The 56,851-nt window shown below is 66.8% G+C and carries 52 protein-coding genes, 1 tRNA gene and 2 pseudogenes (1 of these 55 cut by a window edge); 12 read left to right on the forward strand and 43 right to left on the reverse strand.

Features of this window, described 5'->3' with window-relative positions:
* From ACNPNP_RS02935 to ACNPNP_RS02990, 12 genes and pseudogenes are all read right to left on the reverse strand, one after another.
* Positions 1-3,170: pseudogene (locus ACNPNP_RS02935) on the reverse strand (hypothetical protein); the annotation flags it as partial.
* On the reverse strand, positions 3,167-3,409 hold the full coding sequence (locus ACNPNP_RS02940; RefSeq protein WP_448964568.1) for a helix-turn-helix domain-containing protein: 243 nt from the start codon (positions 3,407-3,409) through the stop codon (positions 3,167-3,169). The gene ACNPNP_RS02940 and the pseudogene ACNPNP_RS02935, both read right to left, overlap by 4 nt.
* Entirely contained in the window at positions 3,409-3,885 is a 477-nt protein-coding gene (locus tag ACNPNP_RS02945; RefSeq protein WP_448964569.1) for a DUF2975 domain-containing protein, read from the reverse strand. Before ACNPNP_RS02945 ends, ACNPNP_RS02940 begins: the two co-directional genes overlap by 1 nt.
* 109 nt (positions 3,886-3,994) lie before the next feature.
* Complete coding sequence (locus ACNPNP_RS02950; protein ID WP_448964570.1) at positions 3,995-4,642, reverse strand: spermidine/putrescine ABC transporter substrate-binding protein; 648 nt, start codon at positions 4,640-4,642, stop codon at positions 3,995-3,997.
* A gap of 44 nt (positions 4,643-4,686) precedes the next feature.
* Positions 4,687-5,121 (reverse strand): hypothetical protein, encoded by a 435-nt coding sequence (locus ACNPNP_RS02955; protein WP_448964571.1) that lies wholly within the window; start codon positions 5,119-5,121, stop codon positions 4,687-4,689.
* Positions 5,122-5,192: 71 nt separating this feature from the next.
* Positions 5,193-6,233, reverse strand: coding sequence for an ABC transporter (locus ACNPNP_RS02960; protein WP_448964572.1), 1,041 nt, complete (start codon positions 6,231-6,233; stop codon positions 5,193-5,195).
* Between the two features lie 105 nt (positions 6,234-6,338).
* Positions 6,339-6,500, reverse strand: a complete 162-nt coding sequence (locus tag ACNPNP_RS02965; RefSeq protein ID WP_448964573.1) for a hypothetical protein — start codon at positions 6,498-6,500, stop codon at positions 6,339-6,341.
* A 71-nt stretch (positions 6,501-6,571) separates the two neighbouring features.
* A complete protein-coding gene (locus tag ACNPNP_RS02970; protein WP_448964574.1) occupies positions 6,572-7,201 on the reverse strand; it encodes a DUF1700 domain-containing protein in 630 nt (209 codons plus the stop codon).
* Positions 7,198-7,530: a PadR family transcriptional regulator gene (locus tag ACNPNP_RS02975; RefSeq protein WP_448964575.1), complete on the reverse strand. Its 333-nt coding sequence runs from the start codon at positions 7,528-7,530 to the stop codon at positions 7,198-7,200. Before ACNPNP_RS02975 ends, ACNPNP_RS02970 begins: the two co-directional genes overlap by 4 nt.
* Before the next feature lie 39 nt (positions 7,531-7,569).
* Positions 7,570-8,466, reverse strand: coding sequence for a sugar ABC transporter permease (locus ACNPNP_RS02980; protein ID WP_448964576.1), 897 nt, complete (start codon positions 8,464-8,466; stop codon positions 7,570-7,572).
* A gap of 1 nt (position 8,467) precedes the next feature.
* Entirely contained in the window at positions 8,468-10,084 is a 1,617-nt protein-coding gene (malF, locus tag ACNPNP_RS02985) for a maltose ABC transporter permease MalF (protein ID WP_448964577.1), read from the reverse strand.
* A 61-nt stretch (positions 10,085-10,145) separates the two neighbouring features.
* Complete coding sequence (locus ACNPNP_RS02990; RefSeq protein WP_448964578.1) at positions 10,146-11,375, reverse strand: sugar ABC transporter substrate-binding protein; 1,230 nt, start codon at positions 11,373-11,375, stop codon at positions 10,146-10,148.
* A 231-nt stretch (positions 11,376-11,606) separates the two neighbouring features.
* Here ACNPNP_RS02990 and ACNPNP_RS02995 point away from each other — a divergent pair, with 231 nt between their 5' ends.
* Complete coding sequence (locus tag ACNPNP_RS02995) at positions 11,607-12,095, forward strand: YajQ family cyclic di-GMP-binding protein (protein ID WP_448964579.1); 489 nt, start codon at positions 11,607-11,609, stop codon at positions 12,093-12,095.
* On the opposite strand, the gene ACNPNP_RS03000 is transcribed toward ACNPNP_RS02995, so the two are convergent.
* On the reverse strand, positions 12,082-13,140 hold the full coding sequence (locus ACNPNP_RS03000) for an alpha/beta hydrolase (RefSeq protein WP_448964580.1): 1,059 nt from the start codon (positions 13,138-13,140) through the stop codon (positions 12,082-12,084). The two genes, ACNPNP_RS02995 and ACNPNP_RS03000, sit on opposite strands and share 14 nt — an antisense overlap.
* Positions 13,141-13,262: 122 nt before the next feature.
* Here ACNPNP_RS03000 and ACNPNP_RS03005 point away from each other — a divergent pair, with 122 nt between their 5' ends.
* A complete protein-coding gene (locus ACNPNP_RS03005; RefSeq protein ID WP_448964581.1) occupies positions 13,263-13,661 on the forward strand; it encodes a hypothetical protein in 399 nt (132 codons plus the stop codon).
* Positions 13,662-13,664: 3 nt separating this feature from the next.
* Here ACNPNP_RS03005 and ACNPNP_RS03010 read toward each other — a convergent pair whose 3' ends face one another.
* The 4 genes from ACNPNP_RS03010 to ACNPNP_RS03025 are packed head-to-tail and all read right to left on the reverse strand — an operon-like array spanning position 13,665 to position 17,512.
* A complete protein-coding gene (locus tag ACNPNP_RS03010) occupies positions 13,665-15,038 on the reverse strand; it encodes an FAD-dependent oxidoreductase (RefSeq protein WP_448964582.1) in 1,374 nt (457 codons plus the stop codon).
* Positions 15,039-15,075: 37 nt separating this feature from the next.
* Positions 15,076-16,137, reverse strand: a complete 1,062-nt coding sequence (locus ACNPNP_RS03015) for a polyprenyl synthetase family protein (RefSeq protein WP_448964583.1) — start codon at positions 16,135-16,137, stop codon at positions 15,076-15,078.
* A gap of 20 nt (positions 16,138-16,157) precedes the next feature.
* Entirely contained in the window at positions 16,158-16,931 is a 774-nt protein-coding gene (locus ACNPNP_RS03020; RefSeq protein ID WP_448964584.1) for a class I SAM-dependent methyltransferase, read from the reverse strand.
* The gene (locus ACNPNP_RS03025; RefSeq protein WP_448964585.1) at positions 16,928-17,512 is read right to left on the reverse strand and encodes a DUF402 domain-containing protein; all 585 of its coding nucleotides are present in this window, start codon (positions 17,510-17,512) and stop codon (positions 16,928-16,930) included. Before ACNPNP_RS03025 ends, ACNPNP_RS03020 begins: the two co-directional genes overlap by 4 nt.
* A 42-nt stretch (positions 17,513-17,554) precedes the next feature.
* Here ACNPNP_RS03025 and ACNPNP_RS03030 point away from each other — a divergent pair, with 42 nt between their 5' ends.
* On the forward strand, positions 17,555-18,841 hold the full coding sequence (locus tag ACNPNP_RS03030) for an isochorismate synthase (RefSeq protein ID WP_448964586.1): 1,287 nt from the start codon (positions 17,555-17,557) through the stop codon (positions 18,839-18,841).
* A gap of 1 nt (position 18,842) precedes the next feature.
* On the opposite strand, the gene ACNPNP_RS03035 is transcribed toward ACNPNP_RS03030, so the two are convergent.
* From ACNPNP_RS03035 to ACNPNP_RS03050, 4 genes are read right to left on the reverse strand one after another with little or no spacing between them, the layout of a single operon-like run.
* On the reverse strand, positions 18,843-19,697 hold the full coding sequence (locus ACNPNP_RS03035) for a PPK2 family polyphosphate kinase (RefSeq protein WP_448964587.1): 855 nt from the start codon (positions 19,695-19,697) through the stop codon (positions 18,843-18,845).
* Between the two features lie 40 nt (positions 19,698-19,737).
* Positions 19,738-20,208 (reverse strand): hemerythrin domain-containing protein, encoded by a 471-nt coding sequence (locus ACNPNP_RS03040; protein WP_448964588.1) that lies wholly within the window; start codon positions 20,206-20,208, stop codon positions 19,738-19,740.
* Positions 20,201-21,874 (reverse strand): 2-succinyl-5-enolpyruvyl-6-hydroxy-3-cyclohexene-1-carboxylic-acid synthase, encoded by a 1,674-nt coding sequence (gene menD / locus ACNPNP_RS03045; protein ID WP_448964589.1) that lies wholly within the window; start codon positions 21,872-21,874, stop codon positions 20,201-20,203. The genes ACNPNP_RS03040 and menD overlap by 8 nt, the downstream gene beginning before the upstream one ends.
* The gene (locus ACNPNP_RS03050) at positions 21,871-22,218 is read right to left on the reverse strand and encodes a PLD nuclease N-terminal domain-containing protein (RefSeq protein ID WP_033106027.1); all 348 of its coding nucleotides are present in this window, start codon (positions 22,216-22,218) and stop codon (positions 21,871-21,873) included. The genes menD and ACNPNP_RS03050 overlap by 4 nt, the downstream gene beginning before the upstream one ends.
* 73 nt (positions 22,219-22,291) lie before the next feature.
* On the opposite strand from ACNPNP_RS03050, the gene ACNPNP_RS03055 reads away from it, so the two are divergent.
* On the forward strand, positions 22,292-23,008 hold the full coding sequence (locus ACNPNP_RS03055) for a 4'-phosphopantetheinyl transferase family protein (protein WP_448964590.1): 717 nt from the start codon (positions 22,292-22,294) through the stop codon (positions 23,006-23,008).
* On the opposite strand, the gene ACNPNP_RS03060 is transcribed toward ACNPNP_RS03055, so the two are convergent.
* From ACNPNP_RS03060 to ACNPNP_RS03085, 6 genes are all read right to left on the reverse strand, one after another.
* Positions 22,911-24,227 carry a M1 family metallopeptidase gene (locus tag ACNPNP_RS03060; RefSeq protein ID WP_448964591.1) on the reverse strand — a complete coding sequence of 439 codons (1,317 nt, stop codon included), beginning with the start codon at positions 24,225-24,227 and terminating at the stop codon, positions 22,911-22,913. The two genes, ACNPNP_RS03055 and ACNPNP_RS03060, sit on opposite strands and share 98 nt — an antisense overlap.
* A complete protein-coding gene (locus tag ACNPNP_RS03065; RefSeq protein WP_448964592.1) occupies positions 24,224-28,153 on the reverse strand; it encodes a Pls/PosA family non-ribosomal peptide synthetase in 3,930 nt (1,309 codons plus the stop codon). Before ACNPNP_RS03065 ends, ACNPNP_RS03060 begins: the two co-directional genes overlap by 4 nt.
* A gap of 8 nt (positions 28,154-28,161) precedes the next feature.
* Positions 28,162-28,791 carry a hypothetical protein gene (locus ACNPNP_RS03070; protein ID WP_448964593.1) on the reverse strand — a complete coding sequence of 210 codons (630 nt, stop codon included), beginning with the start codon at positions 28,789-28,791 and terminating at the stop codon, positions 28,162-28,164.
* A gap of 234 nt (positions 28,792-29,025) precedes the next feature.
* Positions 29,026-30,660 (reverse strand): LuxR C-terminal-related transcriptional regulator, encoded by a 1,635-nt coding sequence (locus ACNPNP_RS03075; protein ID WP_448964594.1) that lies wholly within the window; start codon positions 30,658-30,660, stop codon positions 29,026-29,028.
* Between the two features lie 137 nt (positions 30,661-30,797).
* The gene (locus ACNPNP_RS03080) at positions 30,798-31,775 is read right to left on the reverse strand and encodes a MauE/DoxX family redox-associated membrane protein (RefSeq protein ID WP_448964595.1); all 978 of its coding nucleotides are present in this window, start codon (positions 31,773-31,775) and stop codon (positions 30,798-30,800) included.
* Positions 31,776-31,840: 65 nt separating this feature from the next.
* Complete coding sequence (locus ACNPNP_RS03085) at positions 31,841-33,049, reverse strand: hypothetical protein (protein WP_448964596.1); 1,209 nt, start codon at positions 33,047-33,049, stop codon at positions 31,841-31,843.
* A gap of 1,989 nt (positions 33,050-35,038) precedes the next feature.
* Here ACNPNP_RS03085 and ACNPNP_RS03090 point away from each other — a divergent pair.
* Together ACNPNP_RS03090 and ACNPNP_RS03095 are read left to right on the forward strand one after the other, a co-directional pair.
* Positions 35,039-36,367 (forward strand): hypothetical protein, encoded by a 1,329-nt coding sequence (locus ACNPNP_RS03090; protein ID WP_448964597.1) that lies wholly within the window; start codon positions 35,039-35,041, stop codon positions 36,365-36,367.
* Between the two features lie 384 nt (positions 36,368-36,751).
* The gene (locus ACNPNP_RS03095) at positions 36,752-38,119 is read left to right on the forward strand and encodes a hypothetical protein (RefSeq protein ID WP_448964598.1); all 1,368 of its coding nucleotides are present in this window, start codon (positions 36,752-36,754) and stop codon (positions 38,117-38,119) included.
* 154 nt (positions 38,120-38,273) lie between these two features.
* Here ACNPNP_RS03095 and ACNPNP_RS03100 read toward each other — a convergent pair.
* Together ACNPNP_RS03100 and ACNPNP_RS03105 are read right to left on the reverse strand one after the other, a co-directional pair.
* A pseudogene (locus ACNPNP_RS03100) lies at positions 38,274-38,575 on the reverse strand (helix-turn-helix domain-containing protein); the annotation flags it as partial.
* Between the two features lie 240 nt (positions 38,576-38,815).
* Positions 38,816-39,214, reverse strand: a complete 399-nt coding sequence (locus ACNPNP_RS03105) for a VOC family protein (RefSeq protein WP_448964599.1) — start codon at positions 39,212-39,214, stop codon at positions 38,816-38,818.
* Between the two features lie 144 nt (positions 39,215-39,358).
* Between ACNPNP_RS03105 and ACNPNP_RS03110 the strand changes: the two genes are divergently transcribed.
* The 3 genes from ACNPNP_RS03110 to ACNPNP_RS03120 all read left to right on the forward strand — a co-directional run bounded on the left by ACNPNP_RS03110 (position 39,359) and on the right by ACNPNP_RS03120 (position 41,070).
* On the forward strand, positions 39,359-40,033 hold the full coding sequence (locus tag ACNPNP_RS03110) for a hypothetical protein (RefSeq protein WP_448964600.1): 675 nt from the start codon (positions 39,359-39,361) through the stop codon (positions 40,031-40,033).
* Between the two features lie 126 nt (positions 40,034-40,159).
* A complete protein-coding gene (locus tag ACNPNP_RS03115; protein WP_448964601.1) occupies positions 40,160-40,567 on the forward strand; it encodes a DUF4279 domain-containing protein in 408 nt (135 codons plus the stop codon).
* The gene (locus tag ACNPNP_RS03120) at positions 40,564-41,070 is read left to right on the forward strand and encodes a hypothetical protein (RefSeq protein WP_448964602.1); all 507 of its coding nucleotides are present in this window, start codon (positions 40,564-40,566) and stop codon (positions 41,068-41,070) included. Before ACNPNP_RS03115 ends, ACNPNP_RS03120 begins: the two co-directional genes overlap by 4 nt.
* A gap of 24 nt (positions 41,071-41,094) precedes the next feature.
* Here ACNPNP_RS03120 and ACNPNP_RS03125 read toward each other — a convergent pair whose 3' ends face one another.
* The 5 genes from ACNPNP_RS03125 to ACNPNP_RS03145 form a co-directional block, all read right to left on the reverse strand.
* Positions 41,095-41,724, reverse strand: coding sequence for a histidine phosphatase family protein (locus tag ACNPNP_RS03125; protein WP_448964603.1), 630 nt, complete (start codon positions 41,722-41,724; stop codon positions 41,095-41,097).
* A 71-nt stretch (positions 41,725-41,795) separates the two neighbouring features.
* Positions 41,796-42,218, reverse strand: coding sequence for an arsenate reductase ArsC (locus tag ACNPNP_RS03130; protein ID WP_448964604.1), 423 nt, complete (start codon positions 42,216-42,218; stop codon positions 41,796-41,798).
* Positions 42,215-43,216 carry a metalloregulator ArsR/SmtB family transcription factor gene (locus ACNPNP_RS03135; RefSeq protein WP_448964605.1) on the reverse strand — a complete coding sequence of 334 codons (1,002 nt, stop codon included), beginning with the start codon at positions 43,214-43,216 and terminating at the stop codon, positions 42,215-42,217. The genes ACNPNP_RS03130 and ACNPNP_RS03135 overlap by 4 nt, the downstream gene beginning before the upstream one ends.
* On the reverse strand, positions 43,213-44,307 hold the full coding sequence (arsB, locus tag ACNPNP_RS03140) for an ACR3 family arsenite efflux transporter (RefSeq protein ID WP_448964606.1): 1,095 nt from the start codon (positions 44,305-44,307) through the stop codon (positions 43,213-43,215). Before arsB ends, ACNPNP_RS03135 begins: the two co-directional genes overlap by 4 nt.
* Positions 44,308-44,363: 56 nt before the next feature.
* Positions 44,364-45,656 carry an NAD(P)-binding domain-containing protein gene (locus ACNPNP_RS03145; protein WP_448964607.1) on the reverse strand — a complete coding sequence of 431 codons (1,293 nt, stop codon included), beginning with the start codon at positions 45,654-45,656 and terminating at the stop codon, positions 44,364-44,366.
* A gap of 83 nt (positions 45,657-45,739) precedes the next feature.
* Here ACNPNP_RS03145 and ACNPNP_RS03150 point away from each other — a divergent pair, with 83 nt between their 5' ends.
* On the forward strand, positions 45,740-46,081 hold the full coding sequence (locus tag ACNPNP_RS03150; protein ID WP_448964608.1) for an ArsR/SmtB family transcription factor: 342 nt from the start codon (positions 45,740-45,742) through the stop codon (positions 46,079-46,081).
* The gene (locus ACNPNP_RS03155; protein WP_448964609.1) at positions 46,078-47,250 is read left to right on the forward strand and encodes an MFS transporter; all 1,173 of its coding nucleotides are present in this window, start codon (positions 46,078-46,080) and stop codon (positions 47,248-47,250) included. Before ACNPNP_RS03150 ends, ACNPNP_RS03155 begins: the two co-directional genes overlap by 4 nt.
* Before the next feature lie 6 nt (positions 47,251-47,256).
* Here ACNPNP_RS03155 and ACNPNP_RS03160 read toward each other — a convergent pair whose 3' ends face one another.
* From ACNPNP_RS03160 to ACNPNP_RS03185, 6 genes are all read right to left on the reverse strand, one after another.
* Positions 47,257-50,313: an alpha-mannosidase gene (locus ACNPNP_RS03160; protein ID WP_448964610.1), complete on the reverse strand. Its 3,057-nt coding sequence runs from the start codon at positions 50,311-50,313 to the stop codon at positions 47,257-47,259.
* 31 nt (positions 50,314-50,344) lie between these two features.
* A complete protein-coding gene (locus ACNPNP_RS03165; RefSeq protein ID WP_448964611.1) occupies positions 50,345-51,238 on the reverse strand; it encodes a carbohydrate ABC transporter permease in 894 nt (297 codons plus the stop codon).
* A gap of 1 nt (position 51,239) precedes the next feature.
* Positions 51,240-52,142: a carbohydrate ABC transporter permease gene (locus tag ACNPNP_RS03170; RefSeq protein ID WP_448964612.1), complete on the reverse strand. Its 903-nt coding sequence runs from the start codon at positions 52,140-52,142 to the stop codon at positions 51,240-51,242.
* A gap of 7 nt (positions 52,143-52,149) precedes the next feature.
* Positions 52,150-53,499 (reverse strand): extracellular solute-binding protein, encoded by a 1,350-nt coding sequence (locus tag ACNPNP_RS03175; protein ID WP_448964613.1) that lies wholly within the window; start codon positions 53,497-53,499, stop codon positions 52,150-52,152.
* Between the two features lie 101 nt (positions 53,500-53,600).
* On the reverse strand, positions 53,601-54,818 hold the full coding sequence (locus ACNPNP_RS03180) for an ROK family transcriptional regulator (protein ID WP_448964614.1): 1,218 nt from the start codon (positions 54,816-54,818) through the stop codon (positions 53,601-53,603).
* 59 nt (positions 54,819-54,877) lie between these two features.
* Positions 54,878-54,950 (reverse strand) — tRNA-Met (locus ACNPNP_RS03185).
* A 109-nt stretch (positions 54,951-55,059) separates the two neighbouring features.
* On the opposite strand from ACNPNP_RS03185, the gene ACNPNP_RS03190 reads away from it, so the two are divergent.
* Entirely contained in the window at positions 55,060-55,395 is a 336-nt protein-coding gene (locus tag ACNPNP_RS03190; RefSeq protein WP_448964615.1) for a DUF4229 domain-containing protein, read from the forward strand.
* A gap of 4 nt (positions 55,396-55,399) precedes the next feature.
* Here ACNPNP_RS03190 and ACNPNP_RS03195 read toward each other — a convergent pair whose 3' ends face one another.
* The 3 genes in view from ACNPNP_RS03195 to ACNPNP_RS03205 are tightly spaced (at most 31 nt apart) and all read right to left on the reverse strand, a layout consistent with a single transcriptional unit that may run on beyond the window.
* Entirely contained in the window at positions 55,400-56,368 is a 969-nt protein-coding gene (locus ACNPNP_RS03195) for a 1,4-dihydroxy-2-naphthoate polyprenyltransferase (RefSeq protein WP_448964616.1), read from the reverse strand.
* Between the two features lie 31 nt (positions 56,369-56,399).
* Positions 56,400-56,690, reverse strand: a complete 291-nt coding sequence (locus ACNPNP_RS03200; protein ID WP_448964617.1) for a DUF4287 domain-containing protein — start codon at positions 56,688-56,690, stop codon at positions 56,400-56,402.
* A gap of 21 nt (positions 56,691-56,711) precedes the next feature.
* Positions 56,712-56,851, reverse strand: partial view of a cupin domain-containing protein gene (locus ACNPNP_RS03205; protein ID WP_448964618.1) — the 3' end only. 217 nt of this gene lie beyond the right edge of the window; only the last 140 of its 357 coding nucleotides appear in the window; the start codon falls outside the window, past its right edge; its stop codon occupies positions 56,712-56,714.

Here is a 56,851-nt window from a genome sequence, read left to right on the forward strand (position 1 = left end):
GCCGCCCCCCCCGCGACGAGCATGACCGCGAGGACCCCGATCATCAACGCCCACATCAGCCAGATCGATCCCCAGTCCCGTTCGATCGCGCACCACGTGCCGCCGGCGAGCGCGAGAACCGCTGGGGCGAACAGCCAGCGGGAGTCGCGCAGCGGTGAGTCCGCGCGGGCGGCGGCGCGGATGCCCCGCCCCGCGCACACGAGGATGATCGCCGCGGCCGTGGATGCGGCGAGGCACGCGGCGAAGAGCGCCGCGCCGTGCAGGAGGACCAGATCGGCGCCGAGGCCCATCCTCACGCCCTCCAGCGGTCCGGCCAGCGCGGCGACGCCGGCTGCGACGAGCGTCGGCCGGACGAGCGTCCGCATCCGCGCTGCACCGGTGCGTCGACCGATTCGCGCGAACCACGCGCCGACACCCAGCAGCACCGCGCCGGCCGCGAGCAGCGCGAGCGCTCGCCATGGCAGCTCCCCCGCGGTGCGCGCATCCGGCTCGACGAGGACGAGCAGCGCGAGGCTCGGCAGCATGGCGACGCCGAGTCCTGCGGCGTAGAGTCCGCGCACGTCGATCCCCCGTGCGCTGAGGACCGCGGCGATCACCACCGACGCGAGCGCCGGCGGAAGCAGATACGCCTCGAGAAGGTCGACGCCGTTCATGCTCCACACGCACCACAGCGCACCGGTGAACGCGGCACCCGCCACCCACCATCCGTAGCGGCGCCGCGTGAACACGGCGCTCGCGGACGCACCGATGCCGAGGATCACGAGCACGAGGAATGTCGTGCCGAGTCCTGCGGCCTCCCTCGCGATCGCCAGAACGGTCGCGATGGCACCTGTCAGCAGTGCCGAGGCCTCGATCGCCACGCGGGCGGCGGACGCCGCATCCGCCGCCAGTCCGTTGCCGCGCAGGGCGTCCCTGATCAGCGTCGTGCACGGAAGCACGAGCGCCACGATCGCAGCGATGACGGGAAGCGTGACCGGCGACGCGCTGACGGCCAGCAGCTGGGCGCCGAGGCACACCACGACGACCGCGACGGTCGGAACCAGCATCCCGCTCGCCACCGTGCGCAGCACGATGTTGAGACCGGGTCGCCGCGTCAGCACCAGCGACAGAACGAGCGCGAACATCAGGGCGGTCGACATCGCGGTCCAGCCGCTGCGCTCGAACACGACCTGGACGATCCCTGCCGCGAACGGCACCGACGTGATCACGAGGACGGCATACCAGTCGCGGGCGCCTACGCGGGGCAGGAACGTCACGACGATCGCGCCGATGAGACCGGCGGACGTCACCAGGCACAGCACGGCTATGCTGCCGAGGTCCGTCCGCGCGAGCGCCTGGGCGAGACAGACGAGTCCGTAGGCGAAGCCGGCGCCGACGTGCAGGAAGCGGATGCCGTGCGGCAGCGTCCTGCTCGCGAGCGCCAGCACGCCCAGCACGCCAACCCCGGCGATCGGCGCCGTCTGCGGGTCGGTCCAGGAGACGAGGATGCCGACGGCCGCTGCGGCGTGGACGCCGATGAGAAGGACCACGCGGTGCGCCGACACGGCGCGGTCCGCCGTGCCCTCCGTTCTGCGCAGTGCGATGGCCGCCACGGCCGCCGAGCCCAGCACGATGACCAGGCGCGCCGCGAGCGGAAGCAGATCGCTGCAGGCGAGGGTGAGCACCGTGAGCACGGCGCCGGCGATCGCGACGACGTCGGTGACGGAGGAGAACCCGCGCAGCGACTGGTGGCCCTCCCCCGCATCGCTGTCCGTTCGGGCGTCGCGATCGCGCGCGAGGCCGCCGAACAGGGCGAGCCCGCAGGCGACGCCGGCCATCCCGATGAGCGCCGCCCAGTCCGAGGGGGCCGTGAGCAACGCCCAGCCCTCTCCACGCGCGACCGCGTCGAGCAGGTCGATGAGCGTTGTCGCGGAGTACAGCAACGGCATCAGCCCGATCAGCGCGACCACGACGACTCCGCCGGCCGCGAGCGTCGACCGCGCGACCGTCCGCAGCCCCGGCACGACCGCGACGAGCGCGAACGAGAAGGCAGCGGCGGTCGGCAGCGCCGCCGGCAACCACTCGCCGGCGGACTGCGCCACAGGAGCGGTGATCGCGAACACGAGCGCCACCGTCGCCGAACCGCCGGCGACGAAGCTCCACCACTGCCGCAGCAGCTGCCGCGCCGCCAGAACGGCGTGCATCGCGATGAGAGCGAACACCGCGCTGAGAAGGAGCATCGCCAGCACCGTGACGCCGAGGGACACGGCGCCGAGCACTGCGAGCGGCACGGCGCTGACGACGGCGCCCACCTGGAGCACGACGAGCGAGCGGGTCGCGATCCGCGGCGATACCGCGATGAGGAAGGTGGCGAGGAAGGCGGATCCGAGGTGCCCGAGAGCCGCGACATGGCTCGCGCCGGCCGCATAGCCGAGCATCGCCGGCACGGTCGCGATGGCCAGCATGGCTGCCCACTGCCATGCGCGGATCCGGAAGAGACGGCCGGCGCCGAGCATCACCGCGCCGCCGACGGCCGTGGCGCCACCGGCGAGCAGCCATGTCACGGCCTCGGTGCCGCCGAGCTGCGCGAAGGCGTAGACGTCGAGGCCGACGAACACGAGCCCGAGTCCGCCGACGGCCTCTGCGGAGAACTGCAGTCCGCGACGGGCGAGCAGCCATGCGCCGCCGAGGAAGACGAGTGTCACCAGCCCGACGATCACGCTGCGGACACCGCGATCGGAGAGCTCGGGATTGAGGAACGTGAAGATGAGCGCGGCGATCGCGAAGAGCCCCGCTCCGGCGATCGCGAGCACAGACTGGATCGTGGCGCTCGAGCGCGGCTGCGACTGCGGTGCCACCGCGTGCATCCCTGGCGGGGCCGGAGGCGGAGCCGATGCGGCGATCGTCGTGGAGGCGATCCCTGTCGGCGTCGGGGCGATGGCCGGGACGCTCGGAGGCGTCGGCACGCGCGGTACGCGGCTCAGCACCGCCTCCCGTGCGCGCAGCGCGCTCGCAGCAGCGCGCGACGCCTCCCACAGCTCGATCCCGTAGGCGCCGCGAAGATCTGCCCCGCAGCTGCGGCAGCATCCGTCGACGAGACGGTCGGCGGCGCACACGGGGCAGGTGCCGGGATCGAGGAGATGCCTGGCGACGTTCTCCCCCCAGGTGGTCGTCTCGGTCGCGGTGCTCATCGCTGCCCCGTTCCGTTCGTGGTGCCGGCATCCTCGCCGGGAACCCAGCGCAGGATGTCGCCCGGCTGGCATTCCAGCACCTGGCAGATGGCGTCGAGCGTCGTGAAGCGCACGGCCTTGGCGCGTCCGTTCTTGAGCACTGCGACGTTCGCCGGCGTGATGCCGATGGCATCCGCGAACTCCTGCACGCTCATCTTCTTGCGCGCGAGCTGCACATCGAGATCGATGACGATGGGCATCAGACGACCTCGGACATGTCCTGCTCGAGCTGGAGCGCCTTGTGCAGCAGCCCGCGCAGCACCACGACCAGCAGCGCGAGTGCTGCGCTGACGACGATGCCGAGCACTGCGAGCAGGGTGAGCGAGAGCGAGACCGCGCGGCTCGCGATGATCACGATGTACGAGGCGGCGATCAGCATCCCTGCTGCCGCGAGCGCCCAGAGGATGATGTCGACGTAGCGGAAGGCGGCGGCGCTGAAGATGCGCTCTGCGCGCACCAGGGACAGCAGCCGCCACACGCACAGGAGCGTCACCTGCACCAGCGCGAGGAAGAGGACCGCGCCGATGATGCCAGGGATCTCGAGCTGAGCGACATCGGGATTGCGGATCGCCGTGACGCGGGCGACCTCGGGTATCACGAGGGTCTGGCTCGCGAGCAGCAGGAGCAGCATCACGGCGATCAGGGTCTTCAGCACTGCGGTCACACGGGGTTGCATCACTCTGCCTATCGATAAGCGTCCGGTATCTATCGAAAAACGATAGTCGGCATACCGTTCGCCGATCAAGCCGGCCGCGCGTCTCACAGCGAACGCACGGCTCCCGTCGCTACGGGGTCTCGGGGTCGAAGGGCGAGTCGAGCGACGAGGTCAGCTCTTCCAGCAGCGCCTCGATCTGCGGCTCGACGTGCTGGGAGATGGCGGCCTGCACGTTGAGACGGTGCCGCAGCAGGATGCCGCAGATCTCACGGCCGACCATGTTGGCGTACTCGTCGGCGAGGGCGACCTCCTGCCGGAGCGCGGCCTTGGCCTCCTCCGTCAGCGGCGGAAGCGGCGGCAGCTCGACGCTCTCCGCATCCGCGAGCCCGGCGATCGTGAAGAGGAACGGCGCACCCGGCACCGGGTCGGGGTCGAGCGGCAGCCCCTCGAACTCCGGCTCGAGGTCTTCAGACGGCCGATAGCTGCGGGCCCGATTGCGCGCGGCCTGCTGATCGAGCTCCTTCTGCAGCATCGGAAGGTTGCGCGCGGTGTACTCGGCGACCGCATGATCCACGATCGTCTTGATACGAGTGGACAGGCCGTGCTGCACGCCGTGCGGGACATTGGCGCCGATGCCGGCGGCCGAAAGGATGGGCGAGCCGAGACAGCGGCGGCATGGGGCCACACGGCCCCGATGAGTGGCGGGCTCCCAACGCGGCACCCAGCGCAGCCAGGCCTCGACGGCCTGGTCGACCTGCGTCTCTAACGACCGCTCCACGATCTCCAGAATAGGGTCATCCGCACGGATATCGCGTGAGTCGATCAGTTCTCGCTGAGATCGTCGCGCTCCCACGGCCATCGCGGACGCGCCGCGCGCGTGCGCCGCAACGCCACACCGGCCCAGCCGGCGATCGCCGCCGTCGCGAGGATCACGAGGCTCGCGCCGCCCGTGATGAGCTCCCCCATGACCGCCATGGCGCTCACGAAATCGCCGGTCACCACCAGGGCGCCGATCCCCGCCGCGAGCAGGTGAGCGAATGCCGTCCCGATCGAGATGGCCCAGACGGAACGGAACTTCGGATGCGCGATCCGCACCGCGAGGTAGAGGATGCCGCCGAACACCAGCACGGCGATGGTCATGCCGATGATCCCCGGCGCCTGCCCGGCAGCCGGTACATCGATGATCTCGGCATCCCGCACGACGCTGAGCGCCCCCAGACCGAAGACGGCGACGGCGAAGAACCCGATCGTCGTCATCGCCGTCGCCTGGATGGCCGAAACCCCCGCCGGCCGCGGGCCGCGGGGGTCAGGCGTGGTGGTGTCCGTGATTACCTCGGAAGCGTGGGTCCGGCCTCGAGGGTGCGCTCGTACTCGCGCTGAGCCTCGAGGTTCAGTTCGGTCTTGCGGGCGCCGCTGCGGGCGACCCAGGCACCGAACCAGATGGTGAGCTCGCGTCCGAACACGAAGGCCGCGATCGCGAGAGGGGCGAGCAGTTGGCTGCCGACGAGCTCATTGCCCTCGGAGGTGGAGATCAGCCAGAACGGCGCCTCGAAGAGCTGACCCAGGATGTGCCCGGCGTAGGCGAACAGGCCGACGATGATGCCGAAGACGACCCACAGGCCCCAACGGCCGCGGTTGATGACGGCACCGAGCAGCCAGAACCCGATGAAGAACACGACGACGGGAACCCAGAAGCCCCAGGTCGTGAGCGGGGCGAGTGCGGCTTCGCCGATGTTCTCCCCCGTGACGTCGCCTTCGAGGGCGCCGAGGCCCAGGGCGGTGCCGAGGTAGAGGATCGCGAACACGATCGTCGCGAGGAGCCCGATGCCGGCAGCGGCGCCACGGTTGCCGCGGTCGCGCGGAGGCTCCGGAGCCTGCACGAAGATCGGCTGCTGCTGCTGTGTGACCGGCGCGGCCACGATGGCCGGTTCCGACGGGACGACACGCGTCTCGGCATCGTCCGTCACGGGAGGCAGATAGGCCGTGTCGGCGATCGAATCCTCCCGTCGTGCATCCGTGTCAGCGGTCGACGCCCGGTCTGCGGCGAAGAGTCCGGTCGTGGCGGCGGTGCCCCTGTCACCGTCGTCCGCGTTCGCGCGGTCGTCGACGCTCGTATCCGAGCGCTCGTTGAGCTCGGGCGTCGCGAAGGTTCCGGGATGGGACTTCTCTGCCTCTTCGAATGCAGCGAGGTCGGGATCCACGACCGGCTGATCGGCGGAGGTCGACTCGGCCGGCTCGTTGACGGAATCACGATCGCCAGGGACCTCGGCGCCCGCCGCAGCGGCGTCAGCAAGTCCCGCGTTCGCGCTGTCGACGACGTCGTCGACGTCTTTCGGCCGCTCGGGCTGGGGAACCTCGGGGTCACTCATGGGGGCGCCTCTCGTCGGATATGTGCAGTGCGAGGTTATCGCCGTGCGGGGCGACGGCCCCGGAGGCGTGCCGACGTGTCGCGTGACCCGCGGTGAGGCGCGCCGTCACTCCCCTGCCGGTGCGACCGCGCGCAGCGTGTCTCCGACGTAGTCGACGAGCATCGGCCCCATCGGCAGCGCCAGCCAGAGGAGCGCAACGATGACGCCTGCGCAGAACACTCCGGCGATCCAGCTCATCACCGGATTGCGCCCGTCCACTCGTGCCATGGCTCCACGGTATGGCCGGCGGATGCGTCCGCTCAGATGACACGCTCGGAACCGCCGCCGTCGCGGCTGTCTCAGCGCCGACGAAGCCGCCAGAGGAGCCAGCCCCCGATGGCCGGGATCAGGATGAACACGAGCAGGATGCCGGAGTGCCAGAGGTCGAGGGCGGAGGGGATGAGCGGGTTGCGCTCCGGCTCGCCCGTCGCACTCGCAGATGCGATGAGAGATCCGATCCACGTGATGACGGCGATCAGGGCACCCGTTGCGAACGGCAGCAGGATCGCGAGGGCCTTCTCCCAACGACGCCAGAGGCTGCTCGTCGCGACCATCACCGCTCCGACGAACCATCCGACCACCGGCACGACGAACCCGCCGAAGGCGAGCACGAGCGCGGCTGCGATCGCGAAGCCGCGGGAGTCGGCCAGTGGCGCCTTCGCGCTCGGTCGCGCGGCCGGCTCGGACGGCGCGTGAGCGATCGGTGCGCCGACGGGCACCTCGGCTCGCGCCTCCCGTGCGATCGTGCGAGGGTCGCCGAGCTGTGCGATGCGTGCTGCCGTGGATTCGGCATCCAGCCCACCCAGCTCCTCCGCGATGCCGTCATGGATCTCGGTGGCGACTCCGTGCGGGAGATCGCTCATCGCCGCGTCCAGTCGGCCCAGGAACTCGCGGCGCAGGCGGTCGGCGTCTGCATCGGTATCGGTCATGGTCGTTCCTCCCCGACGAGGCCCGTGACGACACGAGCGAAAGGCATCCATTGCACGCGGAACCGGACGAGCTGAGCGGTGCCGGAATCCGTGAGCCGGTAGTACTTGCGCACCGGGCCGCTCTCGGACGGCAGGTCGAACGTGCTTACCCAGCCGTTGTCGCGCAGACGCCCCAGCAATGGGTACAGCGTGCCGATGCTGGCGATCAGACCGGCGTCGGACAGAGCCTCCGCGAGCTGCCACCCGTACATCGGCTCACGCGAGAGCAGCCCGAGGACGCAGTACTCGACCACGCCCTTGCGCATCTGCGCACCGACGTCCGCTGTCATGCATCACAAGGTAGCATGCCTGGCAAGCTAGTCGGCGGCTCAGCCCTTCGTCGCTCCCGCCGTGAGGCCCCCGACGATGTACTTCTGCAGGAAGAGGAACAGGATCATCACCGGGAGCGCCGCCATCCCGGCGCCGGCCGAGAACGCCGACCAGTCCGCGTAGCGCGGATTGGACACGAGCTTGGTGAGTCCGACGACGAGCGTCTGCTGTTCGGGATCGATCAGGATGACGCTCGCGACCACGTATTCGTTGACCGTGCCGATGAACGACAGCAACCCGACCACTGCGAGGATCGGCGCGACGAGTCGCAGGATGATCGTGAAGAAGATGCGCGCATGGCCGGCCCCGTCGATGCGGGCCGCCTCGTCGAGCTCCTTCGGGATGGTGTTGAAGAAGCCGTACATCAGGTACGTGTTCACGCCGAGCGCGCCACCGAGGTAGACGAGGATCAGACCCGTGTGCGTGTTGAGGCCGATCGCCGGGAACCAGTCCCCCAGCGTCGTCATCAGCAGGAAGATCGCCACCACCGCCAGCAGCTGCGGGAACATCTGCACGACGACGATCGTGACGAGCCCCACGCGGCGCCCCGCGAAGCGCATGCGCGAGAAGGCATATGCCGCGCACGCGCCGATGAACACGGTGGTGAAGCCGGTGACGAGCGCGATCACGAGAGTGTTCAGGAACCACAGTCCGTACGGGTTCTGCGGATCGGTGAGGATGCGGACATAGCTGTCGATGCCGACCGCGGAGAACAGCTGGTTGGAGCCGGTCAGCGTGCCGCGCGGGTTCAGCGAGGCCGAGAGCACGTACAGCAGCGGGAAGATCGCGAACAGGCTCGCGACGACCGCGACCAGGTGGCGCCAGCCGGTGTCGGCGAACCATGCACCGAACGAGCGGCGCCGACGACGGGTGGTTGGAGCGGAAGCGACGGTCATCTCAGTTCAACTCCTCGAGGGCCTTGGTCTTTCGGAAACTGATGATGGAGATCGCCGCGACCACGATGAAGATCAGGATCGTGAACGCCGAGGCCAGACCGTAGTCGCGGGTCTGCCCGGTGAACGCGACCTTGTAGACCATCGAGATCAGGATGTCGGTGTGCCCGACGGGGATCGACACGTCCTCGAAACGAGGCCCGCCCTTGGTCAGCATGTAGATGAGGTTGAAGTTGTTGAAATTGAATGCGAACGACGAGATCAGCAGAGGTGTCGTGGTCACGAGGAGCAGCGGCAGCTTGATGCGCCGGAACACCTGCCACGGATTGGCGCCGTCCATGACCGCAGCCTCGTTCACGTCCTCGGGGATGCCCTGCAGCGCCCCCATGCAGACCAGGAACATGTAGGGGAACCCGAGCCACAGGTTCACGATCAGCACCGAGACCTTCGCCAGCACGGGATCGGTGAGCCACGGGATGGATGCCCCTCCGAACACGACCTGATTGAGGAAGCCGAAGCTCTCGTTCATCATTCCGGCCCAGACGAGCGCCGAGAGGAAGGCGGGGAACGCGTACGGGAGGATGAGCAGGATGCGGTAGCCGTTGCGGAACCGCATCCGCGTGTTGTTGAACACGATCGCCAGCAGCAGACCGAGGAAGAAGGTCGTGGCGACCGAGATCAGGGCGAACGCGAACGTCCAGATCGTCACCGAGATGAGCGGTCCGCGGATCGATGCGTCGGTGACCGCGCGCACGAAGTTGTCGAAGCCGACCGTGATCTGCCAGCCGGGCAGCAGCTGCTCTCCGTCATCGGCGGTGAAGGCTCCAGTGCCGTTGTCGTCGTAGACCGTGCCGGAGCGCACGTCGGTCATGGTGCCTGCGTCCTCGTCGTACTCGAGCGACGAGACGTAGAGGAAGCCGCTCTGGCCGTCCGGCGTGCGGATCGCGCCGTCGTTGGGGTCGTCGCTGAAGTCGACCGAGAGCTGCTCGACCTCGCTCGACCGCGCGAGCACCTGAGCGAAGGTCAGCGACTCCCAGCCGTCCGCAGCGACAGCCCTGTCGCCCTCCATCGTGGCGCCGTCGACCTCCTGCAGAGGCTGCTCGTTCGTACCGACGGAGACGTCACCGTCTTCGGGGTCGGTGACGAGGAGTCCGAGGGCGCCGAACTGCTCGACCACGGTGACCGGGTAGGTCGGCGAGTCCTCGACGCGCTCCTGGGCGGATGCCATGAGAGCTGCCACCGCCTGGTCCTTGCTGCCGTTGTGACCGGTGCCGTAGTTGGTGAAGCCGATGTAGCCGGTGTACAGCAGCGTGAACACCTGGAAGAGGATCAGGAAGATGATCCCCGGCGTGAGGTACTTCGCCGCGACGCGCCTGCGCGAGAAGTAGATGTAGTTGACCAGGACCGCGACCACGACCACGAGGGCGAGGACGAGCCACTCCTGGTGGGTGAACAGCACGAAGGCCGCATACAGTGCGACGGCGTCGACCACTGCGAGCAGCAGGATCTTCAGCAGCATCCATCCGATCCGGCCGGATGCGGCCTCCGCGATGTCCGCCGCCTGGCGCTGACGTCTCGTCGGCGGCTTCTGAGGCTCTGTGGTCGTGTTGGTGTCCGTCATCTCTCGCCCGTCGTCGTTCTGCCGGGGTGGGGCCGACCCCACCCCGGCAGAAGGAACAGTGTTACTTGATCGCTGCCGTCACGTCTTCGACGAGCTTCTGCCATGTCGCTGCGGGATCCGCACCGTTGATGACAGCCGCCTCTGCGACGCCCCAGAACTCCCAGACGGAGCCCATCGCCGGGATGGCCGGCATCGGCACAGCGTCTGCACCGACGGTCTTGAACCCGGCGATGATCGGGTCGGACGCCGCCGTGTCCGCCGCGGCGGTGAGAGCGGGAAGGATGTTGCCCGACTCGAACAGTGCGAGCTGCACCTCTTCGGTGCCGAGGTAGTTCACCAGGAAGTCGTTCGCGGCGACCTTGTTCTCGGACTCGCTGCTGACGAAGAAGCCCTTGACCCCGGCGAACGGCGAGGCCGCTTCGCCCGTGGGGCTCGGGATCGGGTCGATCGCGACGTTGACACCCGCGTCGACGGCTGCGCCGACGTTCCACGGGCCGGTCAGCCAGAATGCGGCCTGACCGTCGATGAACTGCTGCTTGGCGATCTCACCGTCGACGTCGGTGTTCAGCGTGCCGGCGGCGCCCTGCGCTCCGAGCCAGGTCGAGAACGCGGCTCCGCCTTCGCTGCCGAGCTGCAGATCGGTTGCGTCGTAGGATCCGCTGTCGTCCGTCCCGAACACGGGTGCACCGAACGCGGTCTGGAACGGGTAGAGGTGGTACGGATTGCCCTCGACGCCCTGCTCCACCACGAACGGCTGGGCGAGGCCGGCGGCCTTCCCCTTGGCGATCATGTCATCGAAGCCGGTGGGGGCCTCCGGGACCAGATCGGCGTTGCGCAGCACGGCGATGTTCTCGACGGCGTACGGAAGCATGTAGACGGTGCCGTCATAGGTCGCCGCCTGCAGAGCGACGGGCAGGTAGTCCTCGGCGCTGTCGCCGAGTTCGAGCGGCGCGACGACACCGTTGGTGGAGAGCTCGCCCAGCCAGTCGTGCGCGCCCATGGTGATGTCGGGGCCCTTGCCGGTCGGAACCTGCTGGATGAAGTCGTCCTTGATCGTGTCGACGTCCTTCGCGACGACCTCGACCTCGACTCCGGTCTTGTCCTGGTAGGCGTCAGCCGCTCCCTTGAGAGCGTCGACGCGCTCGGCGTCCACCCAGACGACGAGCGAACCCGCGTCGCCTTCGGCCTCTGCGGAGTCGTCCGTGGCGCCGGTGGCGCAACCTGCCAGCGTCAGCGTCGAAACGACGGCGATCGCGCCGAATGCGGCGATGCCCCTCATGTTCACCTTCATTGGTGTGTGCCTCTCTCAGTGCGTGACCGACCGGCACTGCCGATGGATGCATCGGTGCAGGCCGTTCGCGCCTGCAATACTGCAAGCGCTTACAGTATGCAACGAACTCGACCGCACACGCAATGCCTGACAGCCTCGATACCAAGCTGTAATAGTGCAACCACTCGGCGCCGCGGACGTGGAAGCGCTTCCAGATCTGTCATACCAAGGGTGGGTCGATAGACTGAGCGCATGGCAGACTCATCCTTCGACATCGTCAGCAAGGTCGACCACCAAGAGGCGGAGAACGCCCTCAACCAGGCGCGCAAGGAGATCGAGCAGCGCTACGACTTCAAGGGCACCGGCTCATCGGTCGAGTGGAGCGGCGAGTCCATCCTGATCAAGGCGAACACCGAGGAGCGGGCGAAGGCCGTTCTCGACGTGTTCCAGTCCAAGCTCATCAAGCGGGGCATCTCGCTGAAGAGCCTCGAGTCGGGCGACCCGTTCGCGAGCGGCAAGGAGTACCGCATCGTCTCCACGCTCAAGGACGGGATCTCCTCGGAGAACGCGAAGAAGATCAGCAAGATCATCCGCGACGAAGGCCCGAAGAGCGTGAAGAGCCAGATCCAGGGCGACGAGCTGCGCGTGCAGTCCAAGAGCCGCGATGATCTGCAGGCAGTGATCGCACTGCTCAAGGGGTCCGACCTCGACGTCGACCTGCAGTTCATCAACTTCCGCTAGAGCGCGCCCATCCGGTGACCCATCGTTCCAGCCGGGCGTAGGCATCGTCTCGCGCCGCTTTCCGCGACAGGAACACGTCGTGAAGAGCGCCGTCGACGCGTTCGATCGTCACCGACGCACCGAGCTTGAGCGCACGCCGCGCGATGTCGTCGACGACGAGCACCGTGTCTGCCGTGGTGAGCTCTTCCGACCAGCGGCTCGGCACTGCTGAACGGGCCGAGAGCAGCACGCACACCGGAGAGGTTATCGAGAGCCCTTCGGCGACCGCTCGGTGACCGCGGAGGATCGCGTGCAGCCATCCGGCGTGCACCGGCATCGACGGCACCGGCCGCCACGACGGATTCGTCTCGACGACATCATCAGGGTCGGCGGCCTCCGCCTGCGCCCTCGCGTAGAAGCCGAGGTCGATCTGCGGTGCGACATCGAGCGGCCGCAGCCGCGCCTGCAGTTCGACGACCGGGGCGATCGCGGCGCGCAACGGTGCGAGCTGGAACTCGAGCCAGGGCGAGTTCAGGATGACGGCATCCGCGACGCCCTGATGCCGGGACGCCCACAGGCTCAGCACGAGTCCTCCGGTCGAATGCCCCATGAGCACGAGGCGACGAGGGCCGGTCGATTCCGCGGTGTCGTCCGCGATCGCATCGAGCGCGGCACCGATGTCCTCGTCATACGTCGTGAGATCGGCGATGTAACCCGGCGTCTGACCCTCGCGAAGGCTACGACCGTACTTGCGCAGGTCGAGAGCGTGGAAGCGCGCACCGCGCGAGGTCCAGAAACGTGCCAGCCGCTTCTGGAAGAAGTAGTCCGACCACCCGTGGACGTACAGCACGTCCACGCCGTCGAGCGGCGGCGCGACCGCGTCGGTCTCCGGCCGCCCGCTCATGCGGCGGATGAATCGCTCCCAGCCGCTCGGTCGTCGCGGGTCGACCGCCTCCGGCAGTGCCCGCACGAGCGTCGCGACGACAGGCCCCTCGTCGTCTTCGCCGAGCGGGAGGGTGCGCTGCGTGAACTCGTCGCCCAGTACGTCCGGCACCCATTCGGTCATGCAAGCCACCCTACTCAGTGCACTCTCGCCACCTCGCGCCGTACGCCCCGTCCCCTAGGCTGAGCGCAACATCGCGCGCCCAGGGCAGATGCCGCAGAAGGCGCACCACCTCGGAGGGTCCCATGTCACGTCTGCATCGTTCATCCGTGCTGCGCACCGCAGCTGCCATGTTCGCACTCGTCACCGCCGTGGCAGTCAGCGGATGCGCGTCGGCCACCCCGGACGGAGAGACGCTGCCACCGGTCATCGTCGACATCAACGAGATCGACGGCACGACGGTCGAAGTCGCAGAAGGAAACGCGATCGATCTGACCGGCGACGACGAGACCTATCTGGATTGGACCGCCGAGATCGATGACCCGGAGGTCGTCGCCTTCGTCCCTGGCAAGGACGACGGCAGCGCGCAGTTCAACCCCGGGCTGGACGCCGTCGGAGTCGGTGATTCCGAAGTCACCCTCGAGAACTCGACCAGCGGCGACACCGTCACATTCACGGTCGAGGTCACCGCACCTGCGGAGTAGCGCTCACTCGCCGCGCGAGATCCGCACCATCTCATCGCGGGGGACGACCTTCACACGCGCGCGTTCATGCGGCGCACCGAGGGCGACCTCGTGCTGGTCGAGCCGGTGCCAGCCTTCGAGATCCGTCCACTTGACTCCGCGCGATTCGAGCAGCGCGGGGATGGCCGCCTCGGACGGGTCCTCCGGCTGCCACCACGACCCCTGATCGTTGACCAGGTGCTGGACGGTCTCCATGGCGTCGGATTTGGTGTGACCGATGAGCCCGACGGGTCCGCGCTTGATCCACCCGGTGGCGTACACGCCCGGCACGCGCTGGTTGGAGTCCTTGGCGAGCACCTGGCCCTCGTGGTTGGGGATGACGCCGTGCTTCTTGTCGAACGGCACCTCGCTGAGAGGCGAACCGAAGTAGCCCACCGCACGGTACATCTGCCCGATCGCGATCTCGCGCATCTCCCCCGTGCCGCGAAGCCCGCCTGAGCCGTCCGGCTCGGTGCGCTCGTAGACGATCGCTGCGACCTTGCCGTCGGCATCCGTTCTGATCTCGACGGGCTTGGCCCAGAAGTGCAGATGCAGGCGACGACTCGCCTCTCCCCCGGCATTGTTCACCGAAGGACGCGTGCGCCACTGCTGCAGCACCCTGTCGATGACCTTGACCTGCTTGTTGCTCGCGATCGCGGCGAGCGACGCGTCGTCGTAGTCGAAGTCCTCGTCGTAGACGACCATGTCGACGTCGCGCAGTTCTCCTAGTTCACGCAGTTCGAGCGGCGTGAACTTCACCTGCGCGGGGCCGCGGCGGCCGAACACGTGCACATCGGTGACCTTCGACGCCTCGAGACCGGCGTGCACGTTGTCGGGGATCTCGGTCGGCAGCAGGTCCTCGGCGTGCTTGGCGAGGATGCGGGCCACGTCGAGCGCGACGTTGCCGTTGCCGAGCACGGCGACGGACTCCGCATCCAGCGTCCACTCGCGCGGCACGTCGGGGTGCCCGTCGAACCAGCTGACGAAGTCGGCGGCTCCGTACGATCCCTCTGCGTCGATCCCGGGGATGTCCAGCTTCGTGTCGCGGATGGCGCCGGTCGCGAAGATCACGGCGTTGTAGTGCTTCTTGAGGTCGGCGAGAGCGATGTCCTCGCCGAAGCGCACGTTTCCGAAGATGCGGATGTCACCACGATCGAGCACGTCGCGGAGCGCGTTGATGACGCCCTTGATACGCGGGTGATCGGGCGCGACGCCGTAGCGGACGAGGCCGTAGGGCGCGGGGAGCTGCTCGAACAGGTCGATCGACACCTCGAACGACCGCTCGGTCTTCAGCAGGATGTCGGCGGCGTAGATGCCGGCGGGGCCCGCCCCGACGATGGCCAGGCGGAGCTTGGTCATGAGTGTCCTTTCGGATGCTGCGGCGATCGATCCACGATCAGCTGCTGCGTTCAGCGAGTGATTCTGCGAAGCGGGTCAGCGCTTCGCGCACGGTGCCCTTGGGCAGCGGTGCCAGGGCTTCGATGGCGTCGCGCGTCCAGGTGCGCGCGAGCTCGAGCGTGTTCTGCGTCACGATGTGGTCGCGCAGTCGCGCCAACGGCTGATCGAGGATCGCGGGGTCGGCGCCGTCGGCGATCCTCGCCACGCCGTCGTCGATCTGCGCCGCGAGGGCGGCGGACGCGGCATCCGTCTCGGCCTTCAGCAGCAGGTACGGCATGGTCGGCACGCCGGCGCGGAGGTCGGTGCCAGGGACCTTGCCGGTCTCCTCCGGCTTCGCCGACAGGTCGATCACGTCGTCCAGCAGCTGGAAGGCGACGCCGACCTTCTCGCCGTACACGCGCAGCGGCTCTTCGAACTCGGCCGGCGCGTTCGAGAAGATCGCACCGCCCTGTGTCGCGGCGGCGATCAGCGATCCGGTCTTGTCCGCCAGCACCTGGATGTAGAACTCGATCGGGTCATCGCCCGGCTGCGCGCCGACGGTCTCGTGCAGTTGTCCCATCACGAGGCGCTCGAAGGTGTCGGCCTGCAGGCGGATGGCGCGGTCGCCGTAGCGCGACATGAGCTGGCTCGCACGGGAGAACAGGATGTCGCCGGTGAGGATCGCGACGCTGTTGCCCCACACGGCGTGCGCCGCAGGGACTCCCCGGCGGCGGTCGGCGCCGTCCATGACGTCGTCGTGGTACAGGGATCCGAGGTGCGTCATCTCCAGCGCCTTGGCGATGTCGATCACGGCAGGGATGTTGCCCTCGCCGAGTTGTGCGGTCAGCAGCGTCAGCACGGGGCGGATGCGCTTTCCGCCGGCCTCGTAGAGGTAGCGGCTCGCGGCATCCGCGACGGAGTCGGCGACGCGGAGGTCTTCGGCGAGCCCGTTTTCGACGAGCTCGAGGCCCTCTTCGATCTGGTCTGCCACCCGGCGCGCGGCGCGGCCGATGAATACGCGGTCGCTGAAGCCGAGACGGCTCGCGAGGCGCGAACCCGGGGCGGCAGGGCTCGAAGTCACGGTTCCACCCTACCTGGGGCTCACGCCTTCTTCGGTCGCGTGCTCCCAGCCGCCTTCGCGGGCTTGGCAGACCGGGCGGGCCTTGCCGGCTTGATCCCGCGGTGCAGCGCGACGATGCCGAACGAGAGATTGCGGTAGGCGACGTCCTTCCACCCCGCCTCACGGAGCCACGCGGACAGCGTCCGCTGATCGGGCCAATCCTTGATCGACTCGTTCAGATAGTCGTAGGCGTCGCCGTTCGTGCCCGCGACCCGTGCGACACGGGGCAGCACCTGCGCGTTGTAGAAGCGGTACAGCCCGCGGAACACCTTCCCAGGAGGCGTGGAGAACTCGTTGATGACGATTCGTCCACCCGGTCTGGTGACGCGCAGCAGTTCGGCGATCGCCTTCTTCGGCTGCTGCACGTTGCGCAGTCCGTACGACATCGTCACGGCGTCGAACTCGTCGTCCGCGAACGGCAGGTTCATGGCGTCGGCCTCGACGAACGACAGGTTCGGGAGGTGCCCGTGACGACGACGGCCCTCCGCGAGCATGCCTGGCGAGAAATCGGCGGCGACGACGTCGGCCCCGCTCATCGCGAGGGACGCAGACGAGGATGCCGTGCCGGCGGCGAGATCGAGGATCCGCTCGCCGCGCTTGGGAGCGACCGCGCGGGTGGTGGCGGCACGCCAGAGCGCGTCGTTGCCGAACGTCATCGCGGTGTTGGTGCGGTCGTAGCCTGCGGCGACCTGATCGAACATGCCGCTGACGCGCTGGGGATCCTTGCCGAGGTCGGCGCGTTTGGACTCAGTCACGCTTCCAGTCTAGGGCGGTCGAGCTTCAGCGCCTCCAGACGATCGAGCCAGACATCGGCCGTCGCATCGTCGAACGGTGCGTGCTGCGCGCGCACGCGCGTCTCGAGGTCGAGGGTGAGCGCCTCGAGGTGAGCCATGACATCCGCGGGATAACCGAATCGGATGCTGTGCTCGGCCCACTCGTCTCGGTCATCGACCCACGTTCCGCTCGGCCCCTCCGCGGGATCGCGATCGCGCTCGAGACGGATGACGTCGAGGTCCATGTCGATGCCGGTGGCGAGCGACGGATCGTCTGACCAGTGGATGTCCCAGCCGAGATCGATGTAGATGCGCATGCCGATCGGGTGATCGCGATTCACCGTGAGAGCGAAGTCGCCCGACGCCGGAACGAGCGTGACGTTCGGCGCTGCGGCGTGGAACTCGGCGCCGGGTCGGATGCTGTGCCATCCGCTCGGCTGCCCGATCCAGTCGCCCCAGCGATCACTGCCGAGGTAGACGCAGTCATGCCGCCAGTGCGTGGATCCGTCCCACTTGCGCCACTGGAAGATCATCTCGGCACCGGGGTCGGGTCGCGCGCTCATGCGTTCACTCTATGCACCGGATCGGACAACTATTCTGGGGAGGTGAGCAGAAGCCTGATCGTGCAGACCCGTGAGATCGATCCGGTCGAAGACCTTCTGGCCTACGCACACCCCTCCGCCCCGCTGGCCTGGCTGCGTCGGGGCGACGGGATCGTCGCTGTCGGCGAGGCGATGCCCGCGTCCATCCGCATCCCGGCCGGCACGGCATCCGTTCGGTCCGCGATGATGGCGGATGCCTGGCGCGAGCTCGCGTCCGCGGCAGAGGTCGATGACCCGATCAACCTGCCGGGCACCGGGCTGGTCGGCTTCGGCGCCCTGACGTTCGACGAGGATTCCGCCTCCGACAGCGTGCTCATCGTGCCGTCGGTCATCCTCGGCAAGCGCAAGGGTCGGGGCTGGATCACGCGCATCGCGCTGGCGGGCGATGAGCTTCCGCAGGACCGGCCGGACGCCACGCTCGAACGGCGTGCCTACGGGCCGCACTGGGCCGGCACCCTCGGCCCCGGGCAGCAGACCCCCGACGGCTATCAGGCCTCCATCCGCGCCGCGCTCGCGCGTATCGGCTCCGGTGAGATCAGCAAGGTCGTGCTCGCACGCGATCTCGCCGGAACCGTGCCGGGTGGGAGCGACCTGCGCAGACTCGTGCGCGAACTCTCGACGGGGTATCCCGACACCTGGACCTTCGCCATGGACGGCCTGATCGGTGCGAGTCCGGAGACGCTGGTCACTGTGCAGGACGGGGCGGTGACCGCGCGGGTGCTCGCGGGGACGATCGGCCGCGGGGCGGATGCCGATGAGGACACGGCCGCATCTGCATCGCTGTCGTCGAGCGTGAAGGACATCGACGAGCACGAGTACGCGGTGCAGAGCGTGCTGATCTCGCTGCGTCCGCACACCAGGGCGCTGGCCTCGAGCGAGCAGCCGTTCCTGCTCAAGCTGCCCAACCTGTTCCATCTCGCCACAGATGTCGAGGGCGAGTTGTCCGATGGCGCGTCCGCGCTCGATCTCGTCGGCGCCCTGCACCCGACGGCGGCCGTCGCCGGAACCCCGACGAAGGCCGCGATCGCCGCGATCCGCGAACTCGAGCCTTTCGACCGTGGCCGCTACGCGGGCCCTGTGGGCTGGGTCGACGGCGACGGCAACGGCGAATGGGCGATCGCGCTGCGCTGCGCGCAGTTCGAGGTCGGGTCCCTGCGCGGCGCGGATGATGCCGCCACGCTCGATGTGACCGCCTACGCCGGTGCCGGCATCGTGGCCGCGAGCGATCCCGAGAAGGAGCTGCTCGAGACCAGGGTGAAGTTCCGGCCGCTGGTCGACGCCCTGGCCTGATTCAGCTCGCAGCCAGGCGCTTCTTCTCCGCCTCGATGTCGAAGTCCGCGGCCGGCCACTGCGGGTCGATCTCCTCCAGCGCCGCCAGCAGCAGCTCCTGAACGGCGAGCCGCGCATACCATTTGCTGTTCGCCGGAACGACGTACCAGGGGGCGACCTGCGTCGAGGTGCGGTCGAACACCGTCTGATACGCGTCCATGTACTGCGGCCACAGCATCCGTTCGTCGACGTCGCCGGGGTTGTACTTCCAGTGCTTGTCCGGGCGTTCGAGGCGCTCCATCAGGCGCTCCTTCTGCTCGTGCGGCGAGATGTGCAGCATCACCTTCACGATGCGGGTGCCGGATGCCGCGACCTGAGCCTCGAAATCGTTGATCGCGCCGAAACGGCGCTCGATCTCGTCCGGCGGCGCGAGCTCGCGCACCTTGCCGATCAGCACGTCCTCGTAGTGCGATCGGTCGAAGACCCCGATGAAGCCCGGTTCTGGCAGCCGCTGCTCGATGCGCCACAGGAAATCACGAGAGCGCTCCTCCTCGGTCGGCGCCTTGAACGCCGTGAGCGCGATGCCTTGCGGGTCGACGCCGCCGACGACGTGCCTGACGATGCCGCCCTTGCCTGCGGAGTCCATCGCCTGCAGCACCAGCAGCACGGCATCCGTCGTGTCGCCCGTCCGGCTCGCGGCGTACAGCCGCTCCTGCAACTGCCCCAACGACTCGATGCCGACGGCGAGATCCTTCTGGCCGCTCTTCTTGTCGCCGTCGTAACCGGGATGGCTCGCCGGGTCGGCGTCGGCGAGGCGGAACCCCTCGTCCACTCGCAGGATCTCGGGTGCTGCAGCCGACCAGCCTCGTGTGCTCATGCGTACATCCTGCCCGTAGACCGCCGACGAGCGCGAGGATTCAGAACGAACCCAGCGCCTCGGTCGGCTCGGCTTCGAGCTCGAGCGCGTCCAGCACGATCAGCAGTTGCCGCTCCTCGTAACGGAAATGGCTCTCCATGATCGCGGCCACTCCCTCGAGATGCCGATCGAGCTCTTCCGGAGCGGCACGGGTGTCGACCGCCGACTGCAGCCCGCCCAGCAGGTGCGCGATCATCGAGTGATCCTGCTCGAGCTTGCGCAGCACGGGTGCCAGCTCTGGGTGCGCTGCCTCGATCGCGGGGAACAGCACGTGATCCTCGCTGCGATGGTGACCGTCCAGCGCGATGCAGAAGCCGTGGCAGTAGAGCAGCAGATCGCGCGCGGCTGTCGCCCCCGGTTCACCGTCGGCGACGGCCTGCCTCGTGACGCGCAGTGCGTCGCGCAGTGCGGCGTGCACCCGCCTGAGCTCAGCGCTCCACGCGGTGAACCTGCTCGTCTCGGCCTCAGTCACGGGGCAGCGGCACCTCGATGAGCTGTCGGCCCCCGACGGGTGTCGTGAGCACCTGATCCAGCGCGGCGCGCGTCGTGACGCGCTGATACGCCCACCCGTACGCGAGAGCGATCTGCTCGAGCTGCACGGTGTGCGGAGTGTAGAAGGCGCGGTCGAGGTCTTCCCTCGGCGCGGATGACGCGACCTCCAGCGAGTCGAAGATCGTGCCGCCGCCGTCGTTGCCGACGATCACCTGGATGCGCGGCTCGTTCTCGTCAGGCGGCAGCAGAAGCGCACCGACGTCGTGCAGGAACGCGAGATCGCCCAGCAGCACCCTCGTGACGCCCGCAGCGCCCTCGGCCTGGCTGGCGAGTGCGATGCCCATGGCTGTCGAGATCGTGCCGTCGATGCCGGCGAGCCCACGGTTGGAGTGCACCGGCACCTTCTTGCCGCCGAGCACGGCGTCGGCGACGCGCACCAGCCGCGAGGATCCGAACATCAGACGATCGTGCGGCCAAGTCGCCCGCCACACCGCGTCGACGAGCAGCTCACGATCGAGCGGACGCCGCACGGCCTCGAGCTCGGTGCGCACCGCGTCGCGACGGGCGGCGAAGTCGGTGGAGGAGAGTCCCTCGTGATCCGGGGCGCTCTCGCTGAGGTCGACGACGGAGGCCGCCGACGCCTCCATCCACGCACCCATCCAGGATCGGTCGGCCTCGCCCGGCGCGACGGAGACGGATGCCGCGGACACTGTTCGTCCGTTGAGATCGAGCGCCTCGCCGCCCGAGCGCACTGCGACGACCTGGACGTCGTCGCGGCGCAGCAGCGCGGTGACCTCGCGACTGAGAGTGGGATGGCCGAGCACCACGGCGCGCTGGATCCGACCGCCGAGGACGTCGTCGCGGAGCATCTCGCGGTAGCCGTGCACGATGTAGCGGCCGTATCGCGCGCCGCTGACGATCTCGGCGATCAGCGGCCACGTGCCGGCGTGGGCGATCTCCTCGGCCTCTGCTCCGGCATCCGCCCCCGCGATCACGACGGTGCGGAGGCCGCGGGTGAGAACGAACGGCTCCCCCGGCGTCGCCGTCGGAGCCGGGCCGGGAGCGACCGCGGCTTCCCCCACCGCTGCGGCGGACAGCGGCTCACGCGACGGAAGGTTCAGGTGCACGGGACCGGCGACTCCCGGCAGGGCCGTGGGGGCGGCATCCGCTCCCATCGCCGCGATGACCGCGCGCTCGGCGAGGCCGTCCCACGTGCCGTCGCCGGGTACAGGGGCATCGAGCGAGAGTCTCACGAACGGGTCGAACAGTCCCGGCTGGATCGTCGCCTGATTCGCGCCGACGCCGCGCAGTTCCGGAGGACGGTCCGCGGTGAGCAGCAGCAGCGGCACGCCGGAGTGGAAGGCCTCCATGGCGGCGGGAAGCAGGTTCGCCGTCGCCGTTCCCGACGTGCAGATGACCGCGGCCGGAACCCGCGTCTCGCGAGACAGGCCCAGCGCGGTGAATCCGGCGACCCGCTCGTCGATGCGCACATGCACGCGCACTGCGCCCTGACCGGCCAGGCGGGTGGCGGCGAGAGCGAGCGCCTGGGAACGCGACCCTGGCGAGATGACGATGTCTCGCACCCCGTGCGCGATGAGTTCAGCCAGAAGGGATGCCGCGGCATCCGACGCCGGCGACGCCGTCACGATCGCGGCTCAGCCGCCGGAGGGTCTGTCTCGTCGTCCAGGCGGGCGAGTTCCTCTTCGAGGCGGCGGATGCGCTCGTCCTGCTCTGTCTTGCCGAGGCTGCGCAGGAACTCCGGGTCATCGTCCGGCGCGGTCTGGTGGATGCTCTCCTGGTCGCGGCGGCGCCGACGCCCGAGGGCGAACCAGAGGATTCCGCCGAGCACGGGGATGAGCACCACGATGGCGATCCAGGCGGCCTTCGACGCGCCACGGTGCCGCGTCGCCGGCTGCACTGCGCAATCGACGATGCTGAACACCCAGAAGACGAGGGCCAGAAAACCCCCGACGATCAATAGTCTCGCCACAGGTCCAGTCTAGGCGGGTTAACCGTTGGTGGATTCCTGACTCGGGGCGCTCGGGGCGGCCTACGCTGAAGGCGTGAAGATCGAGGAGGCCGCTCTGGGTCCGGTGCGGATCGCCTGGACCGTCGCGGTGGACGACGCCGACCTTCTCGGCGCCGTGCGTGTGCTGGGGCCGTCGCAGAGGATCCGCCACGACAGCATGGATGCCGTGCGGGCGCGCCGATTCGCCACCGGACGACGACTCCTCTCCGCGCTCGTGCACGGGCCGTCGGCCGGGGCCGTTCGAATCGAGAGCGTGTGCGACCGATGCGGAGGCGACCATGGCCGCCCCCGAGTCGAGGGAGCGCCGTTCGCTGTGAGCCTCAGCTACGCCGGCGACATGGTCGTCGCTGCCGTCGTGGGTCTGGATGCGGCATCGGCCGTCGGCATCGACATCGAGCGCCGCACGTCGGATGTCGACTCGCCGATGCGCGAACTCACGCACCTGTTCGCACCGCACGAGCCGCCAGGGCTGCGCGAGTGGACCGAGATCGAGGCCTCCGTCAAGGCAGATGGGCGGGGGCTGCGCGTACCGCCTGCGGACGTCGCATTCGGCGAGCGCTCCCCGATGCTCCCTGGCGGTCGGGTCGTCCACGTTCCCGGTCGCCTCGAGCGCATGGAGGTCGCTCCTGCGCCGGGCCCTCCGGATCACATCGTCAGCGTCGCGGTCGTAGCTGCTGCGAACGAGGCAGCGCCGGGAGCGGCGCGGCATCCAGCCACGCATGGAACAGCTCCGCGAGCGGCGCCCCGGTGATCTCCTCCGCAAGCGCGATGAAGTCGCCCGTCGTCGCGGTCGCCCACCGGAAGCGCTCGGCCCACGTGCGCAGCAACCGGAAGAACGACTCGTCTCCGACGGTCAGCCGCACGGCGTGGAGGGTGAGCGCGCCGCGCTTGTAGATCCGGTCGTCGAACATCAGATCGGGACCGGGCTCGCCGAGGATGATGTCCTGGTCGAGGCTCGCGAGGCGCCGGTGATGCGCCACGGCCTCGTCGTGCGTGCTGGCACCGCCGGAACGCTCGGACCAGATCCATTCCGCGTAGCAGGCGAACCCCTCGTTCAGCCAGATGTCGCGCCACTGCGCGAGGCCGACGCTGTTGCCGAACCACTGGTGCGCGAGCTCGTGGGCGACCAGTCGCTCCGAACCGCCTTCGCCGTCGGCGTGGTTCGCCCCGAAGATGCCGACACCCTGTGCTTCGAGCGGGATCTCCAGTTCGTCCTCGGTGACGACGACACGGTAGTCGGGGAGCGGATAGGCGCCGAACGTCTCCTCGAACACCCTCATCATCTCCGGCAGGTCGGCGAAATCCGCCAGGACCCGGCTCTCCAGCGCCCGCGGGTAATGGAGTTCCCCCACGACACCCGCGAATTCGAGCGGCGTGGCGACGTATCGGCCGATCTGCACGGTCGCCAGATATGTGGCCGTGGGGATGTCGCGATCGAAGATCCACGTCGTCCTGCCGCCGCGGGTCGAGCGCGAGGTGGTACCGCCCGCGACCACCGTGTACGCGGAATCGGTGGTGAACGTCAGCCGGTAGGTCGCCTTGTCGGACGGGAGATCGTTGCACGGGAACCAGGTCGGCGCCCCCGTCGGCTGCGAGGCGATGATCACGCCGTCCTCCAGCTCTTCCCAGCCGATCGTCCCCCACCGGGACCGGCGCGGTCGCGGAGCACCCGCATAGGCGATGGTCACCGCGAATGCGTCTCCGGCGGCGAGCGGAGTGCCGAGGGAGACCCGGAGCTTCCGATCGCTCTGGCGGAACGGCACCGATTTGCCGGAATCGAGCCGCACACGAGAGGCGCGCAACCCGACGAGATCGAAGGACAGCGCGCTGGTCGCGGCGCGGACGTGCCCGCGCACGACCGCTGTGCCGCTGAGGCGGTTGGTCGTCACCTTGTAGTCGAGCTCGAGCTCGTAGTGGTCGACGCTGATGTTCGCGTCGCCGCTCTGCGCGACGTACGGGTCGCCGCTCACAGGTCGGCAGCCTGGTATGCGCGGACCTTGACCGCTCGCCACGGTCCGATCGGGTTCCCGCTCCAGCGGCTGCCGACCGGAACCGTCTCACCGCGCATCACCAGGGACGCGGGTCCGACGGTCGCGTCGGCGCCGATCGAGGCAGCCGGCAGGATCACGCTGTGCGGTCCGAGGGTCGCGCCCGCTTCGAGTGTCACTGTGTCGGTGCTCATCACTCGATCATGGAACAGATGCGTCTGAACCACACATCCTCGGTTCACGGTCGCCCCGTCGCCGAGTGTGACGAGGTCGGGCTCCGGAAGCCAGTAGCTGTCGGTCCAGACGCCGCGGCCGACCTTGGCACCGAGTGAACGCAGCCACATCGCGAGGATCGGCGTGCCCGCTGCCGCATTCGCGAACCAGGGTGCGGCGAGCATCTCCGTGAAGGTGTCGGAGACCTCGGTGCGCCAGACGAAACTCGACCAGAGCGGGTGCTCACCGGGACGGATGCGCCCGACGATGACCCACTTCGCGATCGTGCTGATCAACGCCGCGAGCAGGCCCGCGAGCATGATGACGGCGCCGGAGAGCACCACGGTCGCCACCAGCCCCCATGTCCCGATCATCGCGGCGAGCGCGAACAGGACGGCGACGCCGAGAGCGCAGCTGACGACCACGGGAACGATGCGGCACAGCTCCCACAGGGCGCGGGCGACGCGAAGTGCGCCGCGCGGCCGGTACGTGCGCTCGAGGTCGGCGTCGTTGACAACGCGGCGCAGCCTCATCGCCGGCGAGCCGAGCCACGATGACCCCGGCTTCGATTTCTCGGGCGCCACCGAGAGCACCGCGACCAGACCGTCGCGCGGCACCCTGTGACCGGGACCGGCCATGCCGGAGTTGCCCAGGAAGGCGCGCTTGCCGATGCGCGCACGATCGATGCGCATCCATCCGCCCTTGAGCTCGTAAGCCGCGACCATCGTGTCGTCGGCGAGGAACGCGCCGTCGTCGATGGTCGTCATGGACGGGATCAGCAGCACCGTGGACGCCTCGACCTCGCGGCCGACCTTGGCGCCCAGCATCCTCAGCCAGATCGGCGTGAACAGGCTCGAGTAGATCGGGAACAGGATCGTGCGGGCGGAGTCGAGGAGCCTCTCGGTCGACCACGCCTGCCATGCGACGCGGCTGCGGACGGCGTGGATGCCCTCGTTCAGGCCGATCGACAGCAGCCGGGTGAGCAGCACCACCAGCGCGGCGAGAGTGAGACCGGCTGCGAGCGTCGCAGGAACCAGCCATGCGGCGACGACAGGGAGGGCGGCGAGAAGGGATTCGGATCCCCGGATCGCCTGTGCGATCACGAGCACGCCGACGCCGTAGGCGATGAAGGGAAGCAGGGCGAGGCCTACGGAGGAGAGGCCGTAGACCCAGAGCCATCTGCGGGGAGCGAGCGGACGCTCCGGCGCCAGCGGGCTGGATGTTCCCCCCACGCGCACCGCGGGAGAGCCCGCCCATCGCTGGCCGGCCCTGACGCGGCCGAACACCGCCGAACCAGGGGCGATCTCGGCATCGCGGCCGATCTTCGTACCGGGGGCAAGGGTGCTCCGCGCGCCGATCGTGGCACCGGCACCGATGCGGATGCCGCCGATGCGCACGGTGTCGCCGTCGATCCAGTACCCGGAGAGATCGACCTCTGGCTCGATCGCCGCGCCCTCGGCGACGACGAGCATGCCCGTCACCGGCGGCAGCGCGTGTAGATCGACGTTCGGTCCGATCTTGGCACCGAGAGCGCGTGCGTAGTAGGTGACCCACGGCGCTCCGGCAAGGCCCACCGGATCGATCTGGTGGGCGATCTGCTCGGCCAGCCAGAGGCGCAGATGCACCCCTCCCCCACGCGGGTAGTCGCCCGGTCGCACTCCCGCGAGCAGCAGCCTGGACAGGCCGGCCGACACCGCCATCCGTCCGAACGGGATCACGAAGATCAGCAGACCGAAGACGATGACCCACCATGGGGCGTCCGGCAGGAACTCGAATCCCGGCACGAGCTGCAGGAGCCAGCTGCCGGTGAGCAGCCACAGCGTCCAGCGGATGCCGGTGAGGATGAACAGCGGCACACCCGCGACGCTCTGCACCCACTGCATGATCCTCGGCGTGGGATGCGCCGTGCTGAAGGTCGCGGCCGCGTCGTCCTCGTCGGAGGCCTCCTCTTCGACGGCATCCGCCATCTGCCTGAGCTTCGGCAGATCGTAGACGTCGGCCATGGTGAACTCGGGAGCGCGGACACGGATGCGGGAGACGAGCTGCGCGGCGGCGAGGGAGCCGCCGCCGAGCTGGAAGAAATCGGCCTTCTCATCGGCGGGTCGGATGCCGAGCACGGCCAGCCATTGCTCGGCGAGCCACGCCGCGGTGCCCGACAGCGAGGAGTCCGAGCCGGTTGTGTCTTCGAGCGGCCAGGGCAGCGCGGCCTTGTCGACCTTGCCTGACGTGCGCACCGGGAGGTCGTCCATCACGGCGAGCAGCGGGATCAGCGGCGCCGGCAGCGTCTCGGCGAGCTCGGCGCGGGCGGTCTGGCGGTCGAAGCCCTCGGCAGGGACGACGTAGCCGACGAGCAGCGGCACGCCGCCTTCCGAACGCTGCACGACCACGGTGGCGGCGGAGACGGCAGACAGCGCCTGCAGAGCCGATTCGACCTCGCCGAGTTCGATGCGGCGTCCGCCGACCTTCACCTGGTCGTCGGCACGGCCCTGGAACAGCAGACCTGCGGGATCGGCGCGCACGAGGTCGCCCGACCGATAGGCGCGCTCCCAGCCGAGCGACGGCATAGGCGCGTACTTCTCGGCATCCTTGGCGGGGTCGAGGTACCGGGCGAGACCGACACCTCCGATGATCAGCTCGCCGACCTCGCCGTCTGCGACGCGGTTGCCGTCCGCATCCACGACGGCGAGGTTCCATCCGTCCAGCGGCAGTCCGATGCGCACGGGACCTTCGCCGTCGAGCAGTGCAGCGCATGCCACGACCGTCGCCTCGGTCGGACCATAGGTGTTCCACACCTCGCGGCCCTCGGAGACGAGGCGAGCGACAAGTTCGGGCGGGCAGGCCTCTCCCCCGAAGATCAGGAGGCGGACGTTCTCAATGGCGTCCTGAGGCCACAGTGCGGCCAGCGTCGGAACAGTGGAGACCACGGTGATCCCGTGGCCGAGGAGCCAAGGCCCGAGGTCTTCTCCCGAACGAACGAGCGCGCGGGGCGCGGGGACGAGACAGGCACCGTAGCGCCACGCGAGCCACATCTCCTCGCACGACGCGTCGAACGCGACGGAGAGGCCCGCGAGCACCCGGTCACCCGGACCGAGCGGTGCATTCTGCAGGAAGAGGCGCGCCTCTGCGTCGACGAAGGCCGCCGCGGAGCGATGCGTGACGGCGACGCCCTTTGGCACACCGGTCGAGCCGGACGTGAAGATGATCCAGGCGTCGTCGTCGACCGTGGGCATGGGCGCGGTGATGATCGCGCTCGAGCTCGGGTGGGGCGCGTCGCCGTCGAAGAGAGCTCTCGTCGTCTCAGATGCCGCGGACGCCCGCGGTTCGTAGACTCCTGCTCCGGTGATCACGCCGGCGACGCCGGCCTCTCCGAAGACGAGTTCCGCCCGCTCCTGAGGGTCGTCGGCGTCGACGGGCACGTAGGCGGCACCGGCGGCCATGATCCCGAGGATCGCGATGTAGAGCTCGCGGTCGCCAGACGGCATTCGCACGCCGACGCGGTCGCCCTTGTCCACGCCGTTCTCGCGAAGGCGTGCGGCGGTCTGCCAGACGAGCGCCAGCAGCTCGGCGTAGCTCAGGGCGCCGTCGGCGTCTTCCAGTGCCGATGCCTGCGGATGCTGCTCGGCGGATGCTCGGAGGATGTCGATCAACGTACGCGAGGCGGTCGCGTCGCCGGAGTGGTCGAGATACTCCTGCATCGGCGGGTTCAAGCCGACAGAAGGGTGATCAGCTGCGCCTTGTTGAGCCGGGAGAATCCGGTGCGGCCCTCGGCGGCGGCGCGTGCGCGCAGCTGCACGACGGTGAGAGTCGACAGATCGGATGCTGCGGGTGCAGTGGCCTTCGGTGCCGCGGTGCGCGCCGCAGCAGGCTTGGCGGCGGGCTTGGTTGCAGCAGCGGGCTTTGTCGCGGCAGTGGGCTTCGCCGCGGCCGGCTTAGTCGCAGGCTTCTCCGCAGCAGGCTTGGAAACGGGCTTCACGACCGTCTCGGCCTTCGCCGACTTTTCAGCCTTCTTTGCCTTCGCCGCCTTGTTCGCAGCCTCGGCTTGCAGCTTCTTGGCGGCGTCGGCCTTCGCGGCCAGCTTGCTCTCGATCTTGTCCGCGGTCTTCTCGATGCGATCGATCGCGGCGACCGCCTTCTTCTCGACCTTGCGGGGGCTGCTCTCGACCTTCTTCTTCTTCGCCTTCGAGACGTCCTTGGCGTCGTCTGCGAGGGCGCGGAGCTTCTTCGCGTCCTTCTTCGGGAGCGTCTTGCTCAGCCGCTTGGCGTCCTTCGCGGCCTCAGCCGCGGCATCCAATGCAGCGTTCGCCGACTTCACGGCCTTGGTGATCTTCGCCATCTTCACTCCCTCAATCCGCATGTCCGCCGCGGGATGACGGCGTACTGCATGCGGCGCACATCGTACAGGGGCAAGAAGAACGGTACGGAAACTGTCGTCACACGGGTTCGCCCTTCGTCGCCTTGCAGCCGACTGGTGACTCCCAACAGCAGAAGACGGTCCGCTGCAAACGCTCGTCACAACGATTGGAGGGCAAGGGATAGCGAGTTATGAGCTGAGAGCCTCTCGTATCCTCTACTCGTCATTCTCGACGATCAGGTGGCGATCCACGGCTATAGCGAGGGCTTCATCCCGGCTGGAGGCTCCAAGCTTTCGATAGAGGCTTTTGAGCTGGGTTTTCACAGTGTTCTTGGACACGGTGAGTTCAGCAGCGATCTGTGACGCGGAACTGGTGGTGACAAGAACGCGGAGAACTGCGATCTCGCGTTCGCTCAGCAAAGCATCCGGCTTGATTGTGGGAACGATCGCGCGGATGGGGATGCCGTCGAACAGCCTGCTGTAGCCGCTGCTACAAAGGCCTGCGACCACGTGCGCCATGTCTGCCGAGGGCAGCATTGCGATCGCGAGACGCTGACCGGTACGTTCTAGCAGTGAGCCGAGCTGATCGATAAGCCCCGGCATGCGGGGACTGCCGGGAATCTTCATCAGGGCTGCGCACTCGATGGCGAGCGCTTCGGCCAGTTGGCGCGAGGTGAGGGTGGCCCCCGCGATCCGCTGCAGCTCCCTCAGCGCTGTGCCGTGTCGGCCTAACGCCAACTCGACCCGTGCGCGACCGATGCTCCTGTACGGCCCACTCGGAGCATCGCGTTTCAGTATCACGTTCGCTGCGTCCGCCTTGCCTGCCGCAAGCTGGAGCAGCGCCCGAGTGGTGGCCAGATTAGCTCTGGTTCTCGAGGATCGTCCCTCTCCTCCGCGTAGCACCGCGAGTGCCTCGAGAGCAGAGAGAGCTCGCCCCGGATAGCCTTCCACCGCATCCGTCAGAGCCTCTGTGATTCCGATGCTCACCCAGTGCTCGATCGTTCTACGATCGTGCACCATCGCAGATAGGTGTTCCCGTGCTGCGGCAGCGTCAAAGCGTTCCAGTGCAGATAGCGCTTCGCCAAGACGGTAGAAGGTGCCGACATACCAGGAGCGCTGTTGGTCGGTCCAACGATCTTCTTGGGCTATCGCAAGAACGTGATCAGTCTCCTGGAGATCTCCTCGTATGGCATGAATCCCCGCCAGCATGGACAGGTTGCCGAAGGCAGACGATGGTCCGACCGGGGGTGCCTCAGCGAGACCCTTCTCGAACGCATCGAGAGCAGCGTCTGTCTGCCCCGCGTAGTAGAGCGAAATACCCAACTGCGAGTACAAGCGGGGGAGCTCAAGGATGCTACGACGTTCGGGCTCACGGAGGTGATCCAGAATTCTGATCGCTTTCCTGGCTGGTTTGATCCCCAGTGCGGGCCGACCGACTAACCGAAAAGCAGCAGCCTGGGTGGAAAGGATGAAGGCGTGGTCGAGCGGGTTCAGCCTTGTTGCCGACGCATTTGCAGCGTGACTGGCGATAGCGAAGTATCGAAGACCCTTCACCCGGTAGCGGGGGATCCCGTTATACGTGGTTGCCAACAGCATCGTAAGCAGCGGGTGACTGCGCAGTTCTGCGGCTGGCAGACGTTCCAGCGCGGTCTGCACTTCGCTGTAGTCCGAGCGCAGAAGTGGAGCCCAGTTGTCACGCACGATCTCTGTCGCCTGATCGAAATCTCCGCGTTCCATCGCATCGGAAAGCGCGATGATGACGTCTGGATGGTCGTTCGGTTGGGGCGGAGCTTGACCACCCGAGACAGTGGACGGCGAGAGGGACTGATACTGACGATCTGGGACGACCACTGTTTTACTCCGGAACGGAACGTAAAGATGATGAGCAACTGCGGTGGCAGTTGCCGGGAATCGCCACTAACGGACTTCCCCAGCGTTCCAAGCGGTAGCTCGATCCTAGCGGGGAATCAGACGGCGACTTCGCACCCCTACACGGAAGGATGGAGAAGTAAAGTGGAGCGTTCGACGAGCTCCTGAACGGCATCCGTACCCGCGACGGGATCCGCCAGAATCTCCCCTCCAGCACCCACAAGAACTGCTGCGGGATAGGCAGACACCCGTACATAGCCGGCGAGTGTCCACCCGCCAAAAAGGCTGAAAGGCGCGAGATCCGGATGCTCCTTAACGAAGCTGTCCTTGTCCCCGGCGACGATGAGAAGCATGTCGGTGGATGACGGGAGCTGTTTGCGAACGTCGTCACTGCTGTCGAGCAAGGCAGAGCAAGAATGGCAGCCAGGTCGGACGATCGTGATGAGTTTCGGTCGATCGAGCATATCCATCAGCCGCACTGGTTCATCCGCGCTTGTGGCGAAGTAGAGATCAGGCAACGTCGTTCCCGTTAAGTCTCCCGGCTGACTAGGTGACGCCCCACCGGTGAGAGGCCGTCGAACCGAGAGCGTGAATGTAGCGGTGAGAGACGCGAGCAACAAGACAACGACAAGCCACGCAAGATCACCCTGGTCCAACACTCCGATCGCTGCCGCCACGCCCGGGAAGCTCCCAATGCCTAAGAAGGCGGTCCCGAGTGCGGCCGATAACAAGAGAGCGTTCCGCCACACCACGGCGGGACCCAGGGGCGATTGCGTTGCACCGAAGCAGCCGCAGTCGAAGTTTTCTCCTCGCATCACCGCACGTGCGGTGATGGCGACGAACACCGCGGTCGCAGCGACTGTGACGAGGCCAGCAACGAAGAACACCCATCCTCGAGTGGTCACCAGGGCTACCCCGAGGAGAATCTCTCCCACTGCTAGTGCCAGCGCTGTAGACCGCGTGCGGAACACGGCAGGGACCCCGAAGTTTGTCAGCGCAGTCACCACCGTTTGCGGTCTGCGAAGCTTCAACACCCCAGCGGTGACAAAGACCGCAGCGAGCACTACCGGCAGCAGTGCAAGTGCCAACGATGTCATGCCCTAGCTCCGCCCACATGTGGACGACGAACTCGCCCGCGCGCTCCCTTGCGCGAAGAGTGAACTCAGCATGGCTCCAGACCGGCGATGATGCCACCGAATGTGCCGTTCGCCGACTTGTAGTCGTAGAATTCAGCGCCAGGCATGCGGTGGTTGGCGATCTCGCTCCATGCGCCTGTCTCATAGTTGTACTGCCACACGCTGTTGTCGGATGTGAGGACGCGTCCGATGCGGTTGCCGTCGACATCCACGAAGAACGTGGCGTCAAGGATGGGAAGCCCGTTGGGCGGCGGGGTCGCTCCGGTGACGCCGTTCAGGATGGCGGAATCACTCGCAATGATCCCACCGGCAGAGCCATTCACCACGTCGTAATCGTAGAAGGCCGCGCCCGCCATACGGTGACTTGTGATCTCGCTCCACGCGCCTGTTTCGTAGCTGTACTGCCACACGCTGTTGTCGGATGTGAGGACGCGTCCGATGCGGTTGCCGTCGACATCCACGAAGAACGTGGCGTCAAGGATGGGAAGCCCGTTGGGTGTCGGCACTGCACCGGTGAGACCATTCAAGATGCTGGAGCCACCGGCGACGATGGTTCCGCCGACCGGGCCTGAGGCTTTGGTGTCATAGAAGGCCGCACCCGGGTAGGTGCCAACAGCGGCCGTGCGCCACGCGCCTGTTTCAAAGTTGTACTGCCAGATGCTGCCATCGGTGGTGAGAACACGTCCGATGCGGTTGCCGGCAGGGTCGAGGAAAAAGGCGACGTCGACGATCGGGAGCCCGTCAGGGGTCGGAGTCGTGCCCGTGGCGCCGTTCAAGATGGCCCCGCCTGCGACGGGGGCAGTGACCGGTGCGGAAACAGAGTTGGCGCCCGATGTTGCGGTGAGTACGGTGTTCCCGCCCGCCGCCGGCACGTTGATATCCGGCAATGTGAGCAGGCCGGATGCCCCGGTGACACCAGTGTGACTGGTGGACCCATCGGCGAATGTATACCCGTCGTCGAGCGTGACCGTCACGGTGACCCCTGCCGCTGCCGTACCGTCGTCGGCAACCCGCACCTGGACGCCGGTAAGCACCCCGCAGCGATCACCTGGGTACGAAGGCTGCGTGAACTCGAGTGTCTGCGTGGTGGTTGATGCGGCCGCAAGCGGTGTGGCCACGGCTACGGCGATTACGGGAACGGCCCATGCACTTGCCTTCACCACCGTGCGCCGCTTGATTCCCGATGTGGTCACGGTCTCATCGGTCAGGGGAACGGCCTGGAATCCGTCGGTCATCGTTGCAGGTTTCTTCGTGGACACGGAGAACGGCACCTTCCCTCTGGGAGCGCGGTCACGCTCCTTACTTACTTATGACGTTCCTATCGTGGTCTTGGAGGCAGTACGAGCGATTTCACCCCGCTGTCACCCTGGGTCTCCGACGAGTTGGTCGAGGGTCGTCGACAGGGTGAATCGAGGATGAAAACCCTGCGGGTCGGTGGCCGATGCCCGCTAGGAATGGTGATGAGCCAACGCAGGCACTCACATTTCGCTCACACCGAAGAAGGGGTTCGATCATCGTGACCGATGCAGAACGCCCATACTCCATCAGTCCCGACTCGGCCACGGCTCCGCGGGCGGGGATCTATCAACGGCCGGTCATCAATGCGGCGTGGGCCCTGCCTGTGATTGCTTCCGCCGTCTCGACTCCATCCTCGTAACGCACCCGAGCTCAAGACGCTCGAAGGCGCCCACCGGCTAGTGCCACCCCGAGAAGACCAGAGAAGACTGGCCGCTACCGCAGAAGGGAACTCGAATGCTGACCGACATCCCTAGTCGAGAATCGCACGGCTCACCTCCGACTCAACTGTCATCAGCGCATCGGCGACGGCAGCGCCGGAGACGGCGTCGCATGGAACGGCACTACCGGATGGAAAGCCTCTTTGTGACACGGCTCAAGCAGATCGCTCTCGCAGTCGTCCTCGCTGCGGGTGCCGCGCTCATGATTTATGCATTCGTCTTCTATGAATGAGATCTGTCCCACCCGCACACGACAAGTCATCGTGGCTGAGTAGCCGATCTTCGATGCCGGAACGCCGGTCAACCGTAGCTAGGCTCAAACGGTGCGGAAAGAGCTTTCGAATGCCAGAAGAGTTCCTACTAACTCGCTCCTTGTGAGTGCGGCCTTCGGTGCACTCCAAGCACTACTGTTCGTTGCCGTTGTGCCTGTAACGACTGCACTGGCCATCTCCGCACCGCCCGCGTACGCTGCGGTCGCGGGTGTCCACAACATTTTCCCCTTCCTCGCCAGGCTCGTTACCGGAGTGCCCGGCATGGCGACGGTTACCGCATTCGTGACCGGGCTGCTGATTTCTGCGGTCTCTCCACTAGGACCTTTGTCGGCAATCCCGATGCTCGCTGCGGCAATTGCTTTCGATGTGGTTCTGCTATGGAAACGGACGGTCCCGGTTTCAGCTGGGCGGGTACTTCTTGGTGCGATCACCGCCGGAGCATGCTTGTTCTTCGTTTCGCTACCCGTGTTCTCTCCGGAGCACCTGGTCATGCCCGTTCTCGCTATGACTCTGGTAGCGCGTCTAATGGGGGAAGCGGTCGTCGCCGGTGCGGTCCTGGTGCTCCGAAGAGCACTCACTCGCGCGGGCGTGATCGCTCGATAAGGCCTTTGCACCTCTCACGACAATCGGAGCGGATGCCCTCACGACGTCCTTCACCCCCGATTCACCCAACTCCCTGCGTGACAAATCGCAGCATCGGACGTCTCATGGATAGAGCGAGTTGTTGCACTCGTGGGGAGTGTTGCGACAACGAGTTACAAGCTGGGGCCCCGTGGGGCGGGGATCGGGATTCACCTGGGGGAATGGCGCTTGTGGCCGTCGCTGGGGCGGCGGCCACAAGCTTCGTACCGACGACGAGGTACAACAGCACCTACTGTGCCGGGATCAACTTGTGCTGGCGTTCTGCATCGGTCTCGATGATCGAAACCCGTTCTTCGGTGTGAGCGCGATGTGAGTGTCTGCGTTGCCTCCTCACCCATCCCTAGCGGGCATCCGTGACCAATCTGCAGGGTTTTCATCCTCGATTCACCCCAGCGACGACCCTCGACCACGTAGTCAGAGACATGTTCCGCGCTCCTGACAATCTCACCGCGCCACCACTCCAGGGTGAAAGCGGGGTGAAATTACTCGAGTACCTCTCAAGATGTCGATAGGAACAGTCATAGGTAAGTCAGGGGCGTGATCGCGTTCCGTTAAAGGGAAGGTGCCGTTCTCCGTGGCCGAGAAGGACAACACACAGTTCACCAGTGACGTCGCGGACGTGACGACGGAAACCCCAGCGAGAAGAGGTATTGCTCGGCGCACGCTCATCAAGTCGACTGCGTGGTCCGTGCCCGTCATTGCCGTAGCGGTCGCCACCCCGTTGGCAGCAGCGTCGACTGGCACACCCACCCTGGAGTTCGGCGGGCCCTATGCATTGTCTGGTTGCGCCGTCTCGCAGGGAGTCACGGTGACGGCCACTTCCGACGGCACCACCCCGGTTGCAGGAACGCCAATCGTTGTGTCGCTTCCGGCAGGGCTGAACTGGGCAGACGGCACCGTGGGTAACAAGACGGTGACCACCGACGCGAGCGGGCAGGCGGTATTGCCCGACATCAACACCTCAGCGGTCGGTGGCACCTACACCCTCACAGCAGCAGGCAACGGAACCACCGCGACTGGCACCGTCACCACCACCGATGCCACCACCGCGAGGGTGTGGCGTAGCTCTGACGGCTTCATGTGGAACTTCACGAGCGTCGCCGCCGGAGCGGTTGCTATCGGACATGACACCTACCTGACGGCGGGCGGCGACCTATACTTCGGCGATCAGCTCGTCGCATCGGACGTGAGCAGCGCTGCAACCGGACTCGTGGGTGTGGAAGCGAACGATCCTCATCTGACATTCGTCCAGAACGGGGTGGCGAGCTCGTGGAGCGCCGCCAGTGGTGCTACCAGTACGTTCGGTGCTGTCCCTGCTGGAGCGTCTGCCCTCGGACACGCTACCTTCCTGACGGCTGGTGGGGATCTCTACTACGGCAATGACCTCATCGCATCTGGCGTTAGCAGCGCCACAACAGGGCTCCTGGGTGGGGAGGCAAACCTGCCCCACGTGACATTCGTCCAGAACGGGGAAGCGAAGTCGTGGAGTCTGCAGACGGGCACCACGAACACATATGCCGCTGTCCCGGCGGGGGCAGTGAGTGTCGGACACGCCACCTTCCTGACGGCTGGTGGGGATCTCTACTACGGCAATGACCTCATCGCATCTGGCGTTAGCAGCGCCACAACAGGGCTCCTGGGTGCGGAGGCAAACCTGCCCCACGTGACATTCGTCCAGAACGGGGAAGCGAAGTCCTGGAGCCTTGAGACGGGCACCACAAACACGTACGGTGCTGTCCCTGCTGGAGCGGCTCCTGTGGGACACGCCACGTACCTGACGGCTGGTGGGGATCTCTACTACGGCAATGACCTCCTCGCAGCTGGGGTAACTTCCGCCACTACTGCACTCATCGGGGCAAACAAGAACGATCCCCACGTCACCTACTCCCAGTGGAGCTGCTGACGAACTAGTCCCGCTCCTTATGAGCGGGCAAGGAGTGCCGTGGAACGCTCGGCCCGCTTCCACGGCACTCTCATGGCACCCGCCCCCCTCAACCTGACGCCTCGCTTCACCTCCCGGAAAGCGCAGGCGAGTCTTTCAGTCGCCGGCTTCTGACAATCTCGCCGCGACACAGTCTCAGGGTGAGAGCGGGGTGAAATCGCTCGAATCATCACCACGACCGCGATAGGAACGTACTAAGTAGGTCAGGAGCGATTCGGAGCGGATCGCGACCGGGGCGGCGTGTGGGTCTCTCTCCAGAGTGTGCTCTTGCCCTTCCCGTGGACCGTCGAGTGTCGAATGTTCATTGGGAGAGGGAAGTTGACCGGAATGTCAAAGGATCACACAGTGTCGTCCGCTCAGGCGTCGGGGGGCGCACAACTGGGTTCAGAGAAGCAGTCGGGCGGTATCCCCCGCCGAACGATCGTCAAGGGCGCAGCATGGAGCGTGCCAGTCATCGCGGTCGCTATCGCCACGCCGTTGGCAGCCGCCTCAGTGGGCGGGGTCACATTGGAGTTCACCAACGGCCCCTACAGCGTGAACGGCTGTTCGGATCTGACGGACGTCACGATCGCCGTCACGACCGACGGTACGACCCCTGCTGCTGGGGCCGCAGTCACCGTCGTCTTGCCGGACGGGTTGAGCTGGGCCGATGGAGCGACGGGGCCCCGCGCTTTCGTCAGTGATCCGAACGGGAACGTCGTGCTTCCGGCCATTCGAGCCACGAACGTGAGCGGCACGCCGACACTGGCCGCGTCTACACCCGGCGCGAATGCATCGGCGCCCGTGACGGTCGCCGCTCAGGTCGGAGCGAAGATCTACAACATAGCTCCCGACGAGATCCACACGGCGTCCGGAGTTCCACTGGGGTCCGTCGCGGTCGGTCACGGCACCTACCTGTCGCCTGCGGGCGAACTGATGTTCTTCAACACTGGTAACGGTACGGCGATGCCGCTTGCGACGGACGTGACCAGCGGCACCACGGTGCTTCTTGGTGGCACTCAGTCGTACTCGACATACGTGACCGGCGGCGTCGCTACGGTGCAGGACGTCGCGACGGGCACCACGGTCACCGCGGCCGGCGTCCCCTCGGGTTCCACCACTGTCGGACATGCCACGTTCCTCGCCCCGAACGGTGATCTGTACTACTTCAACGGCTCGACGAACACTTCTGTTCTCATCGCATCCGCGGTCTCGAGTGCCAAAGTGGAGCTCGTCGGCGGAACTGAGCCTGTCGTCACGTATGTTGCTGGCGGCGTAGCGATGGCCTACAACGCGGCGACTGCAAGCTACGTGACTGCAACGGGTGTCCCGGCCGGTGCGACAGCTGTAGGACACGCCACCTATCTGGCCGCCGACGGCATCCTGTACTACTTCCGTGCGGCCACCAACACTGCGGTCACCGTCGGTTCTGGGATCACCAGCGCGCCCACCGCGCTCCACAGCGGAACTCAGCCGTACATCACGCTCGTCACCACGGGCATCCCGGCCATCTACGACGTCACCAATGGCACCTACACGACCGCCACCGGCGTTCCCGCGGGCACCACCGTGGTCGGTCATGCCACGTACCTGGCGCCGAACGGAGACCTGGTGTATTACAACGCGGGGACGGGTGCACCGATCGTCCTGGATAGTGCGGTCACCAGCGCCTCCGTGCACCTGTACGGAGGAACCCTCCCCATCGCCACTTACACGCACGCCCTGGTCTGCTAAGCAGCAGGCAGGAAAAGCGGCACGCGTCAGGTCATGACACGTGCCGCTTTTCTTTCACCGAGCTGCACAGCAGATCTTCGCATTCATAGGGCCCCTTGCCGAGCAGCCCTAGGGTCATCCAGGCGCTGCTGAAACCGATTCGGATCTCTGTGAGCACGCGCAGACCGGTGGACTGGTCAACGTGGGCCAGCAATGGCATCGAGTATCGGGAGAGCACGCGGCCGACCGTCGAACGGTGCAGCCCCAAGTGATACGCGATGCGGTGCGGGCCCCAGCGACGGGTGAACGCAACGCGATGACACGACGCTCGATGCGTCGCGGAAGCTGGTTCGGACAGCACCGCGGCCTGGAACTGCGATCGGTTAACGGCTGTCCAGATCGTTAGCGATCGACCCATCGTTTCGCGGTCCCCGGCGAGCACTGGAACCGTTCAGCCGCACGCCGAAGCGACCAGCCTGGCCGGAGGCCTTCGCCATGTCACGCGTTCACAACCTCCCGAGGAAATACACCTAGACCTCTCAGGGCGGTGGACAGTATTTCCGCGATGCTATCGGCACCCAAGCAACTTCCGCGCACGTCAGCAGAAAGTACATCTGCACATGTGGGTTGTCTCGTCACTCATCTGTCTCGTAACCCATCGGATACGCGACAATGCGCGCCGGAGGCTCGGCCCTTCGGCTGTGCACGCGCTCTGGTTCACTCCGGAGAGGCGGTGGCGACGACCTCGGCTTTGAACCCAGCAGAGTTTTCGATCCAGCCTGCATAGTGGTCCTCGCCACCCGCATGCGGATAGCGATCCTGATAGAGCGGATGCCAACCGTGTGCGGGCGCGTCCTCGATGATTGCGTCGACCTCCGCCGCAGACTCCGCCTTGAACGCCAAGTGATTCACTCCGGCCCGACGACGGTCGTGCACGGGCGTCGACAGGTTGGGCGAAGTCGTGATGGTGAGATATTCAGCGCCGGCCCTCCAAGACTGCCCTTCGGCCCAGGAGCGATCGAGCGCGAAACCTAATCTGCTCAGCAGCCAGCCCCACTCCGCTTGCGCCTCCGCAAGATCCGCAACCCACAATTCGACGTGATGGAAACCTGGCATCTCCCGATCCTGTCAGGCAGGCCGGCGTCTCATAACCTCACCTGTCTCAAAACCCATGGGATACGCGACGGTCGCCGCTGGCAGCCGCGCGGGTTGACCAATGCGATGCCCGCTCGCCCTGCGGACTGGGGTTACATTATGAGCATGCGCCGATCTCGCGTTCCTTTAGCATTGGCGATCGTGCTTGCAGCTTTCGGTACCACTGGTTGCATGCAACTAGGCGAATATGCGATGGGCACGGAATGCGAGAGCTTCTCGCAAGAAGTTGCGGAAGCTGTTCACGACGCCTACGGGGACAAGCCTCAGATCGACAACTTGTGGGCGGGTGAAGCCGCTGTCTGGTGCAGCTTCGATGTGCTCACAGGCAAGGACACCACATTTGATGAACGGTCCCGAGCCGAACTGCGAAGCGCAATCCAGGTGCTCCTTGAGGAGACATTCGACAGCGGCGTTGAAGTCACGCTCGTCTATGGAGACGACCAAGACTTCATCCTGTTGGATACTCGCGAGAGTGTCGTCCGGGCGGAGTGCAAAACGGTCTCGGAGCAGATTGAGGAGCTGGTGGTAGAACGCTACGGTGACGATGCCTACCTCTTCCAGGTACGGGCTCCTGCGACCTCTCCTGGAGATGCCGAGTGCAGCTTCGACGTCCTGACACAACAAGATTTGACTCCTGACGATCCCGTGCGGGTGGAAGTTCGCCAAGCGATTCAGGCAATTCTGCCCGTCGATGCGGAGGCCAACCTTGTCTACGCAGATGGCCGCGACCGGATTACAGACTCGGGTACGACCACCGAGCAGGCGCCAATCAGCGATTGAACGGAACGTCGGTGAAGCCGAATGTGTCTCGCAACCTCGGTGTCTCACAACGCATGGGTTATGCGACGCATGGGTTATGAGACAGGTCGACCGATTGCGAGACTTGGCAACAACTATGCTCACGTCATGATCAAATCTGGGCGCGCGTCTTTCGTCGTTCACTCAGACGCCACGACGCCGTCGGACATCTCCACGGCGCTTGACACCATTCCTACTGATGTCACGCTCCGCGGAACTATGACAAAGTCAGGCCGCACGCACGAGAAAAATATGTGGAGCGTCGACGTTGAACGCGTAGCAACTCGATTGATTGAGGACGCGGGAGTTGGCGCACTCGTCGAACTGCTCGCGCGCATGGAGCGTGCGGTCGGAAAAGTGGCTGCGCTTCCTCCGGACTGTGACGTCAGAATCTGGTGGTCAGCAGATTCTGACTCCGATCAAGGAGGATTCGTGCTGCCCATCGAGGTTGTCACACGCATTGCCGCTCTCGGTGTCGACGTTTTCGCGACCGTCTATCTCGGGGAACGAGTGTGAAGAACAACGACAAGGTGGGGGGTGTGCGCGCTAAGACGGTCTTCGGCTACACGCTGGCGGGCTTCGCCGTGCTGCTGGTTTTCGCATTTATTGGCGGCCAGATCGCCCTCAGCTTGTTTCTCCAGAGAGACGTTCCGGGAGATCAGCTGCGTTATCCGATCACATGGGGTCGTGCGAATGAGCCCGGCGCTTCACACAGCTCATTCATTGAGCTAGCAGAGGACGGGTCGGCCAAGCTCGTCGACGTAGTCATTGGTGAGATCCAGGTCGATGTTGATGATGTCGAGCCTCCCTGCGTCATCACAGGAGGCGGCTCATTCACCGGCACCGCGACCTGGGAGCTCGACGATGACGGCGCGCTCCGAATTCACTCGAAGGACGGTTCCGCGCTACTCTCGCCCGATTCGGCACGCTTCACAGGCGACGCGGACTGGACATCGATTCGGGAACAGTTCTGCGACGCGTCGTACGCGGACTACGCCGCCCGATCTGCGCGCCGATAGCGGCAGCATCTCAGAGACTCCGACTCAGTTGTGAGACCTGAGGTGGAAGGTGTCGTTCAGGCGAGCGACCGTGCGATTGTGGAAGTAGTCGTCTTCAACCAGTCGGGTGATGCTGCCGGAGTCCACCTTGAAACTCGCGTGGGTCAGAGCATCGAGCGGCATGCCGATCCAGCGAGCGATGACTAGGGTCGCGGATCCTCCGTGGGTGACGATGATCTTCTGTCGCGGGGAGTCGGACAGGATCATCTCCATACCTGCGTAAACGCGACGCGCCCATTGACGTTTCGTTTCTGCACCTTCGAGTCCTTCGTCATGGTCCATTCGTTCGCCGTCCAGCGGTGGCGGCACGAATCTCTCACGGAACCAGGCATCGGGCTCGCCCTCGCCGGCGCCGTAAGACTTCTCGCGTAGCTCGGCTAGCCATATCGGCTGAAGATCTAGTTGCTCCCCGATAGCAGCCGCCGTTTGGGCGGTCCGGCGAAGGTCGGAGCTATAGAGCGCTGCGTCCGACTGCATGCTCGTTGCAAGGGCCGATGCAATCCGTTGAGCCTGTTCGATTCCGCGCTCTGTCAGTTCCGAGTCGAACCATCCTCCGACGCGATGTTCCACGTGATGAGTTGCTTCGGGATGAGTCACGACGAAGAGTTCCTTCACATCCGCGATTAAAGCACGCCACTGCGCATCAGTTTGCGCCCCTCACTCCGGGCCTCGCGCCCTGTCTGCTGTCAGTTCCGATCGGAAGGGACCAGTTCACCCACGAGCGTCTCGATGCGCGCCCTGATCTCGTCGCGGATCGGGCGCACCGAGTCGATGCCCTGGCCTGCCGGGTCGTCGAGCTTCCAGTCCTCGTAGCGCTTGCCCGGGAAGAACGGGCAGGCGTCACCGCAGCCCATCGTGATGACGACATCAGAGGCCTGCACCGCTTCGGTGGTGAGCACCTTGGGCTGTTCGGCGGTGATGTCGATGCCGAGCTCGGCCATCGCGTCGACCGCGACGGGGTTGATCCGATCAGCCGGCACGGATCCTGCGGAGCGCACCTCGATGCGGTCGCCGGCGATGTCGCGGAGGAACCCGGCGGCCATCTGAGAGCGACCGGCATTGTGGACGCAGACGAACAGGACGGAGGGCTTGGTGGCGGTGTCGGTCATGAGGTCTCCTCGAGTAGTTCCTGGACGAGGTCGCGCACGCGGGCGGTGATGTCATCGCGGATGGCTTCGACGCCTTCGCGCGAGGCGAGGGCCGGGTCGCCGACAGCCCAGTCGTCATAGCGGACGCCGCGGATGATCGGGCACACATCCCCGCAGCCCATCGTGATGACGACATCCGCTGCCCTGACGGCGTCGTCGGTCAGCGGCTTCGGGAATCGCTCGGCGGCCGCGTCGCCCTCGATCTCGGCGAGCAGCGAGCGCACGTGCGGGTGGATGACGTCGGCGGGGCTGGATCCGGCCGAGCGCGCGACGACCCCGCCACCGGCGAGCTGATTGACGAGTGCGGCGGCGAGCTGCGAGCGGCCGGCGTTGGCGACGCAGACGAACAGCACCTGCGGCACTGCCGTGTCGCGGTCGCGGGTGAGATCGCTCAGTCGCTGCCTGGCGAAACGCTCTGCGAGCGGGATCAGGGCTGACGTCACCCGCGCGGTGCGGGCCAGGGCGGTGTACGACTCCCGAACGACGGTGAGGACGACCGCTTCGCCCACCTCCGGAACCTCGGCCGACAATTCCTGAGCGAGGCGGGTCACACGGGCATCGAAGTCCGGTCTCAGCGACGACTCGGATGCTCCATCCACGTCCGAGACTTCGACGGTGGCCGGCGCGAACGAGTCCAGCAAAGTCGTGACAGCGCGGCGCCGGTTCGGATTGATCCGGTACCAGACCCAGGTGCCGCGGCGCTCAGATGTCAGCACATCGACGTCCTTGAGGACCTTGAGGTGATGCGACACGGTCGGCTGCGACACCTCGGCGAGCTCGGCGAGGTCGCAGACGCAGGACTCGCCGCGGGGGTCGGAAGCGATCGCGGACAGCATGCGCAGCCGTAGGGGGTCGGACAGCGCCTTCAATGTCGCGGCGACCGAGGACGCGGCATCCTGACCGATCGCGTGCGTGCTCACGGGGCTGCAGTTCTCGTCAGCGGTCACGGCGACGCTCATGATGGTGTCCTCACATCGGTGTACGGATCGGTGTGGAACCAGCGTCTGGCCGCCCAGAGCGAGACGTAGACGAGACCGACGAGCACGGGCACTTCGATCAGCGGGCCGACGACGCCTGCGAGCGCCTGGCCGGACGTGGCACCGAACGTGCCGATGGCGACCGCGATCGCGAGTTCGAAGTTGTTGCCCGCCGCAGTGAAAGCCAGCGTCGATGAACGTGCATAGCCGAGGCCGAGGGCCTTGCCCGCCAGCAGCCCCACGAACCACATCACCGCGAAGTACACCAGCAGCGGCAGAGCGATCCGCGCCACGTCGAGCGGGCGGGAGGTGACCTGCTCCCCCTGCAGGGCGAACAGCAGCACGATGGTGAACAGCAATCCGTAGAGTGCCCACGGACCGATCTTCGGCAGGAACTTCTCCTCGTACCAGCCGCGGCCCTTGCGACGCTCCCCCACGAAGCGGGACGCGAACCCGGCCAGCAACGGGATGCCGAGGAAGATGAGCACGTTCAGGGCGATCGCCCCTACCGAGAAGTCCAGCCCCTGCGTGTCCAGCCCCAGCCATCCGGGGAGGACGGTGAGGTAGAACCAACCGAGCAGCGAGAACGCCACGACCTGGAAAACCGAGTTGATCGCGACGAGTACTGCAGCGGCCTCCCTGTCACCGCAGGCGAGGTCGTTCCAGATGACGACCATCGCGATGCATCGGGCGAGCCCGACGATGATGAGGCCGGTCCGGTACTCCGGCAGATCGGGCAGGAACATCCAGGCCAGGGCGAACATCAGCGCCGGGCCGATCAGCCAGTTCAGCACGAGGGACGAGACGAGCAGCTTCTTGTCACCCGTGACGGCTGCGATCTTGTCGTAGCGGACCTTGGCGAGGACCGGATACATCATCACCAGCAGGCCGAGCGCGATCGGGATCGAGATCCCTCCGACCTCGAGCCGGGCGAGAAGCGTCGACACGCCGGGGACGAAACGCCCGAGCAGGATGCCGACGAGCATCGCGAGCCCGATCCACAGCGGCAGCCACCGATCCAACGCCGACAGGCGGCGCGTCGCGGCCGGTGCGAGAACGGTCGGCGCGCTCACACGCGGGCCGTTACGGGCAGTTGATTCGACATGTGTCTATATTGACATCCATCGAATCAAGACACAACCGGACGCAAGCCGATCTGCAGGACGGCGGGTGTGGCGCAACAGCTTCCCGCGTCGTCACCGAAGTCGCCGGACCCGCCGCAGACTCCGGTGTCCGGCAGGACGAGTTCGTTGCGTGCGGCAGCCTCGTGGTCGCCCGCGAGGTGCGCAGTGACGCTGCGAACCTGCTCGTACCCCGTCAGTGCGAGGAAGGTCGGGGCGCGTCCGTAGGACTTCGCCCCGACGATGAAGAAGTCCGGCTCCGGCTGCACGAGCTCCCTGGCTCCGGTCGCCCCCACCGAACCGCACGAGTGGATGTTCGGATCGATCTCGGAGGCGATCCCTGCGACGGCGTCGAGGGTCGGATCGAGGTCGATGCGCAGTTCACGCAGCAGTTGCACGTCAGGACGGAACCCGGTCAACGCGAACACGTGCGCGACGCCGGAGACCTCGCGTCCGTCTTCGGCCACGACCGTGAGCACTCCGTCGTCGCGCCGGAACTCCGCCACCCGGAAGCCTGTCATGAGGTCGACAAGAGCGTCATCGATCGCATCGCGGGCGCGCGATCCGAGCGCCGCGCGCTCTGGGAGCTCGTCGCCGAGTCCGCCGCCGAAGACGTTCGCAGCGCTCCCCCGGCGCAGCATCCACGTCACCCTCGTACCGGGCGATCGCCGTGCCAGTTCGCTCAACCGCAGGACCGCATGGGTTGCCGAATGCCCTGCACCGACGACCACGACGTGCGATCCGGCGAGTGCGGAGACGTCATCCGGAATCCGGTACGACACCGACGCCTGCGCCTCACCCGGAGCGGGGAACCCGTCTGCGCCCGCCGGGTTGGGCAGAGCCCAGGTGCCGCTCGCATCGATCACCGACCTGGCGATCAGCCGGGTCTCATTGCCGTCCCGATCGATCACGTGCACGACGAACGGCTGATCCCTGCGCCCGCCGTCGACGACCTTGTCCCGCCCCTGGCGAGCGATGCCCGTCACCGTCGCGGCGTATCGCACGCGCTCCCCGAGGATCTCTGCGAGAGGAGCGAGATAGTCGCGCACCCACTCGTCTCCGGTCGGATACCCCGAGACGGGAGCGGACCATCCGGTGGGCTCGAGAAGGCGTCGTGCCGCCGCATCCGTCAACTCCGGCCACGCGGAGAACAGACGCACGTGACCCCACTCGGTCACCGCGGCCGCCGGCCCGTCGCCGCTCTCGATGACGATGACCTCGACACCGCGGTCGACGAGGTGCGCCGCTGCGGCAAGGCCCTGCGGGCCCGCTCCGATGACGACGACGGGATGCTCTGACATCACAGCTCCTCAGATTGAAGTTCTTCGATATGAAGACTGTCACCCATCTATCGATGAATGTCAATACGTGCAAGAATACGGGTGTGAGCCTTCCGACCACCATCGACGCGAGCACCTGCTGCGTGCCCCGCGTCACGTCGTCATTGACGACCGAGGACGCGGAGCGGGTGTCGCGTGTGTTCAAGGCCCTCGGCGATCCCACCCGCGTCAGACTGCTCTCGCTCATCGCAGCCGGCGACGGCGGCGAGGCATGCATCTGCGACCTCACAGAGCCGGTCGGACTCTCCCAGGGCACGGTCTCGCATCATATGAAGCTGCTCACGGATGCGGGGCTGGTCACACGGGAGCAGCGGGGCAAGTGGGCGTACTTCGCCCTCAACGACGGCGCGCTGGATGCCGCCGCCGCCGCGCTCCGCCCGGCATGACCGCTGTGCAGTCCCCCTCCCGTCTGGGGGGCCGACTGACCGCGCTCTCCGTCGGGCAGGTCATCAGCTGGGGCATCCTGTTCTATGCGCTCATCGTCGCTTCGCCGGAGATCGCGCAGGACACGGGCTGGCCGGTCGCGCTCGTCACCCTGTCGTTCTCCTCCGGACTCATCGCCTCGGCCCTCGCCGGCGTCTTCGTCGGACGATGGCTCGATGCGTACGGCCCTCGCCTCATCATGACCATCGGCAGCGTCGTCGGCCCGATCGGGGTCGCCGTCGTCGCACTCGCACCGGATCTCGCGGTGTTCACCGGCGGATGGGTGATCGCCGGCATCGCCCAGTCAGCGGTGCTCTATCAGGCGGCCTTCACCGTGATCGCGCGCCGGTACGGGGACCGCCGACGCGGCGCGATGACGATCCTGACCCTGGCCGGCGGGCTCGCATCCACGATCTTCGCGCCCGTCGTCGCCGGTCTCCTCACGATCACCGACTGGCGCACGACCTTCCTGATCCTCGCCGCAGCGTTGCTGATCACCACGGTGCCGCTGCACTGGTTCAGCCTCGAGCGCAGGTGGAACCCGGTCGTCCACGACGGCGATGAGAACACGCACTCCGTGAGCTCGGTCATCCGCACGAGACGATTCTGGATGCTGGAGGCATCCATGCTCACCCTCTCAGCGGCCCTGTTCAGCGTGACGCTGGCGCTGATCCCGCTGTTCACCGAGAAGGGCATGAGCTACGAGCTCGCCGCATGGGCGCTCGGCCTCCTCGGGGCGGGGCAGGTGATCGGGCGGCTGCTCTACGTCGCCATCCCGCACACCGCAGCGCCCTGGATCCCGCTCGCCGCCACTGCCGGTCTCAGCGCGGCGTTCCTCGCCCTCCTCGCTCTGGTCCCCGGACCGCCCTGGTTGCTCATCTCGATCGGCATCGCCGCCGGCGCCGTCCGCGGTGCGCAGACGCTCGTGCAGGGCTCGGCTGTGGCAGACCGATGGGGCACGCGGAACTACGGGGCCATCAACGGCGTGTTCGCCGCCCCCATCACACTTGTCGGCGCCCTCGGCCCCGCGCTCGGTCCGCTTCTCGCCGTCGCGACCGGCTCCTATTCGGCGATGGCCCTCATCGCCGTGGGGCTGGCCGCCCTCTCGCTCGCGTTCGCCCGCTTCTCCTGACGGCGCTCATCCGCGGGCGAAGCGCACCGTGACGATCTGGAACGGGCGCAGCTCGAGCCGTACACCGTCACCGTCACCGTCACCGTCGCCGTCACCGTCGAATGAGACTCCGTCGTCGGCGACCTCGCGTTCGAGCAGGTCGGTCTGACGCGCCGCGGTGAACGGGAATCCGGTGGTGAGCGTCGCCTTCGCCCTGGTCCCCAGAGCTTCGTATGCGCGCACCACGACGTCGCCGGTGCCGTCCTCGGCGAACTTGACCGCTTCGACGACCACGCCGTGATGATCGACGCTCACGAGCGGCTCGATCGCGTCGACCGCGGTGTTCTGGAGGCGGCGAGGGGGGAGGTTGATGTGATATCCCTCGGCGATCGTCTCGGCGACATCCGCGCCGATCACCAGCCCGACCCGCAGCTCGTGATGCCCCTGGTCCTGCGTGGGATCGGGGAACAGGGCAGAGCGGATGAGCGACAGCCGTGCGATCGTGATGGTGCCGCCGCGCTCATCACGCCGTTCGCGGGTGATGTCGTGGCCGTACGTCGAGTCGTTCACGATCGCGGCGCCGAAGTCCGGCTCGGCGACCCGGATCCATCGGTGTGCGACCGTCTCGAACCGTGCGGCATCCCAGGACGTGTTCGTGTGCGTCGCGCGTTCGATGTGCCCGAACTGGATCTCCGACGCGGCGCGATCGGTGTGCAGGTCGAGGGGGAAGGCGAACTTGAGCATCTTCTGCTTCTCGTGCCAGTCCAGTTCGAGGGCGAACGACAGCACCCGCGAGCCCTCGCGCAGGCTGATGCGTTCGATGACTGCGGACGCCCCGAACCGGCGCTCGACGACGAGGGCCGTCCCGTCGACGTCGATCGAGACCGTTTCGGTCAGATCGGTGACGGTGTTGCGGTAGTGCACGTCCACGTCCCAGGCATCCCACTGCGTCGGGGTGTCCCGGTGCAGTTGCAGAAGACCCGCGGGTCGGCCGGGCATCACGAGGTCCCGGCCCGTGGCGATGTCGACAGCAGAGACGACCAGGCCGCGGTCGTCCACCGTCGCACGGACGATGCCGTTGTCGAGCACCCATCCCGCGGTTCCCTCGCGGCGAGGAGCGACCTCCTCGGTGTCGCCGTCGGCGCCGGCGCCGAGCGCTGCGACGCCCTCCCTGGCGTGCGGAGATGCGTTCGCGACGAGTGTCATCGCGCCTTCGCCGGCGAGCGCCCGCAGGCTGTCGGAGATGATCTCCTCGAGCTCGCGCGCCACGAAGGCGTAGTTGCGTTCGGCGTCCTGATAGACCCATGCGATCGACGACCCGGGGAGGATGTCGTGGAACTGCTGCAGCAGGACGGTCTCCCAGACCCGCTGGAGGCGCTCGGCGGGATAGGGGATGCCGAGTCGGACGCTCGCCGTCGTGGCCCAGAGCTCCGCCTCGCGCAGCAGGTGCTCGCTGCGCCGATTGCCCCGTTTGGTGGCGAGCTGGCTCGTGTACGTGCCGCGGTGGAACTCGAGGTACAGCTCTCCCGACCACACCTCGGGGTGGGGGTACTCCGCCTCAGCGGTCTCGAAGAACTGCCGTGGCGTGCTGTGCACGACGCGAGGCGACCCTTCGAGCGATGCGGTGCGCGCAACCGCTGCCGTCATCTCGCGCGTCGGGCCGCCGCCGCCGTCGCCGTAGCCGTAGGGAAGGAGCGAGACCGTGGCGCGGCCCTTGTCGGCGAAGTTGCGCTCCGCGTGGGCGAGCTCGTCCGCTGTGACACGGGAGTTGTAGGTGTCGACGGGCGGGAAGTGCGTGAACAGCCGCGTGCCGTCGATTCCCTCCCATTGGAACGTGTGGTGCGGGAACTTGTTCGTCTCGTTCCAGGAGATCTTCTGCGTCAGGAACCAGCGCGTGCCGGCCGCTCTGGCGATCTGCGGCAGTGCTCCCGAATAGCCGAACGAGTCCGGAAGCCACGCTTCGGGGGTGTCGATCCCGAATTCACGCAGGAAGAACGACTTGCCGGCGACGAACTGCCTGGCCATCGCCTCCGACCCCGGCATGTTCGTGTCGGATTCGACCCACATGCTCCCGACCGGGATGAACCTGCCCTCCGCCACACGCGCGCGGATGCGCTCGAACAGGTCGGGGTAGTACTCCTTCACCCACGCGTACTGCTGCGCGCTGGAGGCGACGAAGACGAACTCAGGGTCCTCATCCATGAGGGACAGGACGTTCGAGAAGGTCCGCGCCACCTTGCGGACCGTCTCTCGCACGGGCCACAGCCACGCGGAATCGATGTGCGCATGCCCGACCGCGTGCAGAGCGTGGGCGGACGCGGAGGCCGGCTTCGCGAGCACGGGAGCGAGGACGTCGCGCCCTGCGCGTGCGGTCCCGGCGACGTCATCGGGGTCGACGACGTCGATCATCCGCTCCAGGGCGACGAGTATCTCGGCGCGGCGCGGAGATCCCTCGTCGAGCTCCTCGGCGAGGCCGCGCAGTGCGAGCGTGTCGGCCAGCAGATCCGCGACCTCGAGGTCGCGGAGGCGCACGTCGACATGGCGCAGCGTGTAGATCGGGTCGCCGCCCGCCGTCGCGAGATCGCCGACGGGCGTCGGGTCGAATGAGAAGAGGCTTCCGACGTCCGGATTGGACGCCGCCTCGATGTAGACGTCCACGTCGCCGTCGTGGTCCACCGCTTCGGCGACGGCGTTGTTGAGCGGGGCGATCCCTCGAACGGGCCTGCCTGCCGCATCCCACACCATCGCCTCGCACTGGAATCCCGGCTGCCCCTCGGTGAAACCGAGATCGACCACGAGCTCGGCGCGCGTGCGCGGCGGCAGAGACCCCTCGGCATCCCGCCACGACGCGGGGACGACGCCCTGCAGGCGGAACCACGTCGTCCCCCACGGGCGTCCCCACAGATCGCCGGGAGCGATCGGCGTGTACTCGCCGGCCGCGGCCTCCGCGAACGGCACCGGCTCGCCGGCGGCGTCCCAGCGTGCGGTTGCGATCGGCGCGGATGCACGGTGGATGCGAGTGCGCAGGCGCTCGCGGATGAAGCGATCGACGCGGAGGAGGGCGAGTCGGGAACGGTCGTGCATGGAGGCTCCTTAAGGAGGTGAGGGGTCGGGGTCAGCCCTTGACAGAACCGGCGAGCGCGAACGACGAGCCGGAGAGCTTCTGGACGATGACATACAGGACGACCATCGGTGCCGCGTAGAGCACCGAGTACGCTGCGAGCTGGCCGTAGGCGATCGAGCCGTACTGTCCGAAGAAGTTGAAGATGGACACGGCGGCGGGAAAGCGGTCGGACGTGAACAGGAGCACGAACGGGACGAAGAAGTTCCCCCACGCGCCGGTGAAGACGAAGATGAACACCACACCGATGCCCGGCCGCATGAGCGGTACGACGATGCGCGCCAGCGCCTGCATCGAACTCGCGCCGTCGACCCAGGCTGCCTCTTCGAGCGAGATCGGCACGGAGTCCATGAAGTTCTTCAGCATCCAGATCGCCATCGGCAGCGACGTCGCCGACATGAACACGATGACGCCCCACGTGGAATCGAGCAGGCCGAACGACACGAACAGGGAGTACACCGGAACCATCATGGCCGTGATCGGCAGACCGGTGCCGAAGAGGATCGCGTACATGAACGGCTTCTGGTACCTGGCCGCGTACCGCGACAGCGGGTAGGCCGCCAACAGCGAGACGAGCACGGTGATGACGGCGGTCCCGAGGGATATCAGCACCGAGTTGAGCAGCGGCAGCCAGGTGAGCTCCCACGTCATGACACCCGTGTAGTTGTCGAGCGTCCACGACTCGGGCACCCGCATCGACACCGTGGCATTCGCATCGAACGACGCGAACACGACCCATAGGAGCGGAACGAGGAAGAGCACGCCGATGATGCTCAGAATGATGGATGCCGTCACAGTGTGGGCTCGTCTGCGCGGGGCCGCCACACTCAGCGACTTCCGCCCGGGGGCGACGAGCGTGCGCGTCTCGGTCATGGTCTGAACGGCCATCTCAGTCGACCTCCGGCTTGAGCACACGAATGTAGATGATGGAGAAGACCGCACCGATCAGGAGGGTCACGGTGGCGATCGCCGTGCCGTAGCCCACCTGGGCGAACTTGAAGGCCTCCTGGTACGCGAGCACGGGCAGCGTCGCGGATGCCGTGCCGGGCCCACCGCCGGTCATCACCCAGATGAGCGTGAACACACCGAGGGTCTGGAGGGTCGTCAGCAGCAGGTTCGTGGAGATCGACCGTCGGATCACGGGCAGCGTCACCTGGATGAACCGCTGCCAGGCGGACGCCCCGTCGATCGTCGCCGCCTCGATGAGGTCGGGCGGCACCTCGGCGAGCGCCGCGTTGTACACGAGCATCGAGAAGGCCGTGCCGCGCCAGATGTTCGCGACGATGACCGACAGCATCGGAAGGTAGTAGAGCCACGCGGTCTGCTCCATGCCGAACCAGCCGAGCACCGAGTTGAGCGTGCCGTCCTTCGCGAAGAAGGCGTAGAGCGCGAAGGCCGCCACGATCTCGGGGAGCACCCAGGCCAGGACGACGATCCCGCTGACGAAGGATCGCACGGGCCGCGCCGAGTTGCGCATGAGCACGGCCAGGAGCATTCCGAGCACGTTCTGTCCGATGACCGCTGACGCCAGGACGAAGACGACAGTGAGGACGACGGAGTTCCAGAACTCGGCGGAGCCCAGCAGCTCGATGTAGTTGTCGAGTCCGACGAACTGCGGGTTCGCCGCACGCGGTCCGGTGAGCGCCCGATCGGTGAGCGATCCGTACAGCGAGTACACGATCGGACCGAGCATGAAGGCGGCCAGCAGCAGCACCGCAGGGACGAGCGGCAGAAGGCGGAAGAGCGCGCGGCTCGGGCTGCGCCCGGGCCGCGCAGCGGCGACGGCGGTCATGAGGCGATCAGCCCGCCTGCGTGTTCTCTTCGCCGACGATCCCGATGAGCGCCTCGTCGTACGCGCGCTGCGCATCCTCCGGTGAGGACTGCCCCGTGATGACCGACTCGGTCGCCACCGGGATGTTCGATGAGATCTGCGAGTAGTCGGGCGTGGCCGGCCGGAAGTGCGTGTACTCGACAAGCGACGAGAAGAACTCGAAAGAAGGGTTGTAGTCGAGGTACTCCTGGCTCGAGGCCACGTCGGAGCGCACGGCGATCTGTCCTGCCTCCTGGTGGTAGGTGAGCGCGTTCTCCGGCGTCATCGCCTGGGCGATGAAGTCGAATGCCGCCTGCGGGTCGTCGGCGTTGGCTCCCACGGCGAGCGTCCATCCACCCGACATGGAGGTGAAGCCGTCGCCACCGCCGTCCTGGGTCGGCATGGCGGCGAGCCCCATGGTGTCCTCCCACTCCGGCCATGCGTTGTCGCCTGCGATCCATCCGCTCGGAAGCCAGGAGCCGTCGATCGCGATCGCCAGCTCGCCCTGCGGGATGAGCTCGTTCTGGACCTTGGATCCCCATCCGGGATCGAGTGCCTCCGCGGGATCAGGAGCCAGCCCCTCGTCGAAGGCGGTCTGGTAGAAGCCGAGAGCGTCGAGGAATCCGGCCGATCCGGTCACCCACTTGTTCGACGACGAGTCCATGAGTTCGTCGCCGGTGCCGTACATCAGCATCTCGAACCCCTGCATCGACGTGGCTTCCCCGAGGGTCTTCGACGCATAGATGTTCAGCGGTGTGACATCCGGATTGCTCTCCTTGATCGCGCGAGCCGCGTCGAGGATGTCCTCCCAGGATGTGGGCTTCCAGTCGGTGGGGAGATCGGCGGACTCGAAGAGATCTTTGTTGAAGTAGATGCCGCGGGTGTCGGTGCCGAGAGAGACCCCGTACGTCTTGCCGTCATCGCCCACACCGGCCTGCTTGGCGCCGTCGTCGTACAGACTCCAGCCGTCCCACTCGGCCAGGTAGTCGTCGATCGGAAGGAGGTAACCGGCCGCGGCATCGGAGCGGATCTGGAACGTGTCCTCGTAGATGACGTCGGGTGCGGTGTCGGGCGAGCCGTTCATGAGTGCGAGTTTGGTGAAGTACTGATCCTGCTCGGCTTCGATCGGCACGAGCTCCACCTTGCGGTCGGGATACTCCTTCTCGTACTCGGCCTTGACTGTCTTCATGAGGTCGTCCATAGCCGTGAAGGATGAGGTCTTCTGGTACGCGATGCGCAGGGTGTCGTCGCCGCTCGACGCGCCGCCCGAGCAGCCGCCCAGGGCGATGGTCAGGCCGCCGACGGCGAGGATGCTCAGTCCGGTCAGTGATTTCTTCATCGGAGCTCCTTTGCTCACTCTTGGAACGCAACATCGCGCCTGCATTATTCAAACATATTTATATATTCTGTCAAGCCTCATCATGCGTGCGCAGCCCGGTGTCAGCGCGCGCTGATCATCAGACCCGATGCGCGGGCCGTGAACGCACCGTCCAGTACGAGGCAGGCCGCTCCCGCTGCGGCCAGATCCGTGCCCAATCGCGCCTCGACGAGGCGAAGGGGACGCGTCGTCGTGATCTGCGGGATCGTGGGCAGAACAGCGCGCAGCACCGGTTCCAGCTGTTCGCCGAGCCGGCTCCATACAGGGCCGCCGATCACGAACGTGCCGGCATCGAGCACGTTGTTCATCAACACGATCGCTCGCGCCAGCACCTCGGCCGCATGGGCGCAGACCGCGAGCGCGCGGGAATCCCCGCCCTGTGCGCGGGAGCGGAGATCGTCGATGGCTTCGCGCCTCGCTCCCCAGGGGACATCGAGCGAGGTGGTCATCCCTGCTTCGAGGAGGAGTCGCTCCGGGGCCACGGTGACCCCGAGGCAGCCGTGCCGGCCGCAGTGGCAGAGGGGACCGTCCGGGTCGACGACGAGATGCGCGATGTCACCCGCGTTGCCCGTCCGGCCTCGCACGGCGTCGCCGTCGATGGCCACTCCGAGGCCGATGCCTGCTCCGTAGTACAGCAGCGCGGCATCCGTGAGCGCGTGGTCCGCATCCGCCCAGAGTTCGCCGACCATGGCAGCGACCACGTCCTTCTCCACGACGACCGGCAACCCCGTCGCCTCGATCAGGAGATCGCGCACACGGGTGTGGTGCCAGTTCGGGAGCAAGGGCGGAGTCAGCAGCATCCCCGTCGCATCGTCGATCGGGCCGGGCACTGCGGTGCCTATGCCGAGAACCCGCTCAGGCGGCACGTCGGCTGATCTCAGGAGCGCATCCGTGTTCGAAGCGAGGGCGGCGATCAGGTCCGGAGTCGAGTCCGTGTCCTCTGGCGGAACCTCCATGTGCGCGACGACGGTCCCCGAGAGATCGAGCACGACGTACGTGTCCATCGACGGGTCGAGATGGATGCCGACGGCGAACCGTGCGCTGCTGTTCAACCGGAGCAGGGTCCGCGGTTTGCCGGGGCCGGCGACGACCCGCTCGCCTTCGACGATCAGCTCTGCGTCGGTGAGCCTGCGGGCGACGTTGCTGAGTGTCTGCGCCGACAGGCCGGTGAGCTCCGCGAGCTCGATCCTGCTCACGCCGGACGGCGACCGACGGATCATGTCGAGCACGAGGGTCTGGTTGTACGTCCCGACGGCGGGCATGTTGGATCCGCGTCTCATGGTTCCTCCCGAGCGCGCACTGTCGCTCTCGCAGACACTACCGTCACGCGCGGAATCAGACGCGACGGCGGGAGTCGAACCCGCAACGCCCTCAGGTATGAACTGGAGCCCGGGACCACCCGGATCGCCGCGATGTCATCGACGTTACCCGGCCGTGACTTTTCTGACCAGGGTCCCAACCTGAGATAACCGTATGAGTCACCGGATGTCGGCGCATTTCGGTGCGATCTAGACTGGAGGGATGAAGTTGCCACCCCTCCTCGTCTACTCCGTGCTGCGGCTACTGGCGTTCCTCGTGCCGCTCGCGGTGATGTGGCTCTTCTTCCCGATCATGCGCGAGCTCTGGTGGCTCACGGCGATCTTCGCCGCATTGATCGGCATGAGCATCTCGATCCTGTTCCTCCGCAAGCCCCTCTCAGGGGCATCGTCCGAGATCTACCACCGTCGCGAAGCCCGCTCGACGCCCGGCAGGCAGAGTTCTGCCACGCAGGATGCCGACGCCGAGGATGCTGCGCTCGACGACGCTGCGGGCGACTCATCCGGCACTGCATCGAGCAACGCCGCGAAGAACGAGTGACCGCTCAGCCCACGAACGCCCAGTAGAGCGCACCGGCGTATGCGAGCGCGGTGAGCGATGTGAGCCCGAGCGCGACGACGAGCTCGCGCGACTGCCGATACGTCCACACGATGATGATCGCGGGGATGCCGGCGAGCAGGGCCATCAGCGACAGCCACGCGATCGGGTACAGCAGCGCGATGAACGCGGCGATCAGGAACGGCACGACCATGAACAGCGTGTAGACGATCTTCGTCGCACGGCGGCCGATGAGCACGGTGAGCGTGCGCTTTCCGACCGCACGATCCTGGTCGATGTCGCGCAGGTTGTTGGCCAGCAGCACCGCGCATGCGAAGAGCCCCGCGGCGACGGCTCCGAGCCATGCCTCCTGCGGCAGCTGGAACGCCTGCACCCATGTGGTGCCGAGCGTCGCCACGAGCCCGAAGAACACGAACACGAAGACCTCGCCGAGGCCGAAGTATCCGTACGGCCGCTTGCCGCCGGTGTAGAACCAGGCCGCGACGAGGCACACAGCGCCGACCGCCAGCATCCACCACTGACCGGTGCGGATGACGATCGCGAGGCCCACGAGGGCCGCGAGCGCGAAGAACGCCAGGCCGATGATCAGTACGGTGCGCGGACGCACACGACCCGAGGCGGTGAGTCGCGCAGGCCCGACGCGGTGGTCGTCGGTGCCGCGGATGCCGTCGCTGTAGTCGTTCGTGAAGTTGACGCCGATCTGGATGAGCACTGCGACGGCGAGGCACGCGAGGGCTATGACCCAGTGCAGTTCACGGTCGGCGAGCTGTGCAGCGCCGGTACCGATCACTACTGGAGCGACGGCGAGCGGCAGGGTGCGCAGTCGCGCAGCTCCGATCCAGTCGCGGGCCGTGATCGGCGGAGCTTCGACGATGGGCCGGCGGGCCGGGTTGCCACTGGTGCGCACCGGCTTCCGCCTCGGTGCCGATCTCTTGCGCTTCGAGGATGCTGCCACTCTCGAGATCTTAGTCGGCGCGCCGATGCGCCTACTGGTTGGGGTTGCTGTCCTTGCCGTCCAGCCACAGGGTGTCCACGGCATCCGCGTGAGTGCCACCGCTTCCGACGTGCTTGGCGCTGATCTGCGGGCCCTTCGTGATCACATGCACGAGCGCCATGCCGTGACCGCGGCCGAGGTCGTAATCGGCTTTCAGCCATTCGAGGATGGGCGTCGCCTTGGTGGACGCGTCGAAGCCCTTCTCTCGTGCGATGTCGACGAGCTGGCGGGGAGTGAGCCCGGTCTTGGTCTCGACGGCGTCGAGGTAGGCCTGAAATGACATGTCGTGTTCTCCTGGTCTAGATCAGTCGAGGAACGTCTGGATGATGGTGGGCGATGAGTGGATGCCGAGGATGCGGAGTGCGCCCTCGCCGATGTTGGTGAAGCAGTGCGGCACGCGCGCAGGACCCGTGGCCGTGTCACCCGCACGGGCGACGAAGCTCT

The organism is Microbacterium xerophyticum (assembly GCF_053543555.1).

Excerpts from the sequence above, each read along its gene's own strand:
- ACNPNP_RS02940 (WP_448964568.1), bottom strand. The coding sequence starts at position 3,409 with ATGCCCATCGTCATCGATCTCGATGTGCAGCTCGCGCGCAAGAAGATG.
- ACNPNP_RS02945 (WP_448964569.1), bottom strand. The coding sequence starts at position 3,885 with ATGCAACCCCGTGTGACCGCAGTGCTGAAGACCCTGATCGCCGTGATG.
- ACNPNP_RS02955 (WP_448964571.1), bottom strand. The coding sequence starts at position 5,121 with ATGACGACGATCGGGTTCTTCGCCGTCGCCGTCTTCGGTCTGGGGGCG.
- ACNPNP_RS02960 (WP_448964572.1), bottom strand. The coding sequence starts at position 6,233 with ATGAGTGACCCCGAGGTTCCCCAGCCCGAGCGGCCGAAAGACGTCGAC.
- ACNPNP_RS02965 (WP_448964573.1), bottom strand. The coding sequence starts at position 6,500 with ATGGCACGAGTGGACGGGCGCAATCCGGTGATGAGCTGGATCGCCGGA.
- ACNPNP_RS02970 (WP_448964574.1), bottom strand. The coding sequence starts at position 7,201 with ATGACCGATACCGATGCAGACGCCGACCGCCTGCGCCGCGAGTTCCTG.
- ACNPNP_RS02975 (WP_448964575.1), bottom strand. The coding sequence starts at position 7,530 with ATGACAGCGGACGTCGGTGCGCAGATGCGCAAGGGCGTGGTCGAGTAC.
- ACNPNP_RS02980 (WP_448964576.1), bottom strand. The coding sequence starts at position 8,466 with ATGACCGTCGCTTCCGCTCCAACCACCCGTCGTCGGCGCCGCTCGTTC.
- malF (WP_448964577.1), bottom strand. The coding sequence starts at position 10,084 with ATGACGGACACCAACACGACCACAGAGCCTCAGAAGCCGCCGACGAGA.
- ACNPNP_RS02990 (WP_448964578.1), bottom strand. The coding sequence starts at position 11,375 with ATGAAGGTGAACATGAGGGGCATCGCCGCATTCGGCGCGATCGCCGTC.
- ACNPNP_RS02995 (WP_448964579.1), top strand. The coding sequence starts at position 11,607 with ATGGCAGACTCATCCTTCGACATCGTCAGCAAGGTCGACCACCAAGAG.
- ACNPNP_RS03000 (WP_448964580.1), bottom strand. The coding sequence starts at position 13,140 with ATGACCGAATGGGTGCCGGACGTACTGGGCGACGAGTTCACGCAGCGC.
- ACNPNP_RS03005 (WP_448964581.1), top strand. The coding sequence starts at position 13,263 with ATGTCACGTCTGCATCGTTCATCCGTGCTGCGCACCGCAGCTGCCATG.
- ACNPNP_RS03010 (WP_448964582.1), bottom strand. The coding sequence starts at position 15,038 with ATGACCAAGCTCCGCCTGGCCATCGTCGGGGCGGGCCCCGCCGGCATC.
- ACNPNP_RS03025 (WP_448964585.1), bottom strand. The coding sequence starts at position 17,512 with ATGAGCGCGCGACCCGACCCCGGTGCCGAGATGATCTTCCAGTGGCGC.
- ACNPNP_RS03035 (WP_448964587.1), bottom strand. The coding sequence starts at position 19,697 with ATGAGCACACGAGGCTGGTCGGCTGCAGCACCCGAGATCCTGCGAGTG.
- ACNPNP_RS03065 (WP_448964592.1), bottom strand. The coding sequence starts at position 28,153 with ATGCAGGAGTATCTCGACCACTCCGGCGACGCGACCGCCTCGCGTACG.
- ACNPNP_RS03070 (WP_448964593.1), bottom strand. The coding sequence starts at position 28,791 with ATGGCGAAGATCACCAAGGCCGTGAAGTCGGCGAACGCTGCATTGGAT.
- ACNPNP_RS03080 (WP_448964595.1), bottom strand. The coding sequence starts at position 31,775 with ATGACATCGTTGGCACTTGCACTGCTGCCGGTAGTGCTCGCTGCGGTC.
- ACNPNP_RS03085 (WP_448964596.1), bottom strand. The coding sequence starts at position 33,049 with ATGACCGACGGATTCCAGGCCGTTCCCCTGACCGATGAGACCGTGACC.
- ACNPNP_RS03105 (WP_448964599.1), bottom strand. The coding sequence starts at position 39,214 with ATGCCAGGTTTCCATCACGTCGAATTGTGGGTTGCGGATCTTGCGGAG.
- ACNPNP_RS03110 (WP_448964600.1), top strand. The coding sequence starts at position 39,359 with ATGCGCCGATCTCGCGTTCCTTTAGCATTGGCGATCGTGCTTGCAGCT.
- ACNPNP_RS03115 (WP_448964601.1), top strand. The coding sequence starts at position 40,160 with ATGATCAAATCTGGGCGCGCGTCTTTCGTCGTTCACTCAGACGCCACG.
- ACNPNP_RS03130 (WP_448964604.1), bottom strand. The coding sequence starts at position 42,218 with ATGACCGACACCGCCACCAAGCCCTCCGTCCTGTTCGTCTGCGTCCAC.
- ACNPNP_RS03135 (WP_448964605.1), bottom strand. The coding sequence starts at position 43,216 with ATGAGCGTCGCCGTGACCGCTGACGAGAACTGCAGCCCCGTGAGCACG.
- ACNPNP_RS03145 (WP_448964607.1), bottom strand. The coding sequence starts at position 45,656 with ATGTCAGAGCATCCCGTCGTCGTCATCGGAGCGGGCCCGCAGGGCCTT.
- ACNPNP_RS03155 (WP_448964609.1), top strand. The coding sequence starts at position 46,078 with ATGACCGCTGTGCAGTCCCCCTCCCGTCTGGGGGGCCGACTGACCGCG.
- ACNPNP_RS03160 (WP_448964610.1), bottom strand. The coding sequence starts at position 50,313 with ATGCACGACCGTTCCCGACTCGCCCTCCTCCGCGTCGATCGCTTCATC.
- ACNPNP_RS03165 (WP_448964611.1), bottom strand. The coding sequence starts at position 51,238 with ATGGCCGTTCAGACCATGACCGAGACGCGCACGCTCGTCGCCCCCGGG.
- ACNPNP_RS03170 (WP_448964612.1), bottom strand. The coding sequence starts at position 52,142 with ATGACCGCCGTCGCCGCTGCGCGGCCCGGGCGCAGCCCGAGCCGCGCG.
- ACNPNP_RS03175 (WP_448964613.1), bottom strand. The coding sequence starts at position 53,499 with ATGAAGAAATCACTGACCGGACTGAGCATCCTCGCCGTCGGCGGCCTG.
- ACNPNP_RS03180 (WP_448964614.1), bottom strand. The coding sequence starts at position 54,818 with ATGAGACGCGGATCCAACATGCCCGCCGTCGGGACGTACAACCAGACC.
- ACNPNP_RS03190 (WP_448964615.1), top strand. The coding sequence starts at position 55,060 with ATGAAGTTGCCACCCCTCCTCGTCTACTCCGTGCTGCGGCTACTGGCG.
- ACNPNP_RS03200 (WP_448964617.1), bottom strand. The coding sequence starts at position 56,690 with ATGTCATTTCAGGCCTACCTCGACGCCGTCGAGACCAAGACCGGGCTC.